Here is a 56,090-nt window from a genome sequence, read left to right on the forward strand (position 1 = left end):
CTGGCCTTACCCTCGGTGTCCATTGCTCTCGCGAAGATCGCGATGAATGGCATGTGCTGAAGCTTGATGGTGTGCAATTCGACTGGCGCAATGACGGACGGGTGCTTCTGACCTGGCGCATCAGGTTTCCTCTTCCCGATGCCGGTGAAACAAAACTTACCCTGACGCGCGTTCGTCTGAAGTCGCCCGAAACCGAAGCGGCTTTAACCGAGAGGGAGACAGCATGAGCATCCCCCGCGACAATTATATCGGAGAGCCCCAATATCCCGGCACATGGACGACGGGGACACCGCGTGAGGGACTGCGTGACATCGATGAGGCGCGTATCGTCTCTTTGGCACCTGATGTATGCCTGACACCGGTTGGCTCGTCGGTGGTGCCTATTCCCTATCCGGTCGTGGATTTTTGCGGCCATGATAAAAACTATACGCCGTCTGTTCGGTTCACCGGCAAAAAGGCAATGGTGATGCGTTCGTGTACGACACATGTGCACGGCGACGCGCCCGGTAACCGTAAGGGGGTAAAATCCGGCACGGTGGAAAGCATCTGCGAACCCATCGGGCACGCTGATCAGGTGCTTGCTGAAGGCTCGCATGTCATTCGCCACCTCGATCGTTTTTATATGAACAGCAGGAATACCCAGGGTGAGGCGATCTTCGTCCGCAGCACGCAGACCTATGATCCTCCCAAGGATGATGATCCGGTGCGGGGGTCGCTTAGATGGCAGGACGGGTCGGACGAAGGCCGGGTTATGAGCGATGCGTCGCCCGAGCCGTTTAAAGCGGGTGAGAAATACGCTTATGCGGGATCGGCTGCCGCAGCGACGACTGGGGCAGCTCAAAACTCTGCGCAAGCACTTCGCGGAGGAATGCCGGCGACAAGGCCGACTGTCCCCCAGACTGTTCCTCGTGGTCCGGGAAGGGTGATAACCCCGGGACCCGCCCGAGCGCCTCAGTGGTATCGTACCCCGCCTCACAGGGTTGTGAGCGATCTTGCAAAAGTTGGCCGTCTCGCGAGGGTGGGCATTTGGGCCCGCCGCCTAAATGTCATCGGGATATTATCAAGCGTCCTTATCCCCGATAATGGTGCAAATCTGTCTGACGTCGTCCCACGGGACGATCAGGAGCGGCGGATCAAAGAAATGTTCGACGAGGGTGTCGACGCCGGACATGACAGCTGGGAGATGCGGGATTGGGCGATGGAGGAGCTCCGTCGACATCGGCAGCGAGTGCGTGAGGAACCAGAAAGCCGGCCACAGGCATTACCCCAGAGCGAAACCATACGTGTCTCCGATCGGGACGAATACCGCAAGAAGTGTCAGGTCGACCGTTACGCCAAGATGAAGAGCGTCTGCGGTCAGTACGGCATGCAGGCTCACCATATAGTTCCGGACTGGACGCTTCGTTATGGCGCGAGAGAGGATGCCGATAAGCGCATTCCGAATATGCCCAGCCTTAATGATGGTATGGCTATATGTGTTATTGGGAATGCCCGGGTAGAGCAAACCGAGCACTGGGGTGGTCATCTGGCGGACAAGGCGATCGAAAATGCGGGTAGAAATTCAACGCCACCTTTTACGGCACCCTTACATAAAGTAGTTCAGGCGTCAGCCCAGGCTATGATAAGCGTGAGGCCCGATTGTGCAAAAGAGATTATGGCAGCCCTGACGACCCAATATGCTGGAAAAAATCCGTTCCAGCTTTTACGAGCTAAACAATATCCTCCCCTTCCTGAAGAAACCATATCGGCTTTGAAGTCTGGAGCTGTTGAAGGAGCGACCAGAAAACCATGAAAACCAAGCTGCCTATCGATTTCACGAGAGCATATGCGAGGTCGGGCAAAACGCTCGCCGTTGTCGCAACGAGAGACAATGCTGAACCTTTCGATCCTGATGGCCGATTTTATCGGTATGATCGTGACGACGTGCCGCCGCAGGACTGGACGTATTCCGACTTCGGTTTCCATATTCAAAGCATGACTGTGTATCATAGCGCTGAGCACGCTACGCCAGATGGTTATTTCGTTTTGCTGTCGTCGGAGGGTGACGTTTATCACACCTACTGGAAGGAGAATTTTCAAGAGAAAATTCAGGGAGCCGGTAGTTGGAGTGACGATTCGAAAGGCTACGGGCGTCTCACTCGCATCCGCGAGATCGGGCAACACCTATATGCCTGCGGAGAGGGGGGGCAAATCTATGTTCGCAAGGGGAACAATGATTGGCGTCTCCTGACCGATAAATTGTTGCTGAACCCAAATGCGCAGGAGGAAGCAAAGCCTGAAAAAGAGCCGGAATTTCTTTCTCCGGAATGGCAGGAATGGGTCACTCGGTCGGCCCTCAATCCAGCCTCCCGCGATATACTGTTCTTTGACATAAACGGTTTGTCGGAAGAAGCCATCTATCTTTGCGGGGAGGAGGGGCCTGGTACCAAACCGGTCCTTTGTTTCTGGGATGGTCATGAGTTGCACGAACTGAAAATTCCAATTCCGGTGGCCGCTTTGACCGGAATTTACATCGAGAATCCTGACAGTGTCTGGGTATGTGGGAGAGAAGGTGTTCTCATACACGGAAGTCACACACGGGGATTTTCGCCTGTCGCATTACGGCAGCAGCATAATCTCTTTCACATGATCACTCCGTATCGGGAAAAACTCGTCATGGCGGCGAGCGTTCGTCCCGGCGGTCTTTATGAGTATGATCCCAAGACAGGACGTTTTGGCAGATTTGATCCTCCTCTTCCGCGCTTGAGCAATCGTGATGATAACGAATCTATCGACAATGGTCCGTTTTTTGCGCAGGTGATCGAAAACGTGCTTTGGGTCGTCGCATCGAAAGATGTTTTCCGCTTCGATGGTGCGGCTTGGGAGCGGATAGAACACCCGGATCTCTGAGTTGCGAGCTTCCGAAGGCTTCGAATGTTATTGATGCGGCTGGGTCTGCCTGAGGCCTTCTAAAATCGCAGCAACGTGGACCGGGAGGGAAATGGCATGAGCCTCCCCCCGACAACTACAGCGGCGAACCACAATGCCGAGACACATGGGCCGCCACCGGGACGCTGCAATACGGCTGCATGTCCTTGATGAGGCACGTATCATCTCTTTGGCGCTTGATGTATCCCTGACCCAGGTTGGCTCATCGGTGATGTCTATTCCGGCGCTGGGGAAGTTTTACTTGGGAGCGCATCGGAGCTTACCACCAAGCCTTGTTTGGATTTTTGAGAGCTATGGATTTGGTGCGATGTTTGGGACTCGCCTGGCCCGAAAGAAACGCACCGACATCCTCTTCCCGAAGCGGCGGCGCATAGATGTAGCCCTGCACCAGCGTGGCGCCGAGGCCTTCGAGTGCGGTTAGCTCGGCTGGTGTTTCCACCCCTTCCACCACGCATTCCAGTCCCATGTCGCGACTGCGGGTGAGGAGGGATTTCACGATTTTGTAGCTGGCCGGTTTTTCGTGCAGGTCCGTGACGAAGCTGCGGTCGATCTTGATCTTGGTCAGCGGCAATGCGTGCAGTCGCGTCAGGCTGGAATAGCCGGTGCCGAAATCGTCCAGCGATATGCCGCAGCCGAGGCGGCGCAGCATTTCGACCGATTGCCTCACCTGTTCGAAATCATGGGCAAAAGCCGTCTCGGTAATTTCAAGGTCCAGCCGTCGTGCATCGAAGCTGCTGTTTTCGATGATGCCGAGCAGGGAAAGCACGCCCTCATGGGAATTGAGGTCCTGGGCCGAAAGGTTGAACGACAGGCGCAGGGAGGGTTCCCATGTGGCGGCGGAGGCGAGCGCCATTTTGAGAAGCGGCCGCGTCAGCGAACCGACGATGCCGGCCCGTTCCGCGATGGGGAAGAACTGGCAAGGCGGCACATGCCCGAGAACCGGGCTGTGCCAGCGCGCCAGCGCTTCAAACCCTGCCGTCCTTCCGTCGCGTATATCGACGATCGGCTGGAACACGACCGAAAGCTCGTTTTCCATATCCCGCTGTTTGAGCAGGTGCTCGACGCGGGCTTCAATATTGATCTGCTTTTCGTGCTCCGCATCGAACAGAACGGCATCGCCACGCCGGGTTTTCTTGGCATGGTAGAGGGCATAGTCAGCCCTGTCGAAAAGCTGCTCGAGCGTGGAGGCGAGGTGTGGAAAGACCGCTATTCCCATGGATGCGGAAACATGCACCGTTCCCTCAGGCATATGGTAAGGCGCCCTCAGCTGCTCGGAGATCGCATTGGCATTTGCCACGAGTTGCGCATCATCAGGTATGATAGGCGCGACAATGGCAAATTCGTCGCCGCCCAGTCGAAACGCCTTGCTGGCCTTCAGATTGGCGGTGAGGCGCTTGCTGACATTGATCAACAGCCTGTCTCCCACGGAGTGTCCATAAAGGTCGTTGACCGGCTTGAACCCGTCCAGATCGATGACGCCCAGCGCCAGCCGGGTTCCGTTGGTCCTCGCCTTTTCGAGCTCGGCTTCAAGGTGGGCGAAGAAGGCGCGGCGGTTGGGCAGTTCCGTCAGGCTGTCAATATTGGCAAGCAGCAGGTTTTCATTGCTGAGCGCTTCCGTGCGCTGCTGTGAAATGACCATGCGCTCAAAATTGCGGTAGTTGGTCAGCAGGATGGACATCATGCCGGTGCAGACCAGCAGCACGTTGATGGCGATGGCGACAAATGTCGGTTGCCGCGACGCCAGAAAGAAGGCGATGAAGGCGCCATTGACGATGACCGTCACCATGAAAGCGGCCGAGCGAACATACATCAGACAGAAAATGCAGGAAATGACGGTAATCGCCATATAGAAGGCGACGTGGGATCGCGTATAGGCATCCCCATAGGGCACCAGCAAAAAAGACCAGAGCGTGAATGCCATGGCGATGCCGGCAGCCAGACGATTGGTACGCTGAAGGGCTGCATGTGCCACCTTGGGTGCGGGATCTATACCACGCGTCCTCCACCAGAAGGTGACTCTCAGCGTGCAGCCGAGGGTGAAGAGACCGGGAATTCCAATGGTGAGCCAGAGCGGCGCCACCTGCATATGCGTTACGGCAAGCGCCCATGTACTTGAGAGCAGAATGAAATACATCATCGGCATCTGTCGGGTGAAAGCACGGTACTGCGCTTTCAGCAGATCAGGATTGTCGGACCGAACGGACACGAAGTCCTGCAATTTTTGTGTGGCGGTCAGTAATTTCATTTATGGCTCTTCAAGTACAGAGCGGCATTTGTAACTTAATTCCCGTTACATCGTTGGAAATGCACAGGGTTAACCGACATAAAACTGTATCAACCGCAAGATGCAGGCGCTGCATTTCGCAACATTTCATTATTTTCGTTATTAAGCGTTTCCTGGATTGGTATGTCCGATGGGTGAGAAAACCCTTCGCTTCTTGCCATGCGCCGTGGAAAATCTATTGATCTGGTAGAATGAGGCTTCTCTCCCTCGATATTCATGAGTTCCCTTTTAGATTCTCTTGAAAAGCTTGAGCGCGCGTGCATTATGAACGCGTGTTCAAAATTCGAGGAATGGTTCTTGCACATGGATTTAATCCACTATCCCGACACCTTGGCGGCGCGAGCCGAACTGTGCCGCAGCGTTATCCTGTCCGCCGGGGAGCTGGTGCTGAAAGGTTTTGAGGGCGAGGCCACGCGCAGTTTTTCGATGAAGGGGCCGCAGGATTTTCTGACGGTGACGGATGCGGCTTCCGAAGCGCATATTCGCGGCGCGATCTCGGCTGCTTTCCCGGATGACAGTTTTTTCGGCGAAGAAGGCGGCGGCGAGATCGGAGAGCGCGTCTGGGTGGTGGATCCTATTGACGGCACCGCCAATTTTGCCCGTGGCATTCCGCATTTCTGCATCTCTATCGCATATGTCGAAAACGGACGGACAGAAATCGGAGCGATCTATAACCCCGCCCTCGGCGAGCTTTATCTCGCCCGCCGCGGCGAAGGTGCGACACGTAACGGGGAGCCGATCCGGACGGCGGAAACGGAGCGTTTCGATGCGGCTTCGATCGAGATGGGCTGGTCCACCCGGGTCGCGAACGCCACCTATCTCGATGTGGTCACGAAGCTGTTCGATATGGGCGCGAATGTCCGCCGCGCCGGCTCCGGTGCTCTGGCGCTCGCCTATGTGGCCGATGGCCGTTCCGACGGCTATCTCGAATTGCATATGAATTCATGGGATTGTCTTGCGGGCCTGCTACTCGTCAGCGAAGCTGGCGGCGACGTGTGCCCATTTCTGGAAATCGGCAGCTTGCGGGATGGCGGGCCGGTGCTGGCCGCAGCCGCCGGTGTTGCCAAAGGCGTCAGCCAGGCGTCGAACATAGTCCTTGCCGCGCGGTAGCTGCGGCGGGATGATTTATGACGGAAACCCTTTAAAGGGGGCTCCGTGCATGTGGAGGAATGAAATGGATGGACCCGTTTATGCCCGGCCAGCAATCAGCCTGATTGCGGAAGGGCTGGGCCCGCACAATGCTGCGCTTTACATTGGCGGCAGCGATGGTGCGGGTGATCTCGGGCTCCTGCGCCGGCATGGCATCACCATCGTCGTCAATTGCGCCGTCAATCTGGATATCAATCTCGTGCAGGCCACGGCAGAAGAGGGCGACAGGCGCGCGGTAGGTTATGGCGACATTCGTTATTACAAGCTCGGCCCTATTGATGGCGAGGGTAGCCCCGACACCATGATGCTGGGCGCCTATTACATTCTCGACGGCGCGCTTCGCCAGACCATGCCGAAGCGGGAAACCTATCCCTTTGCCGATGGCGGCAATGTGCTCGTCAATTGCCGCGGCGGCCGCAGCCGCTCCGTTTCGCTGGTGGCGCTTTTCCTGCACAAGCAGCGGCCGGATCTCTATCCCACCCTCGACGATGCACTGGCCGTGATCCGCACGAGACGGGAATTGCGGCCGGATGAATGGTTCGAGACACCGAAACCGATGCTTTATGCCGCCGCTCGCCGTGCTTCCGAATGGATCGACATGGTCGAGGGCAGAAAGACTGCTCACTCATGCTGACACGCACGCTTCCCTCGGTTGCCGTCATCGCCGACGTGCATTTTCATGACACGGCAGCCGATTTCGGGTTTCCCGGCATCGAGATTGATGGCCAGCGCATCACCATGCGCAGTTGGTCCGATACACGCGAATCCACCCGGGTTTTCAACGAAAGCACCGATGCGCTGCATGCGGCGCTCGAAGACGTGCGCCAGCGCGGCATTCGCCATGTGGTGCTGCTTGGCGATTATACCGATGACGGCCAGCGGGAAACGACGGAGACGCTGAAGGGCATTCTGCAGCGCCACAGCCATGCCCACGGCACTGCCTTTTACGCACTGCCCGGAAATCACGATATTTTCGGCCCGCTTGGCCGGCACCACACCAAGGAATTTCTGACGGAGAATGGCAGGTGCCTTTCCGTTTCAAGCGATGTACGGCGGGCCGGCGAGCGCGTCATTATCAGCGATCGCATGTATTGCGAGGGTTATCCGGCGGGTCTTGGCCCGATGGCGGCCTTCGGTTATTTCCGTCAGCCGGATTATCTGCATTGGGAAACCCCCTTCGGTCTTTCCGATGCGGCGGAAGACCGGATGTACGAGGTGCGCTCACCCGATGGTCGCAATGTCTATCGCCTGATGGATGCTTCCTATCTGGTCGAGCCCGAGCCGGGCCTGTGGCTCCTGATGATCGACGCCAATATTTTCGAACCACTCGATGGTGAGTTTGAAAGGGGTGAGGACGCGGCTTTTACGGACAGCACCTCCGGCGGCTGGAACGCGCTTTTGCGCTGCAAGCCTTTCATCATTGACTGGATCGCCGATGTGCGCCGCAGGGCGCAGGCGCTCGGCAAGACATTGCTTGGCTTTTCCCACTATCCGGCGCTCGATCCTTTCGATGGCGCAAGCGGTGCGGAAAGCGCCCTGTTCGGAAAAACCAATGTCGTGCGCCGCACGCCGCGCAGGGCGGTGGAGGATGCGCTGCGGCAGGCCGGGCTTGCCGTCCATTTCAGCGGGCACCTGCACGTGGAAGGCGTGACCCGTCGCGGGGAAGGCGAAAACTCGCTCACCAATATCGCCGTGCCGTCGCTCGTCGCCTTTCCGCCCGCCTTCAAGGTCGTCCACCCGTCGCGGCAGGAAATCCTTGTCGAGACGGTGGAGATGGCTGCCCTGCCGGTCAATGGCCGCATTTGCAGCGGTTACGCGCAGGAAACAGCACTGGCGGGTGAGGAAGACGACCGGGCTTTCGCGGCGGGCAATTACGGTGATTTTCTGCTGGGTCACAACAGGGCGCTGATCAGGCATCGCTATTTCGCCAAGGAATGGCCGGCCGCTGTCGTCAGGGCAATCGCCGACAAAAGCGTTCGGGACGTTCTCGACCTACTTGAAGGCGAAGACCGATCCTCGCCTGATGATGCTATCCTGTCCTCAGACCTGCCGATGTTCGAGCTGATTGCCGATTGGTATTGCCTACGCCAGGGCGCAGGTCTTTCGCTGCCGCATATCGCGCCGCAACGGCTTTCCCTTTATCGAACGCTGGCGGAACGCTTTGGTCGTAAGCCGGATCATCACGATGGCTCGGTGGAGAGCTTTCTCGAAATCTTCTTCGGAGCACTCGGCCTGTTTCTTGAGCGTGCCGAAGGCAGCCCGCGCGATCTGGAGCTTCGGCTTGCGCCGCACCATGAACGCGTTGCGGTTTGAACTGAAGAGTTTTGCCCGGAAGGAGATTTGGTCTAGCGCGCGGTGATGCGCTCGACCATGGAAACGGGCACGACCTGAAGCCGGGTTTCCGGCTCATCGCTATCGAGCGCGGTCAAGACCTTCTCGGTCAGCGCGTCGAAGGACTGGGCAATGGTTGTCAGCTGGTAGCTTTTCCAGCCGGCCTGCGGAATGTCGTCGAAACCGACAATCGAGATATCTTCCGGCACCCGGCGGCCCATTTCCAGCCGGGCGGCATCCATGAAACCAAGTGCCAGCAGATCGGTCACGCAGAAGGCGCCGTCTATTGTCTTGTCCGTGAGCAACTCGCGGCCGGCCTGATAACCGCTGTCATAGCTCGTCGGCCCGCCGGACCATGGCACGACCTCGACGCCTTCGATGCTCATGCGCTGGGTGAAGGCGCCGGCACGGCGCAACTGTGCCGGCGTCTGGCTGCCGCTGGAAATGACCGCGACCTTTTTGCATTTCGCTTCGACAAGCCGCATGGCGGCAAGATCGGCGCCGCGGGAATCGTCGCTCAGCACCATGTTCGTGTCGGTGCGATCAAGACGCTGATTGATGAGGATGAGGCGCACGCCGTTGGCGATGCATTCATCGACAATCGACGCCGGCGGTTCACCGGAGAGAACGACGATGGCCTGGGCGCGAAACTCGAAGAGACGCTCGATCAGCGGCGCAATGTCCTTGCGGGCATCCGCCGCATTCAGCAACAGGCATTGCAGCCCACGGCGCAGAAGCCCGATGCTGAGCAGATCGAGCTGCTTTGAAATGAAGGGAGAACTGAGATTGGCGCCGACGACACCGATGAGATTGGAGCGGTCATTGTTGAGACCCTGCGCCAGACGGTTGACGCGGTAGCCGAGTTCCTGTGCGGCTTTGAGCACCTTGCGCCGCACGGCCTTCGATACGCTGCCGCCGGGTGTGAAGGTGCGCGAGACGGCGGAACGCGAGACCCCGGCCTTTTTCGCCACCTCTTCGGCTGTCACGAACCCTCTCGCCATTCAACTCCCCCGTTGCGAACCATGGTCTGATATCACAGGCTATATGGCGTCGCATATTCCATTCGAAACATTTGGACGGGAGGCGCTCCTGCCGGCCGCCTCCCGCGCCCGGATCATCCATCGGAGAGGGTGGTGTTCCACGCCCGGATCTTTTCGATGTTTCTGTCGGAGCACGAGACGATCTCGAACTCGAACCCGTCGCCCGCAATATGTTCGCCGACTTCGGGAAGGCGATTGAGACGCCAGAGGATGTAGCCCGCGATTGTGGAGTAGCGGTCGGCCTCGTCCACCAGATTGATATCCAGGAGATAGGATACCCTTCTGACGTCCACAGCGCCATCCAGCAGCCAGGAACCATCCTCCGCCCGTTCGGAAATCTGCGCTTCCTCGCCCTCATCCGGAAACTCGCCCGCAATCGCCTCGAGAATATCCGTCGGCGTTGCTATGCCCTGCAACGTGCCATATTCATCGATGATGACGGCCATCTGCAGGGGCGATTTTCGCAGCTGTTCCATGACCTGCAGCGCCGTGGCGCTTTCATGCACCACGAGGGGCTCACGCAGCGAGCGCTCAAGGTTCAGTTTTCCGTCGTGCAGAAGATCACGCAGCAGATCCCTTGTCGCGGCGACGCCGAGGAATGAATCCAGCTTGCCCTGCGCCAGCATCAATCGGGAATGGTCGAGTTCCAGCAGGCGGTGTCTCAGCGTGTCGTGGTCGGCGTCGACATCGAGCCAGTCGATCTCCGTTCGTGGCGTCATGATTGAGACGACGGGACGCTCGGCCAGCGTGAGCACCCCGCGGATCATGTCCTTTTCCTCGGATTTGAACAGATCGCTTTGCGCTGCCTGCGCGGCGATGACGTCGGCAGTCTCACCGAGGGATGGTTGTTCGCCAACCCGGCCGCCCAGAAGCCGCAGAATGGCGTCGGAGGTGCGCTCACGCATATCGCCGGCGGTGATGCGCTTTTCACGGTTGCGCCTGCCAAGCTGGTTCGCCGCCTCGATAAGCACGGAAAAGCCGATGGCGGCGTAAAGATAACCCTTGGGCAGATGGAAGCCGAAACCCTCGACAATCAGGCTGAAGCCGATCATCAGGAGAAAACCGAGGCAGAGAATGACCACGGTCGGATGTTTCGACACGAAAGCCATCAGCGGCCTGGATGCTGCCATCATCACGGCCATGGCCACGCAGACAGCGGTAATCATCACCCAGAGATTATTGACCATGCCGACAGCGGTGATGACGCTGTCAAGCGAGAACACGGCATCGAGCACGACGATCTGCACGATGACCTGCCAGAAGACCGCATGCACTACCTTGCCCTGTTTCGGCTTCTGATCACCTTCCAGCCGTTCGTGCAGCTCCATGGTTCCCTTGGCGAGCAGGAAGGCGCCGCCGAGAATGAGGATGAGATCGCGCCCCGAGAAGGAAAAATCGGCGACGGTGAAAAGCGGCCGTGTCAGCGTGACGATCCAGGAGATGGAAAACAGCAGCAGGAGGCGCATGATGAGCGCCAGCGACAGGCCGACGATCCGGGCCCTGTGGCGCTGGTGCGGCGGCAGCTTGTCGGCAAGGATCGCGATGAAAACGAGATTGTCGATGCCGAGGACGACTTCGAGAACGATAAGGGTGACGAGGCCGATCCAGATGTTCGGATCTGCGAGGAATTCCATGTTCAGGAGCCTTTATGGGAATGGGTGCAAACGCGCAAAGCCCCGGATTGCACATCCGAGGCTGGAAGTCGTCGCGTTGATGAAAACAAGAAGATCCGAGGCTGGCTTCGCGTTACGCGAGCCAGCCTCGTTCGGTGTCGACTACCGTCTGTACTGTCGCCTTCGTCAGGCATCGGGTTGATTTATCCCACTATCAGTAAATTCTTGTGCCGGTCGACCTAACAAATTTTCGGCCGCTGGAAAAGCGATTTTCGGTTTTTTGATGCCATGACGATGCGTTTGAGCAATCTTTGCGCGCAAATAAGCGGTTATTTCCCGAGAAATACGCGCGATGCGCAATCTGGGCGGTTGCCTGATTGTTTGACGATAAAAAGCCGTTATTGCTTTTTCCCGCCGATATCAGAGGTCGTCCGCTGGTCGATGGCCTTGCCGTCGAGAATGCTTTTCAGGACGTCGAGGCGCTCGTTGATCAGCCATCCATAATAGTTTTCGACCGGCAGCAGTTTTTTTGCCCCTGCATCCACGGCAGCCCGCAGACGTTCGGCGCGACGCCTTGGCTGGCCGACATTGTAAAGCGTGGCAGTGATGCCGGGATTGCCGGAAATGTCGAAGCCTTTTTCCCTGTAGGCATCGATGGAATCCCTGAGGATGGCGGCGATGTAGATGATGCTGCGGTCGGGATCCATAACGTCACGGTAGATATCTTTCGGCCTGTCCGCCGACAGTTTCGGCAGGCCGCTCGTCCTGTTGACGAGATCGGTCACCTGCAGGGCCGTCAACGGGCTGATCTGGCCAAGGCCGAAGGTCTGCCCGGCATAAAAGGGCTGGAAGAAAGCGCGCTGGAAGGAGATGGCCTCATAGCTCACACCATCCACCACCTTGCCGCGGAAACTCTCGTCCCAGACGGTATCACGGCAACTCCATTGTTCCGACGTGGTGGCAAGCGTTTCACAGGGCCGGAATTCCGGCCGCTGCAGAAATGTCTTCAGGGAAACACCGTCATAGCTGAACTTTATATCGAGTTCGGCGTAGGAAATGGCCTTGATGTAGTAGGTCTGCAGGCGATCCACGGCCGAGACGTTGAACGTATGTTCCCCGACGATGGCGCCGACGATATGGATGGGGTCAATCCCGTAGGCCGCTGCGGCCTTCTTGATCTTGCCGAGAAGGGCGGGCTCGCTGTTTAAAAGATCGACCGTCTTCCGAAACTTTTCGTCGTAGGTCGTGTACGAGGCCCTGGTGCGGATCGCCGAGGCTCTGGGGATTTCCGGCTGCTCGGCGGAGCTGTTCCCGGGGGGAACGACGGTCACCTGCTGCGCCAGCGCATAGGAAGGAAGGGAGGCCAGCGCCAGGATGACGGCGGCTGCGCGGGAAGTCTTCGCAAACAGGCTCATGCAGCGTTCTCTGTAACGTGGATTGTTATCGCGGCGAGGGCTCCTTCATAGGCAGGCTGGCCATAGCTGACAAGTTCGCATCGCTCACTTTACCGTTGGGGGCCGTTTGATGCGCGTTCTGATCGATGTCATTTGCGCGCTCGTCTCCAGCACGATCGAGACCGAAATTCCCGGTTCGTTAAAAATCGAGCTTTTTGTTTCATGTGAACGCAAATCGCCGCCGATAGGTCTGTCGTCAGGAGACGACCATGACCCTTCCCATCAAATTGCTGCAAGCCTGTTGCATTCTGATTGCGACCTGCCTGGCTGCGCCGGTTCAGGCGTCTCCTTTCATGCAGACTGGCAAGATCACGTCGCAGCCTGTCGGCCACTATGACTTCTGCCAGCGGCATTCGGTTGAATGTCAGCCGGTGACGGCCACGCCGCCCCTCACCCTCACCCCCGATGCCTGGGCAACGATTGTTTCGGTGAACAATGCCGTTAACGTCGAGATCGACCAGCGCACCGACATGGAGGTTTGGGGTTATGAGGATTATTGGGAATATCCCTACAAGGGTGCGGGCGACTGCGAAGACCTTGCGCTGGAGAAGCGCAGGCGCCTGATGCAGTCCGGTTTTGCTGTTTCAAATCTCCTGATAACAGTGGTGCGGGACGAACGGGGAGAGGGCCACGCCATCCTGACAGTCAGAACCGATCGGGGAGATTTCATTCTCGACAATATGAAGGCGAAGGTTTTGCGCTGGGACGAAACGGCCTATACCTATCTGAAACGCCAATCCACCGATCATGCCGGTCGCTGGGTGGATATAGAAGGGCCCGCTGCGCCGGCAATCGCCTCCCGCGAGGCTGGTCGGGCTACCGCCACCTCCGCGACAGCGCGCCGTAGCTTGTTCGATATCTTCAAATCGCGCTGAAACCACTCACAGCAAGAGCAGGACCGGGTAAGAACAGGTTTGGCGCCCCCGGCAAGGACAGCGGGCCGTCATGCGGCCCGCGAGCATAGCCCTTCTACGGATATGGATTATTGTCTCGCAAGGCCAATGCCCGTTGCCTCGTCGAAGAGGTGCATATCGGCCGGGTTGATATCGAGGCCAATGATCTCGCCAGCCTTGACTGCGCTGCGTCCCTGTACCGCGATGACCAGTTCGGTGGATGTTCCTGTTGTGAGGAAGGTGGCCGAACCGGTTGTTTCCACGGCTGAAACCGGCAATGCCAATGCCGCCCCCTCTGCCGCTGCCGGCCGGATATGTTCCGGCCGGATGCCGACGATCACATGTTTGCCGGGCGGCAGGGTGGCTGGCGCCCTTATGGATTGCTGCGGCTCACCTTCGCCGAACTGCAGTAGAAGCGAAGCGCCGTCCGGACTGACTGTCGCCGGAATGAAATTCATGGCCGGTGAGCCGATGAAACCCGCAACGAAACGATTGACCGGGCGGTCGTAAAGTTCCAGCGGCGTGCCCTGCTGTTCGATGACGCCGTCACGCATGACGACGACATGATCAGCCATGGTCATTGCCTCGATCTGGTCGTGGGTGACGTAGACTGAAGTTGCATGCAGGCGGTCGTGAAGGGCGCGGATTTCCTTGCGCATATGGACGCGCAGGGCCGCATCGAGGTTGGAGAGCGGCTCATCGAACAGGAAGGCCTGCGGATTGCGGATGATCGCCCGGCTCATGGCCACACGCTGGCGCTGGCCGCCGGAGAGTTCGCGGGGATAACGCTTCATCAGCTTGGAGAGTCCGGTCGTGGCCGCAACCTCTTCCGCCGCCCTGCGGGCCTCGGCCTTGGCCACGCCACGCATGCGTAGCGAATAGGTGAGGTTTTCTTCGACAGTCATATGCGGGTAGAGCGCATAGGACTGAAACACCATGGCCACATCGCGCTTGCGTGGCGGCACGCCGTTCATGAGGGTGCCGGCAATACGCATGTCGCCGGCCGATATGGTCTCCAGGCCCGCGAGTGAGCGCAGAAGGGTAGACTTGCCGCAGCCGGATGGGCCGACAAGTGCCACGAAGGTGCCCTTCTTGATGGAAAGGTTGATGTTCTTCAGCGCATGGAAGGCGCCGTAATATTTGTTGACGCCTGATAGTTCGATCTGAAGGGTCATTTGAGCGCTCCCGAGGTCAGGCCGGATACGATGCGGCGCTGCAAGAGAATGAAGAGGGCGAGAATGGGCGTCACATACATGGTCGCATAGGCCATGATGTTGTTCCATTCGCTGGTGTTGGGGCCCATGAAGGAGTTGAGGCCGACGCTGGCGGGCTGCAATTCGGCCGCCTGGATGATGGATTTCGAATAGACGAATTCGCCGAAGGCCTGCATGAAGATGAGGATGGCGCTGACGAGGATACCGTTCCTGGCAAGCGGCAGCACGATGTTGAAGAAGGCCCCGACCCGGGAATTGCCATCCACCAGCGCCGCCTCTTCCAGCTCCTGCGGCACGGCCATGAAGGTGGCGCGCACCAGGACGACAAAGAAGGGCATGCTTTTTGCCGCAATGGCGAGGATGACCGATAGCCGCGGATAATCCAGCAATCCGAATTGCGAGAAACCGACGAAGATTGGCGTGATCATCAGCGATGCCGGCAGAACCTGCAGCATGAGGATGAGGAACAGGCCGATATCCACCCAGACATTGCGATACCGCGCCAGAACATAGGCGCAGCCGACGCCGAGAACGGTGATCAGCAGCACTGCGCTGGAAGCGATCAGCACCGAATTCCACAGGTAGCGCCCCATGTTGCGGCTGTTCCAGACATAGGCATAGGTTTGCCATTGCGGATCGCTGGGCCAGAAGGAGGGCGGATTGGCGAACATTTCCGAGCCGCTTTTGAGCGAGGTCAGATACATCCAGTAAAGCGGGAAGAGGTAGATGATGGCGAGAATGATGGCGATTACCAGCATCAGCCGATCGCGGTTGGTGATGCTCATCCGCGCACCTCATGCCGTGTGGAGCGCACATAAACGATGGAGGCCAGCATGACGAAAACGATCATGATGACGGATATCGTCGCACCCTTGCCGAAATCATATTGCCGGAAGGACAGGTCCCAGGCCCAATATTGCGCCACGTTGGAACTGTTGTTCGGTCCGCCATCGGTAATGGCGGCGAAAAGATCGAATTGCTGCAGCGTGAAGATCAGGCCGAGCGAGACGATCGCGCCGATGGTGGAGCGCATCATTGGCAGGGTGATGGTGTAGAAGCGCTGCCAGGCATTGGCTCCATCCAGTTCCGCGGCTTCGTAGAGGTCGCCGGGAATGGAGGCGAGGCCGACTGACAGCAGGATCATGTTGAAGGAGGTGCCGAGCCAGATATTGGCGATGACGACGGCCCAGAGCGAAAAATTCGCATCCGAGCGCCAGAAGATATTGCCCGATACCAGGCCGCTTTCCCGCAGGAAGAAATTCAAGACGCCGAAATCGCCCGAGAGAATCCAGTTCCAGATGGCGCCGACGACGAGGCCGGGCATGACCCAGGAGACGAGGAACAGGCCGCGCAGCCAGGTGGCGCCGGGAAAATTGACCCAGAAGAACAGCGCCAGGCCAAAGCCGATCGCGAACTGCCCGGCAATCGAGGCCACGACGAAGGTGACCGTGTTGAAAAGGATCGGCAATGTTTCCGGCTGCCGGAACAGGTCGACATAGTTCTTGAAGCCGACGAAGGGGCGCACGAAGGTGCCCAGACTGAACATGTCGACTTCCTGAAAGCTCATGACAATATTGTAGATGAGCGGCAGCCCGGCCATGACGAACAGGAAGCCCAAAGGAAAGGCGACAAGGACGATGTCGAAACCGCGACCGTCACTGACGCTGGAAAACAGTTTTTTCATGAAACATCCTCAAAAGCTCCAGTCGGGGCCGCCGCCGCTTGTCGCGACAGGCAGCCCCACCGGGAGGAACCCTTGGGTGGAGGCCGGGGAAACCGGCCCGCCCGCCCAGATAGATCAGCCTTCGACCAGCTTTATCTTTTCAGCGGCCTGATCAAGCGCAGCCTTCGGCGTCATCTGACCCGACAGGGCGCCCTGAATGGCGTCCTGTATCGCCTTGGAAATCTTCGGCCATTCGGGTGAGGGGCCACGCGGCTGCGCATATTTCAGCTGTTCCACGAAGGTTTTTAGCGCTTCATCCTTCAACGCATTGCCGGTTGGCGGAACCGGAATATCCGAACGCGCCGGCAATTGGCCGAAGTTTTTGAACATATCCTTGTCCTTCGAGGCGAAGAATTCGATTGCCTTGAAGGCCTCTTCCGGATGTTTGGTCTTGGAGAAGATCGCCCAGTTATAGTCGCCCATGGCCGAAGATCGGGGCGCATCGGGTGTGGGCACCGGCAGCAGGGCCACGCCCCAGTCGAACTTGGCGTCCTTCAGCATGCGGTCGATTTCCCATGGGCCAGAAATGACCATGGCGGCATTGCCGGCGTTGAAGGTGGCGGTGGAATCCCACTGGCTGCGCGTCAGTGTATCGGGAGATGCCAGCTTTTCGTCCAGCATCAGCTTCCATGTTTCGAGCGCTTTGACGGCGCCCTCGGTATTGATGTTCTTGTACGTCGCGCCCGCCATCTGCGCCCAGGGCAGGAACTGGAAGGTGCCTTCCTCATTCGCCTTGGCGCTGAAACTGATGCCATAGACGTTCTTTGCGGGATTGGTCAGCTTGCGGGCCGCGCCCACCAGCTCATCCCAGGTCTGCGGCGGTTTTGCCGCGTCGAGCCCTGCGGCCTTGAACAGGTCCTTGTTATAATAAAGCGCAATCGTATTCGTCGCCTTCGGCACGCCGAAATATTTGCCGTCCCACATCACCGATTTCAGCGGCCCCGGAAAATAATTCTCCGTCTTGATGACTTCAGAGTTGGCGATCATGTCGGTCACATCGAGAAAGGCCCCGCGTGCGGCGAACATGGCGTGGTTGGGGTTGTCGATGGCGATGATGTCGGGCGCATTGCCGGTCGAATAAGCGCGCATGGATTCGCTCACCACATCATCGAACTGCAATTGCCGGTATTCGATCTTGATGCCGTTATTGAGCGCATTGAACTCTTTGATAAGGTTCGGCGCCGGCTGGATATCTCGATCCAGCGACCAGAGGGTCAACGTCACATCCTCGGCCTGCGCGGTGATTGCGCCGGCTGATACGCTCGCCAGCAAAATTGCGCCGGCCATCATGCATTTCGCGATACCCATAATCTCCTCCTCTTGGTTATCGTCTCTCTGCAATTTTCGGAAACCTTCTCCCAAAAGGTTGCCGTTATGTCGGGTCGACGACGAAATCGCCGCCGCGGCATTTTTTCAGATAGTTCAGGCCATGCACCTGGCCCGTCATTTCCAGCGCATCGCGATAGACCGGATCATGCCAGCCTTCGATGTCGATGGAGCCGGACCAGCCGGCGAGGCGCAGTTCGGAAACAATGTCCGTCCAGTTGCTGTCGCCGAAGCCCGGCGTGCGCATGAAGACGAATTTTTCCTTGCCGAAAATGCCGTGCTCGCGAATGACGTCCCAGCGGATTGTCGCGTCCTTGCCGTGTACGTGGAAAATCTTGTCCGCCCATTTTCGGATTTGCGGCAGCGGGTCGATCAGATAGACCATCTGATGGCAGGGTTCCCATTCGATGCCGATATGGTCATCCGGCGTTTCGTTGAACATCAGTTCCCAGGCATCAGGGTTGTGCGCGATGTTCCAGTCGCCGGTCTGCCAGTTGCCATCCATGGCGCAGTTTTCAAAGGCGATCTTCACGCCCTTGTCGGCGGCGCGTTTTGCAAGCTCGCTCCAGATTTCCTTATATCGGGGAAGGCTTTCCGGCAGCGGTTTGCCGCGAAGCCGGCCGGTGAAACCCGCAACGCAGGTCGCGCCGAAATGGTGGGCATTGTCGATGCAGTCTTTCCAGCCCTGCAATGTCTCAAGGTCGATCTCGGTTTCTTCCAGCGGATTGCCGAACATGCCGAGCGTGCTGATGGTGATGTCGCGCTCGCCGATCGCGTCAAGGCAGCGCTTGCCGAGCTCGGCAAGGTCCTGACCGTTGGTGGTCTGCCAGAAGAACGGCTCGAAGCTTTCAAAGCCGAGATCGGCGATCTGGCCGATACGTTCGGCCGCCTGGCCCTTGGTGGCGCTGACCATGGTGCCGATGCGGATGGATGTTGCCGGATTGCTCACGTCTTTCAGTCCTTATGCTGCAATTGAAACACGCTGGCCGAGGCGGGCGCTTTCAATCGCGCCGATCACCATGGCAAGGCTGTTGATGTTGTCGAAGGAGGCTGTCTCCGGCATCTGGCCGGTGCGGATGGATTCGAGGAACGAGAGAATGACGCTGGCATGGCCGCGCGTGTCCTTCTCGGAAACGGCTTCGGAAACGTTTACGGTCTTAAAGCCACGCAGAAGCCCCTGTTCGTCGCCGGCCACCGAGGCGGAGAAATTGTCTTCCCCGTCCCACAGGATCATGCCCTTGGAGCCGATCAGCCGCCAGCGCGCTTCCCAGCTGGTCCGCTCGCCTTCGGCGCACCACGAGCCGCGATAGGTGAAGACGACATCGTTGGAAAACTCGAAAATGGCGTTGGCGCTTGCCCCATGGGCATACCAGGAACCGGCCGGGTTCTTCTCCACGCAAAAGACGGAGAGGGGTTTTTCATTGGCGACGAAACGGGCTGCATCGAAGGTGTGGATCGCCATGTCGAGAAGCAGGACGTTCTTCATTTCCTCGCGGAAGCCGCCAAAATGCGGCCCAAGGAAGAAATCGCAATGGATGGCCGTCAGATCGCCGATAACGCCGTCTTCCAGCGCGCGGCGCAGCCGCCGGATACCGGCCACAAACCGCCGGTTTTGCACCACAGCATGAATTTTGCCTGATTTCTTCGCCAGTTCCACCAGCGTTGCGGCTTCCTCCATCGAGGCGGCAAGCGGCTTTTCGCTGAGCACATGGCACCCGGCCTCTAGACCGGCCTCAACCACGGCGAAACGCGCCTGCGGGATGACGATATCAAAAAGGATGTCGGCCTTGGTTTCAGCGAGAACCCTGCGGAGATCCGTGCCGATGACCGCGTCGGTGAGGGCGAATTCTTCGGCCAGCGCGCGGGCCGTGTTCTCGTTCAGATCCACCAGACCGGCGATCTTGATCGCACTGGCGATTTCCGGCGTTGATTGAATGGCGCGCAACCAGCCTTTGGCCATGGCTCCGCACCCGCATAAAACGGCACTAAAAGTCATCTCATCTCCCCGGGCTCTTGGCAAACTCCTCTTTGCGCAGAGCGTCGTAAACGTTTACGAGACTATGCCAATGATGTTAGATATGTCAAGACCGTTAAGGGGCGCGTCGATTGCGCGCCGGGCCTGGGAGGGGAGTGCATGAAAGGAATTCGTCAGCTTGCCGATTATCTCGAGATATCGATAGGCACTGTTTCCCGTGCCCTGAACGGCAAGCCGGATGTGAACGAAGAGACGCGGCGGCGTGTTCTCGAAGCGGCGGAAAAGCTGGGTTATGTCGCCAACCAGTCCGGCCGCAGCCTGCGGCAGGGAACCACCAATGTCATCGGCCTGATGACCGGCAGCGACGCGCAGACTGTTGAAAACTCCGACAACTTCTTTCTGGGTGTGACGGATGGTCTGCAAAGCGTGTTTTCCGAGCATAATCTCGATCTCATCGTTCTCCCTTGCCCGGGGGACGAGGATCCGGATGAATATTTGAAGCGCATGGTGGCGCGCCGCATGGTGGATGCGATGATCATTTCCGCGACCCGGCGGACCGACAAGCGTGTGGATTTCCTGAAGCAGACCCGCCTGCCTTTCGTATCGCTCGGACGGACCGCTTCCAGCGACAGTCACGCCTGGATCGACCTCGATTTCGAAGGGGTCGCGAAAAGCGCCGTGGACCGTCTCGCCGCTGCCGGGCATCGCTCGATCGCGGTTGCCGTGCCCGACAGCGACATCAATCTCGGTTACATTTTTCTGGAGGGATACAGGCGCGCGTTGGAAGGCAATGGCATCGCCTATGATTCCTCTCTGGTCATCCGGGCGAAATCAAGCGAGCAGGGCGGTTATCACGCCGCCAGCGAATGGCTGCAGATGCGGCCCCGGCCAACGGCGATCGTGCTGATTTACGAATTGATGGCGGTCGGTCTTTATCGCCGGCTTGCAGAAGCTGGCCTGAAACCGGGGCGCGATCTCGCCGTCATCGGCTTCCGCGATGGTCCGCGCGGTCAGTTTCTGGAACCCCGCCTAACCAGTTTCCGCATGTCCCTGCATGATCTCGGTGTGACGGTCGCCCAGACGCTACTATCGACCATGCCGGCCTACGCGCCCTTTTACCCCGATCAGGCTCGCCATTGCGTATGGCCCATGCTTCTGGTGGCCGGCGAGAGCGATCCTGCCCCCGCCGCATAGGCCCGCTGCGCGGGGGGCGTTAAAGCTTGTAGCCGTCAATGCTGACGACGCCGAAAGGATTGAACTTATATTCGTCTTCCTCATACCGGTCGTCGTCGGCGAGGGTGGCGTGACGGCCCTTCACGGCCGCTTCAACGCCTTCACGCGACATTTGCTCGGCAACATCATCCATCAACGCGGCGATCTTTAACTGTTCGGCGTTCGTTGATGGCTGATCTTCGTCTTTTTTGATGAAGCGGACCTGCACATCGGGCAAGCCGATCAGGTGAAACCCGACGCTCGTCATTCCTTCGGCATCGTCTCCTATGGGGCGGCGTGCGAAAGCCAGGCGGCAGGTTCTGGCAAGCGCCATCCCGTCATCGGCGGCCGCCTCGCCACGCGACCGCTCGAAGAGCTGCTTCCAGCGTCTTGCCCCATGGGCGACGCCCGCACTTTCACCCTTCACGGCGACAGCGCCGTGATCGAGCATGTGCTGTACGAATCTGAGGGCATTTGCGGATGTCTTCACGGCTGTTTCGGCATCCATGGGCGGGCTGAGCACGTAAAGCACCGAGCCATGCCCGGCGACGGCTTCCTCATCCTCCGGCTGGTAGGCGTCGGGGTCGACGCGATCCCAGCAGACATTGAACGAGCGCTCCATTCGGTCGTCCGGCTCATCCTGTGAATAATCATCATCCAGGCTGAAATCCGGCGCAAAATCATTGATGGCGGCGCTGGCGCTCTTCTGGAGCGCCTCCAGCCCATTTTCCGCGCCGAGAAAGCAGAGGATATGCCTTGGCTTGTAACTGGAGCGGGATGCGGCAAAGGCTGCCGGCTTGCTCGATGCTGCGCTGAGAGACGGCCTTGCCAGCACAAGGCCGCCCAGAAATGCGAGAACTCCACGACGCCCTGAATTCATCCGATGCCCCCGGTTTCCATCAACAGGATGACGGGGTTTTACACCGGTGCGTGTATTTCAGGCCAGATGGCGTTTGGTGTTTTTTTGGCGTCGTGGTTCCAGGACCCGTCTCATGCCGGGCGGTATCAAGCCACCGGCGTGATCCGGCGGCGACTATTTTGTGGTGTAACCGCCATTGACGAGAATGGTCTGGCCCGTCATCCACCAGCCGTCGGTGACAAGGAAGCGGATATAGGGAACGACGTCCTCGATGTCGGTGAGACCGGTTTTCGAGAAGCTGGAAAGAGCGGCGGCGCTCTTGTGATAGGCCTGTGCCTCCGGCGTTTCCTGGCCGTAGAAGAACGGCGTGTCCATCGGTCCGGGACCGATTGCCGTCACCGAGATGCCCCGTTCACCAAACTCCTTGGCCGCAGCGCGGGTAAAATGTTCCACCGGCGCCTTGGTGCCGGCATAGCTGGCGTAAAACGGTGTGAAAGCGCCCAGGAGCGAGGTCACGAGCGTGCAGATCTTGCCGTTGTCGCTGACATGACGACCCGCCTGCTGCAGGAAGAAGAAGGCCGACTTGGCGTTGACGGCAGTCATTTCGTCATATTCGGCTTCTGATGTGTCGAGGATCGGTTTTTTTAGCACCTTGCCAACGGTATTGATGGCGATATCCGGGCGGCCGATGGCGGCGACGGTATCGGCAAACAGCTTTTCAACCGCACCTGCGGTGGTGAGATCGGCCTGAAGGGCGACGGCCTCAGCGCCGGCCGCCTTCACGGCGGCCACGGTTGCGTCGGCATCGGCCCTGGTTGCGGCGCTGTTGTAATGGATGGCGATGGCGCGGACGCCCTGGCCGGCAAAATCGCGGGCAATCAAGCCACCGAGATTTTTTGCGCCGCCAGCGATGATGACGGTTTTGCCCTTGAGAGTATGGTCTGTCATGGGTCGGCCTCCTTTTGCCGTGCTCGGTCACGCTGGTGACCGCTTTCTTTGCAGCAGGATATCGTCTAGCATTTTGTGATAAAGGCGCTCATTCTGATATGACATGTCAGAAAATCCGCACAATAGGGTGTTTTCGGTTGGACCGTATCGACCTGTTCCGCATCTTCACGCGTGTTGTCGATTGCGCAAGCTTCACGCGGGCCGCCGATACGCTCGGCATTCCACGCTCATCGGTTTCGGCAGCCGTACAGGAACTGGAAGGGCGCGTTGGTGCACGTCTGCTCAACCGTACCACGCGCAAGGTCTCCCCGACCGAGGATGGTTCGGCTTTTTACGAGCGCTGCCAGCGGCTGATCGCCGATGTCGAAGATGCGGAAAATCTCTTCCGGCAAACTGCGGCGCAGCCTTCCGGCCGGTTGCGGATAGACGTGCCGGGCCGGATCGGTCGACTGGTGATCGCGCCGGCGCTACCGGAATTTCTCGATCTTTATCCGCAGATTGACATCAGTCTCGGCGTTACCGACCGCGCCGTCGATCTGGTGGAGGATAATATCGATTGTGTGCTGCGGGTTGGCCCGCTCAGCGATTCCGGCCTGATCGCACGGCCGATCGGCAAGCTGCCGTTGATCAATGTCGCAAGTCCCGCTTATCTCGCGCGTTATGGAACGCCGAAAACGCCCCATGATCTCTCCCGCCATTGGGCGGTCAACTATGCGTCGCCCTCCAGCGGGCGGGTGGAAAACTGGGAGTGGGTGGAAGGCGAGGCGCTGCATTCGCTTTCCATGCGCGGCCGCGTCACCGTCAACAATGCCGAGGCCTATATCGCCTGCTGCCTTGCCGGTCTCGGCTTGATCCAGATACCTGCCTATGATGTGAGGCCGCATCTGGAGAACGGTGAACTCATCGAGGTGATGCCGGCCCATCGGGCCGAACCGATGCCGATGACGCTGCTTTATCCGCATCGCCAGCATCTGTCGCGGCGGTTGCAGGTCTTTGCGGAATGGCTGGAGGCCTTGCTCCGGCGACAGCTTCTCTAACGTCGCGGGGCTCCAGACGCGTCGGATTTTGCTGACGCTCCCGCACGCTGCTACGGGCCATTCATCCGCCAGATCGGCGGAATAGCGTCAGGCGCCATACTGCTCATCCGTCACATGTTCCAGCCAGTCCACCACCTTGCCGTCCTTGACCTCCTGAAGCGCGATGTGGGTCATCGCCACATCAGGTGCGGCGCCGTGCCAGTGCCGTTCACCCGGTGCAAACCAGACGATATCACCGGGGCGAATCTCCTCCACCAGCCCACCCTCACGCTGTGCGCGGCCAAGGCCGGATACCACGATCAGGGTCTGGCCGAGAGGATGGGTGTGCCAGGCGGTGCGGGCGCCGGGTTCGAAAGTCACCTGAGCACCCTGCACCCGTTCGGCATCGAAGGGGTTGAAGAGCGGATCGATACGGACCGAACCGGTGAACCAGGCATCCGGGCCTTTGCCGGACGCTCGTGTTCCCGCGCGCAATATTTCCATGGTTGTTCTCCTGACTGGTCTCGAGCGGCGATTTGATGTGGGAATTCCCCGCTTGTCCACAGCCGAGTGAAAATCTGCCCGACCGGAAACGCTTATATGCCTCTCGAAAACCCGATGACACGACCGTTCTCGCGTGGTTATCCCGCTCTTCCATATGGGTTTTCGAACGCTGCCAGCCGTCATTTTCCTTCTTTCCGCACGCCGCAACAAAATTCATTATCGGGATTGACTCAATTATGAAACCGGTTACATTTGCCGATGTAAACGGTTTCATCAGTTGAAAACCGTGCTTGGAGGAGCAAATTTCATGTTTAGACATTTGATGGCTGCCGCCGCTTTCGTGCTGGCGGCCGGCACGTCCGCGCACGCCCAGGAGCAGAGCTTCAAGATCGGTCTTTCCAATTCCTTCGTCGGCAGCGAATGGCGCACGCAGATGATCGAAGAGGCTCAGGCTGCCGCAAAAGCGTGGGGCGAAAAGGGCGTCAAGGTCGAAGTCGTCGTTCAGAGCGGCAATGTCGATGTGCAGGGGCAGATCGGTCATATCCGTAACTTCATGAACCAGGGCGTTGATGCGATCCTCATCAATCCCGGCAGCCCGACGGCCTTCGACCCGATCTTCGCGCAGGCCAAGGCGCGCAACATTCTCGTCATCGCCACCGATGCGGAAGTGTCTTCCAAGGATGCGATCTATGTCGGCATCGACCAGAAGGCATGGGCGGCCCAGTCCGCACAATGGCTTGCGGATGCGCTGAAGGGCAAGGGAAGCGTCGTCGCCATCAACGGCATCGCCGGCAACCCCGCCAACGAAGCCCGCGTCGCCGGTTACCGGGAAGTGTTCAAGAAATACCCTGACATCAAGGTGCTGAACGAAGCCAATGCGAGCTGGGATCAGGCGCAGGGCCAGCAGGCCATGCAGAACCTGCTTGCAACCTATCCCGATATTAGCGGCGTCTGGGTTCAGGACGGCATGGCGGATGGTGCATGGCGCGCCATCGAAGCCGCCGGCAAGACCAAGGACATTGCCGCAACCGGTGAAATCCGCAAGGACTTCATGACCCGTTGGGAAAAGGAAAAGTTCAATTCCGGCGCTTCGGTCAATCCTCCCGGCGTCATGGCCAGCGCGCTCAACGTTGCTGTCCTGAAGCTGCAGGGCAAGGAATTCAAGGACGGCATTTTTGGCGGCACCTATGGCAACGCCATCTACATTCCGATCCCCTTCGTCAGCAACGACAACCTTGCCGACAACATCAAGACTGCAGAAGGCAAACCCGGCTACTGGTCCGTTACGGCAACCGTGACGCCGGAACAGGCGGGCGAGTTCTTCAAGTAATATCCGTCTCGGGCCGGCGGCGAACGCCGGCCCGAACCAGAAATTCGAGCGCGGACCGGGCCTTGGCCATCCGCCTGCGACAGACACAATTCGGGGACATGCGATGGCGAACGCTTTGGAAGCGGCCGGCATAACGAAGAATTTTGGCGCCGTGCGTGCGCTTTCGGACGGCAGGCTGACCGTGGGCCGCGGTGAAATTCACGCGCTCCTGGGCGCCAATGGCTGCGGCAAGAGCACGCTCTGCAAGATCGTTGCAGGCGCGGTCGCGCCGACCAGCGGCACCATCAGGTTCAACGGTGAGGACGTGCGCTTCAAAAGCCCGCGGGACGCCGAAAATGCCGGTGTCGCGCTATTTTATCAGGAACTCAGCCTCATTCCGCAGCTTTCCGTCGCTGACAATATTTTCCTCGGGCGTGAGCCGAAACGCGGCGTCTTTGTCGACAGCAAGGCGCTGAAGGCCGAAGCGGGCAGACTGATCGCGCTGTTTGACGGCGTGGCTGGCGAAGGGCTGGAGCCGGATGCGATCGTCGGCACGCTGCCTCCGGATCAGCGCCAGCTTGTCGAAATCCTCAAGGTATTCGCCCAGAATGCCAGCCTGATGATCATGGACGAGGCGACGGCGGCGCTCGATGGCCGCCAGTCGCAGCGCTTTTTCGAGATACTTCGGGCCAAGAAGGCCGACGGCGTCTCCACTATCATGATTTCCCACCGTCTCGATGAGGTCTTTGCCGTCTGCGACCGCATCACCGTGATGCGCAATGGCGCGACGATTTCCGAACTGGATACGGCCACCACCAGCCGCGAGGCCGTCGTGCACGATATGGTCGGCGATGTCCGTGCAGCACCGGCTCGCCAGCAGGGGCGTGCCGCCGCAGTCCCCAGCCTCAAGGTAACGGATGTTGCGGGCGAGGGCGTGCGTGGCGTCAGTCTTGAAGCCTATCCGGGCGAAATCGTCGGTCTGGCCGGTCTGCAGGGGCAGGGACAATCGGCCTTGCTGAAGGGCTTGTTTGGCGCCAGCCCGTTTGCAACAGGGCAAATCCGGTTCGAGGGCAGTGACATCACCATCGGTAAGCCTTCTCAGGCTGTTCATAGTGGTTTTGCCTATGTCTCGGGTGACCGCGGGCGTGACGCGTCGCTTCAGGGCCGGTCGATCTTCGAAAATCTCGTTGCGGCCCTCATGGTGCGCGAAAAGATGCGGCTGATCCGGCCCGCGACGCTGAAGCCGCGCGTGCAGAAGGTCGCGGATGACATGAAAACGAAATTTGCCGGCCTGGATATGCCGATCGGCACGCTTTCCGGCGGCAACCAGCAGAAGATCTTCATTTCCCGCTGGCTTGCCACCGCACCAAAACTGCTGCTGCTCGATGATCCGACCAAGGGCATCGATCTCGGTGCGAAGGCCGATCTCTTCGCGCTGATGCGGCAGCAGGCCGATGCCGGCGCGACCATTCTTCTCTATTCCTCGGAAGATGCGGAAATCCTCGAATATGCCGACCGCATTCTCGTCTTCAATGGCGGGCGCATCTCCGCGGAACTGACCGGAGCCGACATGACATCCGTAAACATGACCCGCGCCGCTTATGGAGACGCCGCATGAGCTCTTCCGGTTTTCTGCGCAGGCAACCCTGGATCATCACCCTCGTGGTTCTGGCCGTTCTCGTTGCCGTCAACACGTTTCTGCAGCCGTCTTTCGTGCAGCCATCCGTGCTGCAATCGAACCTGACGACGTTTCTGCCGCTGATTCTGGTGGCCATCGGCCAGACCTATGTCATCCTGGCGGGAGATATCGATCTGTCGGTCGGCAGCATCGTGGCGCTCGCCAATGTCGTTACCGTCAGTGTCATCGCGGCGCTGGGTGGTACGACGGGCGCCGTCTTTGCCGGCATGGCGGCGGGTGCGGCTGTCGGGCTGCTCTGTGGACTGGTCAATGGCCTCTTCATCTCCGGCCTGCGTTTCCAGCCGATTGTCACGACTTTTGCGACAGGCATCATCTTCGCCGGGACGGCGATCTGGGTGCTGCCGCAGGCGGGTCTTCCGGTGCCGGAAGCCTTTTGGCAGACCTATTCCGGCAGCTTCATCGGCGTGCCCTTCGTGCTGTGGGTGCTCGTGGCCGGCATCGCCTTCACGCTGATCGTATCGCGCATTCCGTTTCACACGCATCTCCTGGCGGTCGGCGGCAATCGCACCGGAGCCTTCCAGACGGGCCTGCGCCTCTCCGGCATCCGCATCGGTGCTTACATGATCTCCGGCCTGTTCTCGGCGCTGGCAGCGCTCTGCCTCACCGGCGAGACGGCCTCGGGCGATCCGCTTCTCGGCGCAAGTCTGGCGCTCTCCTCCATCTCGGCGGTGGTCTTGGGCGGCACCGCACTTTCCGGCGGCTTCGGCAGTTCGACCGGGTCGATTGCGGGCGCACTCGTGCTTGGCATGATCGGGAATGTGATTTTCTTTGCGGGCTTGCCCTTTGAGTACCAGACACTGGTGCAGGGTTTGATCGTGCTGACGGCTCTTGCCGGCGGTGTTCTGGTGACGAGGCGTTGATATGACCAATCCCGGCTTGCAACTCAAAACCCTTCTCACCGATCCTCTGACCATTGCCATTGGCGCGTCCGCCTTCCTTTTGCTGGTCGGGGAATTGCTCTCGCCCGGTTTTGCACAGGGCTCGCAGATCGTGCGGTTACTGACCATCGCCGCCATTCTCGGCATCGTCGCGGCGGGGCAGAACCTCGTCATCCTCGGCGGACGCGAAGGCATCGATCTTTCCGTTGGTGCGATGATCTCGCTCGGCGCGGTCCTTGCCGGCAACATGATGAACGGCCAGAATGCCGGCATTCCGCTTGCCATTCTCGTTGCGGGCGGCATTCCCTTCCTGATCGGCCTCATCAATGGCCTCGGCATCACCTTCGTGCGTATTCCGCCGCTGGTGATGACGCTCGGCATGACGGCGGTCATTCAGGGCGGTCTGGTGGTTTATTCGCAGGGCGTTCCATCAGGTGCGGCGGCACCGCTGCTGGCGGGCTTCATCAACCGCCCGCTCGTCTTCGGCATTCCCGGCGTGCTCTTCGTCTGGCTGGGCATCGCCGCGATCATGCTGTTCGTGCTGCGCCGCACGGCCTTCGGTTTCGCCATCTATGCCATCGGCTCGAATGAGAGAGCGGCGACGCTCACCGGATTGCCCGTCTCCCTGATCCGCACGCTACTTTATGGCCTTTCCGGCCTGTTTGCCGGGCTGACCGGGGTCTGCGTCATCGGTTACACCGGCACGTCCTTCATCTCCGTCGGTGACCAATATGTGCTTCCGTCGATCATCGCTGTCGTCATCGGAGGCACCTCGCTTGCGGGCGGTGCGGGCGGATATGTCGGAACCATGGCCGGGGCAGTTGCACTCACCATTCTGCAAAGCGTACTGATAACGCTCAACCTCGATGTATGGGCCCGGCAGATCATATTCGGTGTCACGTTGCTAGCGCTGATGCTGCTTTATGGCCGCCAAAAGCAGTTGCGTGTGTGACAGATGAGCAAAGACCAAGGTTCGAATATCAGGGAAGTTGCAGCTCTCGCGGGCGTTTCGATCGCGACCGTATCACGGGCGCTGCAACAACCCGACAAGGTTCGCCCGGAAACCCGGAAGAAGGTTTTCGACGCCGTCCGGCAGGCGAACTTCGTTCCCAATGCGCAGGCGGCGAGCTTCCGGCGTCAATCCAACAACACCGTCATCCTTCTCGTTCGCGATATCGGTAACCCGTTTTATCTCGAAATCTACAAGGGTGTGGAGGAAGCGGCCGGCGAAGCGGGTTTCAAGGTGCTGATGGGCGATGCTCGCAACGACGAGCACCGTGTGGCGACCCATATCGACATGGTGCGGCAGAAACATGCCGACGGCCTGATCCTGATGACTGGCCAGTTCCCGTCCGAGCTTCTCGATCAGGGCGATGCGCTGCCGCCCATCGTCATCGCGTCGGAAACGGTGCCCGGCCTCGCGCTGCCGACCGTCAAGGTCGATAACCGCGCCGCCTCCATCAACGCCATGCGCCACCTCATAGAGGCCGGACACAAAAGGATAGTGCATCTGGCCGGTCCCGTGCCGGAAAGTCTGGCGCAGGAGCGTTTCGACGGTTACCGCGATGCACTTGCCGAGGCCGGTATCGCTTATGCCGACGAACTTGTTGTGACGGGCGATTATAGCATCGAGGCCGGCCGTCAGGCGATTGCAGGTCTTCTTGAAAATGGCATTGCCTTCACCGCGATCTTCGCATCGAGCGACCAGATGGCGATCGGCGCGATCAGCGAGTTGCGGGGCAGGGGCCTGTCGGTTCCGTCCGATGTCTCGGTCATCGGCTTCGACGACATCATCTTCGCCAATGCCTTCGAACCGCCGCTGACGACGGTGCGCCAGCCCCGGCAGGAGATGGGCCGCAAGGCCATGGCGCTGATGGTGGACCGGCTGAACGGCAAACGCACGGCCGAAACCATCGTGCTGGATACGGAACTGGTGGTGCGCGGCTCGGTCGCGCCCTGCCGCCCGCCGCACCGGTAGCGGCCAGTCAGAATTGTGAATGCAAGGAGTGTAAGGACATGAAGACGATCAAAGGCCCGGCGATTTTTCTCGCGCAATTTGTCGGGGATAAAGCTTCCTTCGACACGCTCGACAATCTCGGCCAATGGGCGGCTTCCCTCGGTTACAAGGGCATTCAGGTGCCGACCGATCCCAAGCTCTTCGATCTCGAGAAAGCCGCCGCCTCCAAGGGCTATTGCGACGATATCAAGGGCCGTCTCGCTGAGATTGGCGTCGAAATCACGGAGCTTTCGACCCATATTCAGGGTCAGCTTGTGGCCGTTCACCCGGCCTATGATGAAATGTTCGACGGTTTTGCACCGGCCGAACTGCGCGGCAAACCCCAGGCGCGGCAGGAATGGGCGGTCAACCAGCTGAAGTGTGCGGCGAAGGCGTCGCAGCATCTTGGCCTCAAAAGCCATGCGACTTTCTCCGGCGCGCTCGCATGGCCGTTCGTGTATCCGTGGCCGCAGCGGCCGGCTGGTCTTGTCGAAATGGCCTTTTCCGAACTCGGTAAGCGCTGGACACCCATTCTCGATGCTTTCGAGGAGAATGGTGTCGATCTCTGCTATGAACTGCATCCGGGTGAGGATCTACATGACGGCGTCACCTTCGAGCGTTTTCTTGACGCCACCGGCAATCATGCGCGCGCCAACATCCTCTACGATCCCTCGCATTTCGTGCTGCAGGCGATGGATTATCTCGATTTCATCGACATCTATCACGAGCGTATCCGCGCCTTTCACGTCAAGGATGCCGAGTTCAATCCGACGGGCCGCTCGGGCGTTTATGGCGGTTATCAGAGCTGGGTCGACCGGCCGGGGCGTTTCCGTTCGCTGGGCGACGGGCACGTGGATTTCGGCGCAGTCTTTTCCAAGCTCACCCAATATGACTTCGACGGCTGGGCGGTGCTGGAATGGGAATGCGCGCTGAAGCACCCGGAAGACGGCGCGCGTGAGGGCGTAGCCTTCATTGAAAACCACATCATCCGCGTGACCGAGCGGGCTTTCGACGATTTCGCCAAAAGCGGCGTCGATGATGCCGCCAATCGCCGCCTTCTCGGACTTTGAAAGGGATAGCCATGTCCTCCGTTACAAAAAAATTCGATAGCCGCCGCATCCGTCTCGGAATGGTCGGCGGCGGTCAGGGCGCTTTCATCGGCGCAGTGCATCGCATCGCCGCCCGGCTGGATGACCGTTACGAACTCGTGGCCGGCGCGCTTTCCTCCGATGCGACGCGTGCTGCCGCTTCGGCAACGCTGCTCGGCATCGCGCCGGAGCGCTCCTATGCCTCGTTTGAGGAGATGGCGGCGGTTGAGGCCGGTCGTGAAGACGGGATCGAGGCGGTCGCCATCGTGACCCCCAACCACCTTCATTTCGCCCCGTCCAAGGCCTTTCTCGAGGCCGGGATCCACGTCATCTGCGACAAGCCGGTGACCGCGACACTGGAGGAGGCGAAGGAACTGGCCAAAATCGTCGGGGCATCCGACAGGCTGTTCATTCTGACGCATAATTACACCGGCTATGCCATGCTGCGGCAGATGCGGGAGATGATTGCCAGTGGCGATATCGGCAAGCTGCGTCACGTCCAGGCCGAATATGCGCAGGACTGGCTGACCGAAGCGGTTGAAAAGACCGGTGCGAAGGGCGCGGAATGGCGCACGGACCCCAGCCGCTCCGGCGCGGGCGGGGCAATCGGCGATATCGGCACGCACGCTTTCAACGCTGCCGCCTTCGTCACGGGCGAAATCCCCAGCAGCCTTTATGCGGATCTGACCTCCTTCGTGCCGGGCCGGCAGCTGGATGACAGCGCCAATATTCTCTTGCGTTACGAAAGCGGCGCCAAGGGCATGCTCTGGGCAAGCCAGATCGCGATCGGCAATGAAAACGCCCTGTCGCTCCGGGTCTATGGCAATAAAGGCGGGCTTGAATGGCACCACCGGGTGCCGGATGAGCTGTGGTTCACGCCTTATGGGGAGCCGAAGCGGCTGATCACCCGCAACGGTGCGGGCGCGGGAGTTGCCGCCAACCGTGTTAGCCGCGTGCCGTCAGGGCACCCGGAAGGATATCTCGAGGGTTTTGCGACGATCTACCGCGAAGCCGCAGATGCAATCATCGCCAAAAGGGAGGGAAAAACAGCCGCCGGGGAGGTGATTTACCCCGGCATGGAGGACGGCCTTGCGGGTCTCGCATTCATCGATGCCGCCGTCCGCTCCAGCCAGACCTCGACCTGGGTCAAAATCGACATCTAGGTCGCAGCCTATCGGAGGAGACGACGCAGGGCACCGGAGGCTGTGCCCGGCACCTGCCCGGTCAAGGAGACCGGGAAGGGTGGGCGTGTCGTCACATTGATCAAACGGAAAGGGAGTTACGCGTTTGAAAACGTTCAAGTCAAAATTCGCAGGCATGGCAGTCGTTGTCGCATTGGCGGCCGGCATCGCAAATCCGGTTTTTGCCGATGACAGCAAGACGCTGCCGATTGCGGCGCAGATGTACACCCTGCGCAATTCCGGAACGCTGGAAGAACAGCTTGCCATCCTCAACCGCGCTGGCGTTTCCGCCGTGGAAACGGTGGATATGCAGAAGGTCAGCCCCGGCGAGCTGAACACGCTTCTCGAAAAGCACAAGATCAAGGTCATTTCCTCGCATGTGCCGATTGACAAGCTTCGCGGTAATCTCGATGAGGTCATCACCGAGCAGAAGGCCGTCGGCAATCCTGTCGTGACCGTGCCTTTCCTGAAGCCGGAAGACCGCCCGAAGGATGCTGCAGGCTGGACCGCCTTCGGCAAGGAGCTCGGCGGATATGCGGACAAACTGTCTGCGGCAGGCCTCTCCATGGCCTATCACAACCACGATTTTGAAATGGTCAAGTTCGATGGCAAGACGGCGCTTGAACTGCTGCTCGATGCGGCAGGCCCGAAACTGCAGGCCGAAGTCGACGTCGCCTGGGTGGCGCGCAGCGGCAATGATCCGGCTGAGTTCCTCGGCACCTTGAAGGGCAAGGTTTTTGCCATCCACGCCAAGGACAATGCGCCTGCGGGAACGGCGGAAAACGAGCGCGGCTTTGCAACGCTTGGCACCGGCACTCTCGACTGGAAGACGATCCTGCCGGCGGCAAAACAGGCCGGCGCAAAATGGTTCATCCTTGAACACGACCTTCCGCTCGATGCCGAAGCCGTCGTGACCAAGGGCAATGCGTTCCTGAGCGAACGTCTTCCGACCATTCAGTAAACACTGCCAGTAAAACCAGAACCGCTCCCCGGCGGCCGGTTCGCCGGGGCGCATGAGGTTCGACAGACGCATGACCAGTTTCCGCCGCGTTGCGACGGGAAGCGCTTTGCCTGTCGTTTTTTCCAAGCTCACATCGGAGGAGTTATCATGGCAAACAATCATTATGATGCGATTGTTGTCGGCTCGGGCATCAGTGGAGGCTGGGCCGCAAAGGAACTCACGCAAAAGGGCCTGAAGGTCCTGATGCTGGAGCGCGGCCGCAACATCGAGCACATCACCGACTATCAGAATGCAGACAAGGAAGCCTGGGATTACCCCCATCGCAACCGCGCCACGCAGGAAATGAAGGCGAAATATCCCGTTCTCAGCCGCGATTACCTGCTGGAAGAGGCAACGCTCGGCATGTGGGCCGATGAGCAGGAAACGCCCTATGTCGAGGAAAAGCGCTTCGACTGGTTCCGCGGTTATCATGTCGGCGGCCGCTCGCTGCTCTGGGGACGCCAGACCTATCGCTGGTCGCAGACCGATTTCGAGGCCAATGCGAAAGAAGGCATCGCCGTCGACTGGCCGATCCGTTATGAGGATGTTTCCCCCTGGTATGACTATGTCGAGCGCTTCGCCGGCATTTCCGGCAGTCGCGAAGGGCTGGATATTCTCCCTGATGGCGAATTCCTGCCACCTATTCCGCTCAATTTCGTCGAGCAGGATGTGGCGAGCCGGCTGAAGAAAGAGTTCAAGGGCACGCGTCACCTCATCAATTCGCGCTGCGCCAACATTACCCAGGAACTTCCCGATCAGGAGCGCACACGCTGTCAGTTCCGCAACAAGTGCCGGCTGGGCTGTCCCTTCGGCGGCTATTTCAGCACGCAGGCATCGACCCTGCCTGCGGCAGTCGCCACCGGCAATCTCACTTTGCGGCCTTTTTCCATCGTCAAGGAAATCCTCTACGACAAGGACAGGAAGAAGGCTCGCGGCGTCGAGATCATAGATGCAGAAACCAACCTGACCTATGAATACACCGCCGACATCATCTTCCTGAACGCCTCGACGCTGAACTCGACATGGGTGCTGATGAATTCGGCCACCGATGTCTGGGAGGGCGGGCTTGGCAGCAGCTCGGGCGAACTCGGCCACAACGTGATGGATCACCATTTCCGCATGGGCGCGACAGGCCAGGTGGAAGGTTTCGAAGACTTCTACTTCAAGGGCCGTCGTCCGGCGGGTTTCTACATTCCGCGGTTCCGCAATACCGGCGACGACAAGCGTAAATATCTGCGCGGTTTCGGGTATCAGGGCTCGGCCAGCCGTTCGCGCTGGGAACGGGAAATCGCCGAGCTCAATATCGGAGCCGATTACAAGGAAGCGCTGACCGAGCCGGGTGGCTGGACCATCGGCATGACCGCTTTCGGCGAAATGCTGCCCTACCATGAGAACCGCGTGAAGCTCGATCATGAGAAGAAGGACAAATGGGGCCTTCCGGTCCTCTCCATGAATGTCGAGATGAAGCAGAACGAACTCGACATGCGCGAAGACATGGTCAATGACGCCGTCGAGATGTTCGAGGCGGTCGGCATCAAGAACGTCAAACCCTCGCGGGGCAGCTATGCACCCGGCATGGGCATTCATGAAATGGGAACGGCCCGCATGGGGCGCGACCCGAAAACCTCCGTCCTCAACGGCAACAACCAGGTCTGGGATGCACAGAACGTCTTCGTGACTGACGGCGCCTGCATGACCTCGGCCTCCTGCGTCAACCCGTCTTTGACCTACATGGCGCTGACGGCGCGTGCAGCCGAATTTGCCGTTTCCGAACGCAAGAAGGGGAACCTGTGATGAACAGACGCGAACTGCTGAAACTGATAGCCATTGCCACCGGCCTTCCGCTGATCGGTGCGGATGTCCTGACAGCCGCGGAAAATGCTGCCAAATCCGCCGGTGGTGCCCACGTCTTTACTCCGGAGGAAATCCACTTTCTGGACGAAGTGGCGGAGACCATCATTCCCCGCACTTCCACGCCCGGTGCGAAGGATGCCGAAGTGGGTGCATTCATGGCCGTCTATGCAGCCGATTGCTACACCGACGAGCAGCGGGCGCTCTTCCTTTCGGCAATTTCCGACATCGAGAAGCGCAGCCAGACCGAACACAAGAAGGCCTTTCTGGAGCTGACGGCGGAACAGCGGCAGGCGCTGCTTTCGGCGCTGGACAAGCAGGCCAAGGCGGAACAGACACTGGCGAAACCGCATGCCTTCACGCTGGTCAAACAACTGACGCTGCTCGGCTTCTTCACGTCGAAGATCGGGGCCACGGAAGTTCTCGTTTACGACGAGATTCCCGGTGGTTTCGAAGACCGCATTTCCTACAAGAGGGGTACGCCTGCCTGGGGCACGACCTGAAGAGAGAACTGTTGGCCCGTCCGCATTTGTGGACGGGCCACACTCAAGCGGCAAGACAAGGATGACATGATGCGCAATATAATAATCATCGCGGCGGCAATGGTCGCCGCAAGCGCCATTCCCGCTCTCTCCGAGGGTGATGTTGCCAAGGGGGAGGCGGTGTTCAAGCGCTGTTCCGTCTGTCACGCCATCGGCGAGGGTGCGAAAAACAGGATTGGCCCACAGCTCAACGGCATCATTGGCCGTGCGGCGGGCGGTGTGCCTGACTATACTTATTCGAGTGCGATGAAAAAAGCGGGCGAGGACGGTCTCGTCTGGACGCCGGAGGAATTGCGGGATTTCCTGAGCGCGCCAAAAAAGAAAATACCCGGAAACAAGATGGCGCTGGCCGGCATCAGCAAGCCGGAAGATCTGGACAATCTCATCGCCTATATTGAAAGCGCGGCCTCAAAGCCGGTTGAGTGAGAGCCGGGGGCTACCCGGTCGAGGCCCGCCCTTGGCGAAGGCCAAGCACATGGAGGCAGGCGCCTCCACTCTACACCTGGCTGGCTTCGCCTTCCGCCAGCTGGGCAAGGCCCGGCAGATTGCAGACCAGAAGCTTCTGCCGCCCGCCCTGCACCAGCCCCTTGGTCTCCCAGCTGCTGAGAATGCGCGAAACGGTGTGCAGCGTCGTGCCGGTCATTTCGGCGATATCCTGACGCGAAATCGGGAAGTCGATGCGGATGCCGTCCAGCTCCTTGCGTCCCGCCTGCTGCGAAAGGCGCAGCACGGCATGGGCCACCCGGCGCTCCACTTCCTGCGTCGACATTTCGCGGATGCGCGTATGGGCTTCCTCGAGACGCTGGCCGATTGTCTGCATGGCTGAGACGGCAAGATGCGGGTTCTGCTCGACGAATTGCGGCCAGAGATCGGTTTGCCAGGACAGGATCACGCTTTCGGCAGCCGTCGTTGCGGTACCGGGATAATCGGCCCGCTGCAGCGCCCTTGCGAAACCGAAGAGATCGCCGGGATGCACCACGCGCACGATGATCTGCTGACCGTCATGGGTCACCTGCGTTACCTTCAGGCGGCCGTGGATGAGCAGGAAGAAATGCGTGGCCGGCCGGCCCTGCTCGAAAATGGCTTCGCCCGCCGGCACGAGCCGGGATGTGGCGTGGGTCAGCAGTCCGTCCAGCTCATCGTCGGCCATCTTGGCAAACAAGGCCAGCGACCGGATGACGCTTCGGTCAATCTTCACTTGCACCCTCTCCGGTGGTCGGCCGCCGCCACGGTTCCCGCAATGGGCAATCGGGTATCGGCCTTTTCTGTATCTTCACAATACAGCACTATCACCGGTGGAAGAAGATCAAATGATATAAATCAACTAATTGTTTTAATTGACGATTATCAAGAAATCAGAGCGGCTGCGCGAAGCTTTTCGAGAAGCGGCGCATACCAGCGCGTATCCTTCACGAGCCGGAAACCGAGATTGTCAGGCGGCACGCCGACCGCGCAGCCGCCGCTTTTCGGGTTTTTGACGAAGGCGCTCATCGCCGCACGGTGTTTTCCCGAAGCGACGGGAATACCGCAGGAGGCGACGGTATCCAGCATTTCGCCATCCGTGCCAAGCGTTACACGCCGGCTGCAGCTCGAGGTCCATTCCCAGACATTGCCGCCGAAATCGGCAAGGCCATATTCGTTTTCGCCGAAGCTGCCATAGGATTGCGGAACGGGATTGCCCGAGGCCTTGCGGCTGGTCTGCCGCTCATAATCCGCCAGCCAGCGCAAGGCCGGGTTTTCACTATCGGCAGCTACGCCAAGCGTCTCGTCCGGAAAAAGCGAGCCGGCGGCAAAGGCCAGTTCAGTATCACTCGGCAGGCGCCAGGTGGTGCCCGTCCGCTCGCTCAGCCATGCGGCATAGGCATGGGCATCATCCTGGCTGATGCCGGTTGCCGGTATCTCGCCGCCGACCGCAGCGGCAAAGCCGGGTTCCGGCTGCTGGCAGCCGCCTTCGGCGACGCAGCGCGCATAATCCGCGCTCGACACCTGATATTTCATGATCGTCAGATTTTGCCGCATCGTTACGTCGACCATCGGCCCATCGACGGCATAACCATTGCGGAAATATTCGCCTTCCGCCCGGTAGGTGAAACTGCCAGCAGGCACGGTAACGACCTGCGGCGGGGTCATGGCCGCGCGCGGATCGGAGCTACGGTGGATGATCCCGGACTGGAAACCGATCGCCGTTGCCAGCAGCGTGGCAAGCGAGAGCGGCAAAAGGAGCGAGACCGCATTTGGAAAATGGCTGTTGCCGGGAATGCCCATGGGAACCTGCCTGCGTTTTGGGAACGCCAAAGTTCGGGCCTGCCTTCAGGCCGCAGAGAGCAGAAGGGGAGCGCGCCGCACTCTGGTGGCGGCGGCGCGCTTCCGGGCGCGTTAGATGCTCGACGGAGCGAGCACCGCTTGCATCAGGCTGTTGTTCCACTCACCCGTCACCTTGAAGTGGGCCGCCGCGCCCAGCTCGAAGGCTTCAATGAGGTTGTGGTTGACATAGGCATAGATGCCGGGCTGCTCGAAGGTATAGAAGGCCGCGCCCGCCGTGCCGCCGGGGATGAACCAGGTTTCCTGGTCGAGATCCGGCGGGTTGCGGAATTTGCCCGTCGCCCAGACATAATCGCCATGGCCGCCGATGAGGTGCGGGCGGGTATCGCGGTTCGCCTGCGAATGCACGATCAGCACCTTTTCGCCCACGGCGGCCTGAAGGGCGTGTTCCCCCGTCAGGGCGCCGACTGCGCCGTTAAAGACGATGTGGCTTGGCGTCAGCTTGCGCATGACTTCCAGCGTATCGGCCATGGCGTCGCCGGCGCTTTCATATTTCTTGAAATTGCCGTTCTCGTCGCGGGGGATGTAGAAGTCCTGTTCGCCGACATAATAGACCTTGTCATAAACAAGCTCCTTGCCGTGGCCGTCCGTCAGGCCCTCGCGCGGCAGCACCATGATCGCGCCATTCATGCCCGAGGTAACGTGCCACGGCACCATGCCGGGAGGTGCGCAGTGATAGACGAAGACGCCGGCCTTGGTGGCCTTGAACCGCAGGATCGCCTTTTCACCGGGGTTGACGATGGTGAGCCCGCCGCCGCCGAGCGCGCCGGTGGCCGAGTGGAAATCGATATTGTGCTGCAGCTCATTGGTATCGGGGTTGATGAGGGTCAGTTCGACATAGTCGTCCTGATGCACCACCATCAGGGGCCCGGGAACCGAGCCGTTGAACGTCATGGCATGGACCTCGGTGCCCTTGTCGTCGAGGACCATTTTCTGTTCCTTGATCGTCAAGGTGAACTCGACGATCTTCGGTCCGCCTTCGGCTTTCTGCGTGTGGGCGTGCACGAAGGGCGGCTTGACGAGATCAACCTTTACGCGAGGAAGCGCTGCAATTTCCGCGCTCGTCAATGGCTTGGCTGCGGCCTTCTTTTCCTCTGCCGCGCTCGCCGCCGATGGTATGACCATGGGGGCTACAGCCCCTGCAAATGCTGCGCCTGCGAGAATATTACGCCGTGTGATGTGGAAGGTTTCCGTCATCATATTTCTCCTGTCCCTCTTAGGGCAGAGCATGTTTCGCTCTGTCACAGCATTTGTAGCGGAGGGGCGGAAATACAATTTGAGATGGAGCAAACTGCGCGTCGGGCCACCTGCGACATTTTGGCAGGCGGTTACGGCTTCATGCGGAGGCGTCGCACCTCCTCTTTGCCTGTTCGCAAAGAAGCGAGACGGGCTTGCGTCTAGACATATGTCAAGACCAAACGAGGAGCATTATAATGAGTGGTAGCCAAACCGTTCTCACCGAAGGGCGCAGCCGGCCAAAGGGCGGCATTCCAAGGGGGCTGGCACGCACCGGCCCGGTTATCTTTTCTTACGGCTTCCGGCCATTTTTCCTCGGCGGCGCCATCTGGGCCATCGTGGCGATGGTGTTGTGGATTGCAGCCCTTTCCGGCCTTGTCGACATCGGCGGAGATTACGGTGCGCCGAACTGGCATGCCCATGAGATGCTGTTTGGTTTCGCTTCGGCGGTGCTGGCCGGCTTTCTACTGACGGCTGTGCCGAACTGGACGGGGCGGCTGCCGGTGTCGGGCAAACCGCTGGTCTGGCTGTTTGCGCTCTGGTGCGCGGGCCGGATTTTTCTGCTCGTGCCGGACACGGTGGGCGTGGTCACCGCTGCAGCCTTTGACGGGCTGTTCCTGCCGGCACTTCTCACGATCTGCGCGCGCGAGGTCATTGCTGGGCGCAAGTGGAAGGACCTCAAAGTGCTGGGTGGGCTATTGGCGCTTTCCGTCGCCAATATCATTTTCCATGTGGCGGCGATTGAAGGCGACTTGAGCCAGATGGCGACCCGCCTTGCCGTTTCGGCCTACACCGTGCTCGTCATTATCGTCGGCGGCCGGATCGTGCCGAGTTTCACTCGCAACTGGCTGAACCGTTTCGGCCGCACGGATTTTCCTGTGCCCTATAATGGCTTCGACACCGCCGCCATCCTCACCGGCATCGCGGCGCTGGCCGTCTGGACGGTAGAGCCCGAGAGCATGGTGGCCGTGCCCACGGCACTTCTGGCAGCTTTCATGCACGCCGTGCGTCTCATCCGCTGGCGCGGCTGGACAACCTGGCCTGAGCAGGTGCTAGTGGTGCTGCATGTGGCCTATGCCTTCATCCCCGCCGGTTTCATCGCCATTGCGCTGGCGGCTCTGGATGTCATGGACACGCGGTCCGTCCTGCACATCTTCACTGTCGGCGTCATCGGCTGCATGATGCTTGCGGTCATGACGAGAGCAAGCCTTGGCCACACCGGACGCAAGCTTGCGGCCAGCAGGGTCACTATTGCCGCTTATGTGGCGCTGATCGCCTGCGCGCTGCTGAGACCTACAGCCGAGTTCTTCCTCGGCGCCATGATGCATCTTTACGCCTGCTCGGCGCTTCTCTGGATCGTGGGTTTCGGTCTCTTCTGCGTTGAATACGGGCCGATCCTGATGCGTGAGCGCAAACCGCTGAAAGCGTAGTCGGGTTCGTTGCTAAACCGCCAAAACGAAACGCCCCGGAAGCAATTTCCGGGGCGTTTCGTTATCGAGGATACCCGATGGTTTAATGTGCACCGGCCCCGGCGCGGATGAAGATGCGAAACGCCGTGCGCGCCTCGTCGAAATTGCCGGCCCATTGATGGCCCCGGGCCAGAAGCTCCGGGTAGAGGAAGGTCGGTTCCTGCGGCATCAGCACGAAGATCACGGCACCCGGGGGAAGACGGTCAAGTGCGGCAAGCGTACGGCTCGCCTGACCCCCGGTCGCCTCGTCGCTGAGATCGAGATAGATGACCGGGTCTGGCCATATCTGCGGCTCTTCGGCATTGCCCGCAAGCGCCGGCGAAACGGAAATCTGCTCGGCTTCACTGGATTGCGGCGTAAACAGCACTTCCCAGTCGCCGCCGCCGATTTCCCGGACCTGATGGTTGAAACCGCGCTCGGCCATGACCTTGAACAGCGGAACGGGCCGGAAGGTGGCCAATAATCGCAGCGCCTCACCCGGCGCAAGCCCGGCCACGGCTTCCATGATTGCCGGAAAGGGCTCGCCGCCGCTCTGCAAAAGCGGCCGGACATCGAGTTCCCTGATCATTTCCGTCATTGCTTCACCTCGTTAGTCGGCTGGCGGCGGCATGAGCCGTCCGCCAGAGGTCTTTTCACCATGCCGCAGGCGCTGGGGTCAATGCTCGGATCCGCAGCAGCATTCGCAGCCGGACATATCGTCCTCGGAGCCTTCGGCCTGTTCTTCCAGCCGGCCGATATCGAGACGCCAGACTTCAGGACCCTGTTCGAGATATTCCCAGCCGAATTCACCGGGGAAATTGGTGGCAAGCTGGTAAAGCAGCGGACGGGGATCATGATCGCTGGTGATCTGCAGCGATTGCCCTTGAGCCAATGCGCCGAGCGCGCCGAAAATGCGCGGATGGCGTTCGCGGTGCGGAATGATGCGCACATCGATATTGGTTGCAGTTTGGGCTTCGGACATAGGCTGGCTCCACGGCCGCGGATGAAACTATGTCCGGCGGTGCGGCCGGCCGGCGGACTGGAAAAACCTATCCGCCGTGCGGTTGGGAGACATTGTCGCCGCGCAAATAAACCTGAGATTCGTCAGGTCCGTCTGCGCGACAGGCTTCAGCCGGCAAGGCTGCGATAGATTGCCGGCAGCGCCGATGGCAGCTTCGCTATCCTGCTGACGATGGCATAACCGTTCTGGCCGAACATGGCCGGAATATAGGATTGCGCCTTGCTGTCGACAGTCACCCCGAAGACGCTGACGCCCGAGCGCCTTGCCTCGGAAACGGCGCGGCGGCTGTCCTCGATGGCGAAGCGACCTTCATAATGATCGACATCATTCGGCTTGCCATCCGTCAGCAACAGAAGCAGCTTGCGGCGCTCCGGTCTTTCATGCAGCTTGGCGCTGGCATGGCGGATGGCGGGACCGATGCGGGTGTAGAAGCCGGGCTTCAGCGCCGCGATGCGACGCTCGATAGTGTGGCCCATCGGCTCATCGAAATCCTTCACCGTCTCCACCCGCACCCAGGAGCGGCGGCGTGAGGTGAAGGTCAGGATCGAGTGACTGTCACCGCAGGCGGAAAGCCCGTGGGCAAGCACCAGCAGCGCTTCCTTTTCCACGTCCAGCACTCGGCGATTGTCGAACCAGGCGTCGGTCGACAGCGATACGTCGACGAGGATTGTCACGGCAAGATCATGCGCCTGCGGGCGGCTTGCCATATGAATGCGGTCGCTGCCCTGTCCGCCGGCGGCGATGTCGCTTCTGACGCGAACCACCGCGTCAAGATCGAGATCGTTGCCGTCAAGCTGGGCTCGCAGCATTTCGTGACGTGGCCTGAGTACCTCGAACTGCCGCCTGACCCGGCGGATAAGGCTCTTGGTGTCCGGGTCGGGTTCCGGCGCCGTCTCAGCACCCTTCGCAGGGGAGGCGATGACCCGGCAATGGTCGGCGAGGTAGGTGCCACTGCGATAATCCCATTCGGGATAGGTCAGTTCCGCCGTCAGCGGCGTATGATCCAGCGCTTCGGGCGGCAGGTCGAGATCGAAGCGGAAGCGGGCGGAAGGACGTCCCTTTCTTTCTCCAAGCGTCATGTCGTCCAGCTCGTCGGCCGCACTGCCGTCGGCATCGTCGCTGTCGTCACCGGGACGGTCGACATTGACCATCTCGGCCATGGCAAGGATCTTTTCGAAACGGTTGAGGATGAAGGGGCTTCGCTCGGTCTGCCGGTTCTCCGCCTTTTCACGCACGGCGATATGGCGGGCCGCTTCCGCCCCCTGCGGCGCGGCGCTCGCCGCCGGCTGGTCTTCGCCCTGCCGCGCCTCGGAGGTTTCGCGCAGCAGCGTGTCCGGCCAGAGCGGAACCGGCAGCATGGGCAGGTAGCGCGGCGGCGCTTTGACCGGGAAGCCGGCGGGCGGTGTGTGGCCCTCGATCCCCGCCGCTTCCGCCAGCATGGAGAGCACTCGTTGTTCCACCTGCTGCTCGGCCTGCGGCAGCGGCCGCTTCTGGCGCACCGCGAGCAGGGCAGCGCAAAGCCGCCGATAACGGGTCTTCATTCCGGCGAAGGCACGGATGACAGCTTCCGCCAGTTCTGCGGCGCGGTCGAGCCGGGCAAGATCGTTGCGCAGCGGGTCGGCGACCATGACCGGTTGAAGCGGCATCATCGCCATGGCGGCCGCGAGCCAGAGATAGAGATCGCGGTTGAGGCGGCGGTCGGGAAACAGATCGAGCACCGGCGGCAGCATCAGCGTGGCGTGATCGCGGCCGGGCTGGGCCAGTTTCTCCTCGCCAAGGCCCATGCGCTGGCGAAGCCTCAGCCGGTGCGTGGAGGTGCGCGCGCGCGCCGGGGCGATCTGCACCGCATGTTCACCGCCAAAACCGCGGAAACAGATGGCCAGCACGGCCTGCATGTCCTCCAGCTTCACGGCATGATCTGGAAAGCGCAGCCATGTGCCGGTTTCGCCGATCAGCCTGTGCCAGGCGCGGCCGACGGTTTCTTCCAGTTCCAGAAAGTCCAGCATGGTTTATCCTCATGGCATCGGGCCGGAATGCGCGGGCCACGCCGCGCAATCCGAGATGGATATAAATGCGCCCTATCGGATGATCGCATCCGCGACTTCATGCAGCGCGGCCTTCACGTCAGGCTCGTCGGTCAGCGGCTCGATCATCGCCGCGCGCACGGCCTGGCGGGCGGGAAGGCCGGTATCGATGAGGCTGGCGCAATAAACGAGCAGGCGGGTGGAGACGCCCTCTTCCAGATCGTGACCCTTCAGGCCGCGCAGCCGGTGGGCGAGATCGACCAGCGGCTCGACATCGCGCGCATCGAGCCCGCTTTCATGCGAAACGACGGCGATTTCCTGTTCCTTGGGCAGAAAGTCGAATTCAATGGCGACGAAACGCTGTCGGGTGCTGGGCTTCAGGCTTTTCAGCAGGTTCTGGTAGCCGGGATTGTAGGACACGACGAGCATGAAGCCGGAGGGCGCTTGCAGAACCTCGCCGGTGCGCTCCAGCGGCAGGATGCGGCGGTCGTCGGTAAGCGGATGCAGCACGACAGCCACATCCTTGCGCGCCTCGACGATCTCGTCGAGGTAACATATGCCGCCCTGGCGCACCGAGCGTGTCAGCGGGCCATCCATCCACACGGTTTCACCGCCTTTCAGCAGGTAACGGCCGGTCAGGTCGGCGGCGGCAAGGTCGTCGTGGCATGAAACTGTCGAAAGCGGCAGGCCGAGTTTCGCCGCCATATGGCTGACGAAACGGGTCTTGCCGCAGCCTGTCGGGCCTTTCAGCAGAAGCGGCAATTGCCGCACCCAGGCGCTTTCGAACAGCACGCATTCATTGCCGAGCGGCGTGTAGAAGGGGGCATCCGGCAGGGGCGGCGGTGTCGGGCGGAAGAGGGTGTTCATGGTCATCTCCATGTTTGATGGTAAGGAACCGGCTCTCCGGGGGAAAAGGAGAGCCGGTCCGTTTTCTCATTCGGCGGGCTGCACGAGGCGGGCAACGTCACCCTGTTTTTCTTTGCCCGGGACCAGGATTGCCCAGATGAACATGGCCGCCGAAATGAGAACCGCGAAACCCGAGCCGAGGCGGATCCAGTAGAAGATCGCCAGATGGTCCTGCACATCCATGAAGCTTTCGCCCATGACGCGCTGCAGCTGGATCTGCACCACGCCGGCAAAGGTCAGCGCGAAGGTCATCACCGACATGGCCGTGCACATCACCCAGAAGCTCGTCATCGAAAGCCACTGATTGTAAGGCGCGCGCTTTCGCATTTCCGGCACGGCATAGGCCATCATGGCGAGGTTCAGCATCACATAGGCGCCGAAGAAGGCGAGGTGCCCGTGGGCGGCGGTGAGCTGCGTGCCGTGGCTATAGTAATTCACCGACGACAGCGTATGCAGGAAGCCCCAGACGCCGGCACCGAAGAAGGCCATGACCGAGCAGCCGATCGACCAGAGCAGTGCCGCGCGGTTCTCATGCTTGCGGCCGGCCTTCCAGGTCATGACGAAGGTGAAGATGACCATGGTGAAGAAGGGGGCCACTTCCAGCGTCGAGAAGAGCGAGCCGATCCATTGCCAGTAACCGGGCGCGCCGATCCAGTAATAGTGGTGTCCGGTGCCGAGGATGCCCGAGAAGAGGGCAAGGCCGACGATGACATAGAGCCATTTTTCCACCACTTCGCGGTCGATGCCGTTGAGCTTGATCATCAGGAAGGCGAGGATCGAGGCCATGATCAGTTCCCACACGCCTTCCACCCAAAGATGGATGACGTACCACCAGTACATCTTGTCGAGCGCCAGGTTCATGGGATTGTAGAAGGCGAAGAGGAAGAAGATCGCCAGACCCCAGAGACCGAAGAGCAGGATGTTGATAACAGTGGTCTTGCGGCCCTTCAGCGCCGTCATGGTGATGTTGAACAGGAACATCAGGACGACGAGGACGATGCCGACCTTGATGGCGAAGGGCTGCTCGAGGAATTCGCGGCCTTCATGGATGCGGAACATATATCCGACCACCGCAACGGCTGCGGCCACCAGAAAGATCCAGAACTGCGCGATGGCGAGTTTCGGGCTGTAAAGCTCGGTTTCCGTCTCTTCCGGCAGCAGGTAGAAGGTCGAGCCCATGAAGCCCATCAGCAGCCACACCACAAGGGCGTTGGTGTGGATCATGCGCACGATGTTGAAGGGCAGAAGCTCGGAAAGCGTATTGGGCAGCACGTAGATCGTGGCGGCGACGACGCCGAACAGGATCTGCGCCACGAACAGCCCGATTGCGCCGTAAAAATACAGCATGGCGACTTTTTGTGTCTGGTATTTCATCTCGTCATCTCCTTGCCGTCCACCTCAACCCGCCTCGTTCGGCGGCCAGTTCTGCGTCTTGATCCGGCTCGTCCATTCGAGGAAGTCGACGAGATCATCGAGCTCCTGTTCGGTGAGATTGAACTGCGGCATCTGGCGTCGGCCCTCGATGCCGGTGGGCTGGGCGGCCATCCAGCCCTTGATGGAATCGCGCGCCGCTTGCTTGTCTTCCACGCCGCCATAGCGCTTCCAGACATTGCCGAGTTCAGGCGCGAAATAGGCGCCTTCACCGAGCAGCGTGTGACAGTTGATGCAGGAATTTTTCTCCCACACGTGCTTGCCGCGTGCGACGCTTTCCGTCAGCGTGCTTTCATCCGTCGAGGTGGTGCGCATGTAATAATGGCTATGGGCGGTCAGCCCGACGAATATGACAAAGAAGAAGATGGAGCCGCCGTAAAAGACGTTTCGCGCTCCTGTTTTGGTCAGGCGTTCTGCCATGCCAATGGTCCTTTCCATCCGGAAGACCGCTTATGCGGACTGGCTTGATCGAACCCTCATGCCGGGATTTGCCAGCGGGCTGGCGGAATGCGGTGGGGCCTGAACCCTTTCTAGCCGTTGGCCGCGGGCGTTCTTTGCCTTTTGGCAAACAACGGGAGAGGTGGTGCCGCCGGCCTTTTCAGAGTGACAAAATGCCCTGGACGAATGCCCGCAAAAGGGCTGCGGCGGCGAAGATGGCGGGCCATGCCAGAAGGGCGGCGCGCAGCAGGCCGCGCTCTTCGCGAAAGCCCAGAAAGTCGTCGATGACGCGTCTGGATTTCATGAGCGCGAAAAGCAGCATCAGGCAGGCGGCTGCGACCGGCGGCAGAAACGCCGCCTTCCACGATATGACGACGGCCGTGCCGGCGAGAACGAGAATGGCGAGTGCTGTGAAGCTTCTTGCAAGCTGGCGGGAGGTGCGATGGATCATGATGTCAAACCAGATAAACGACGGGAAAGATGACGATCCAGACCAGATCGATGACATGCCACAGCGTCGTCACCAGCGTGATGTTCTCGTTTTTCGGCCAGCAGGCCACGATAAACAGCAGGATCGCCACGAAGACGACATGCAGCAGGTGGAAGCCGGTGAGCAGGAAATAAAGCTCAAAGAATGCGCCATAGGCGGGATCGGACGCGAAGGCGATTTCGGTGGAATATTCATAGAGCTTCACACCAACAAAAGCGAAGCCCAGAAGGCCGGCAAGGACAAGCGCCCGCCTTTTGCCCGGCAGCGCGGTGTGACGGCTGGCCGCCACGGCCGCCTGCCAGCCGCTCGCCAGCAATATAAGCGTATTGAGACCGGCAAGCTGCGGCTGCAGATGCTGGCGCGCGGCAGCAAATCCCTCGGGATTGAGGGCGAAGGCGATGATGAATGCGCCCGTCAAAGCGCCGAAGGCGGCAAGCTCACTCCAGACCAGAATCCACAGGAGCAGGTTTCCGCTTTCCTCTTCCGTATTTATCGCCATGGCCTTGTCCGTAATTGTAAAACAGCAAGCCACGCTTAGGCGTCCTCAAACCCCGCTTCTTTGCGGGCGGTCAAAGAAGGGAGCGCGCAAAGCCCTATTGTCCTGACAAAGCGCAACTCTGGAAAATGGAGCTTCCCATGAACGACGCACAGGTCGGGCTGATTGTCGCAACCCCTGTTATCATTGGCTTTGCGGTACTGTTGTACCGTATGGGAGTATTACAGCGCATGGGCGCGGTTTCCGCCGTTCTTGCCTCCGTGGCGATTGCGTCGGTGCTGTTCCTGAACCAGTGAGAAGGCAGTCGCATGCTTGAACTTGTCGCCGCTCTTTCGCTTTTCGTGGCGCTGCATTCCATTCCCGCCGTGCCGGCCGTGCGCGGCCGGCTGATTGCGGCCATCGGCAGGCCCGCTTATTTCGGCGCCTATTCCGTGGTCTCGCTTCTGACGCTGGCCTGGGTTTTTTATGCCGCGCTGTCCGTCGATTACATTCCGCTCTGGGATGTCGCGCCCTGGCAGGCGCATGTCACGTTTCTGGCAGCACCGCTCGGCCTGTTTTTCGTGCTGGCAGGCCTCCTCAGCGTCAATCCGCTCTCCATTTCCATACGGCAGGGGCAGAGACCGGGCGCCATTGTCCGCATCACCCGCCATCCGGTGCTTGTCGGTTTTCTGTTCTGGTCGCTGGGGCATGTCGTGCCGAATGGCGACCTGCGCTCCGTTATTCTCTTCGGCGGCTTTGCGCTGTTTTCTCTCGGCGGAATGGCCATGACTGAAAAACGCGCCCGGAAAAGACTGGGCGATGCGTGGGGCGCGACGGCTGCCGGCAGCGCAACGGTTCCCTTCGCAGCAATCCTCTCCGGTAAAACGCGCCTCGCCGTGGACGGGCCGATGCTGCTTGCTGCGGCGCTGACGGCGTTGACGATCTGGTGGCTGCTGGCCGGTGGCCATGCTGCGCTCTTCGGCGCGGACCCTATGGCCTATCTCTGATCGCTCAGGGTGCTTTCACAACATGTGGCTGCCATATCGTCGCCTGCGGCGCGGAAGCGATACCGAGCTGATCAATGGCGCGAGCGGCCATCTGGTCGACAATATCGGCGATGCTTTGCGGTCTGTTGTAAAAGGCCGGAACCGGCGGCATGACGGTGGCGCCCGCTTCCGTCACCGCGCACATGTTGCGCAGATGGATGAGATGCAGCGGCGTCTCGCGTGTCATCAGGATCAGCTTCCGGCGTTCCTTCAGATGCACATCGGCGGCGCGGGTGAGAAGATTGTCCGAAAACCCGGTTGCAATGGCCGCAAGTGTGCGCATGGAGCAGGGCGCAACGATCATGCCGGCTGTCGGGAAAGAGCCGCTGGCAATTGCCGCGCCGATGTCATCGACGGCGTGATTGACACTGGCGAGCGACAACATCCGCCCCATGGCTTGCGCACCTTCCTCATGCAGCACGGTGCGTCTGGCCGATTGCGACAGGACGAGATGGATTTCGACGCTTTTCATCCCGGCGAGGCGTTCGATGATGCGCAGCGCAATGGCGGCACCCGAGGCGCCGGTAACGCCGACCACGACGCGGCACGGAGTCATGGCCGTTCTCCAAGGCCGAGATCACGCCATATCAGATCGACTTTCGCGATCACGTCAGGTGTCATTGATAGCACGCGGCCCCATTCACGCTCCGTCTCCGGCGGCAGCTTGCGGGTGGCATCCAGCCCCATCTTGCCGCCGAGCCCGGCTTTCGGCGAGGCGAAGTCGAGATAATCAATCGGCGTGTCGTTGATGATCGTTGTATCGCGCGAGGCGTCGAAACGGGTGGAGAGCGCCCAGACGACGTCCGCCCAGTTGCGCACATCAATGTCGGGATCGACCAGAATGATGAGTTTTACATAGCTGAACTGCGGCAGCATCGACCAAAGGCCCATCATCACCCGTTTTGCCTGCCCCGGATATCGTTTGTCGATCGAAGCGACCATCACGCGGTAGGAACAGGCCTCCGGCGGCATCCACAGATCGACGATTTCCGCAAACTGTCTTTTGACGAGCGGCAGGAAAATCTCGAGCATGGCCTCGCCGAGAACCGAGGGTTCATCCGGCGGCCGGCCGGTATAGGTGGAAAGATAGATCGGATTGCGGCGCATGGTGATTGCCGACAGTGTCATGACCGGAAAGGCTTCGACCGAATTATAATAGCCGGTATGGTCGCCATAAGGTCCTTCCAGCGCCGTTTCCGTTACTGAGACGGTCCCTTCCAGCACGATCTCGGCATGGGCGGGCACCGGCATCGGCACGGTCAATGCTCTGGCGATGCGGCTTTTCGAGCCGCGCAGCAGGCCGGAAAAGCCAAGCTCGCTGATATGTTCGGGAAGCGGCATGACGGCGGCGAGAATGGTGGCGGGATCAGTGCCGATGGCGACGGTAACGGGCATATCCAGCCCGCGCGCCTGCCACAGCCGGTGGTGATGTGCCCCGCCACGATGAGCCAGCCAACGCATGATCACCCTGTCCGGCCCCAACATCTGCATGCGGTAGATGCCGACATTGATATCGTCGGGATCATCAGGCGAACGGGTGATGACCAGCGGCCAGGTGATGAGCGGGGCCGGTTCGCCCGGCCAGCACCATTGCACCGGCAGGTGGGCAAGGTCGACTGCATCTCCCGTCAGCACCCTTTCCTGCACCGGCGCGCGGGAGACGTTGCGTGGCCGCATGGAAAGTGCTGCCCGGAGCAAAGGCAGCTTGCTCCAGGCCTCTGCCATGGTTTTCGGCGGCCGCGGCTCGCGCAATTCTGCCAGCTTCGCGCCAAGCGTGGGCAGACCGCCCGTTTCCAGCCCGAGCCCCCATTCGATGCGTTGACGCGTGCCGAACAGATTGGCAAGCAGCGGCATCTCCCGCACCTTGCCCTCGTGGTCGACGGGTTGCTCGAACAGCAGCGCCGGCCCGGCCTCGGCGAGTACGCGGCGGTGGATTTCGGTGATCTCGTGCACCAGCGAGATCGGCTGGCGGATTCGCCGCAGCTGCCCACGCTCTTCCAGCAGCCGGACGAAACCGCGCAGATCGGCAGCGCGGAAGGGTTTCGTTTCTGTCTCTTTGTCTGTGCGCTCGTCTTTCATGCCGCCTGTTTGCCGGTGGCAGTGGGGCATGTCCTTGCGCTGCCGCAAATGCGGGTTCAGTGCGAACGAAGATAGTCGGCGAGAACGAGGGCGTGGTTGTGTTCGGTATCGTGGGCGGCATAAAGCAGTGTGACCCGGCCTTTCGCCATCAGCTCCTTCATCTGGGCCACGGCATCGGGGTTGGCCGCCAGTTCCTCATGATAATGCCGGGTAAATTCGGCAAAGCGCGATGGCATATGGGAGAAGTTCTTTCGCAATTCGTTGCTGGGCGCGATCGCCTTCAGCCATAGCGACAGTTTTGCATCTTCCTTGCGCATGCCGCGCGGCCAGAGCCGGTCCACCAGAACGCGCGTGCCGTCATCGTCGCTGGCGGGTTCGTAAATCCGTTTGACCCTTATATCGGACATGGGCGACCTCCTTCGCTTGGCAAGTCCGTGATCTATAGCGCTTTTCATCGTTTCACGCCGGAAAATCACCCTGTCTTTGCGTTCGCTCAAACCGCCATCCGTGCGCCACGGTTAGGTTGCCGCCCGCAACAGAGCCGACAGGACCCTTCATGAGACCTTTTCCCGCCGCCATCGCCACCCCCTTGAATTTTCTGCCGATTGCCGTGGTGCAGCGAGCGACGGCGGCGATGCTGGCGCAGATCATGAAGCGGCATCCGAATATGTTCGTCCGGCTCGGCGAACATCGCAACAAGCGCTACGCTTTTCTGCCTGTCGATCTCCCCTTCGCCTTCATGGTCGAACCCGCAAGTCCTGCCATCACCGTCAGCCGAAAGGGCCGCCTGCCCAAGACGGACGCGGCGGTCGAGGGACCGCTTTTCATGCTGCTTGCGCTGATGGAGGGGCGGCAGGATGCCGATGCGCTGTTCTTTTCGCGTGATCTGAGCGTCACCGGCGACATGGAGGCGATGCTGGCGCTGCGCAATGCGCTTGATGACAGCGGTATCGATCTGCCGCGTGACCTCGGTGCATTTGCCGGGCCTTTCGCGCCCGTGGTAACGCGTGTCGCGAACCGCCTGCGCGGCCACGTTCTGTCCGAAACGCGGGGAGAGCAGGCATGGAACTGATCTGTCCCGCGGGAACGCCCGCCGCCTTTCGTGAGGCCGTGGATGCCGGGGCGGACGCTGTCTATTGCGGCTTTCGTGATGAAACCAATGCCCGCAATTTTCCCGGCCTCAATTTTTCCCGCGAAGAGCTGGCCGACGCCATCACTTACGCGAAGAAACGCGGTGTCCAGACCTTTGTGGCGCTCAACACCTTCATGCGCGCCGGTAATGAGGATATCTGGTATCGCGGCGCGGCCGATGCCGTGAAGGCGGGGGCTGACGCGCTTATCCTCGCCGATTTCGGCCTGATGGCGCATGTGGCGGAAAACCATCCGCAGCAGCGCATCCACGTCTCGGTACAGGCCTCCGCCTCCAATGCCGACGCGGTCAATTTTCTCGTCGATGCCTTCGGCGCCAAACGGGTGGTGCTGCCGCGCACCCTGACGATTTCCGACATCGCCCGGCTGGCGCGGCAAATCCGCTGCGAAATCGAAATCTTCGTGTTCGGCGGTCTCTGCGTCATGGCGGAAGGGCGGTGCTCGCTGTCCTCCTATGCCACAGGCAAATCACCCAACATGAACGGCGTCTGCTCGCCGGCAAGCCATGTGCATTACCGGCAGGATGGGCAGGAGCTGGTGTCGGAACTCGGTGATTACACCATCAACCGCTTTCCGGCGGGGGAGGCGGCGGGTTACCCGACGCTGTGCAAGGGCCGTTTCGAGATTGCCGATGACAAGTCCTATGCCTTCGAGGATCCGGTATCGCTTGACGTGATGGACCAGATCGATGCGCTGCGCGAGGCGGGGGTCAGCGCGCTGAAGATCGAGGGTCGCCAGCGCGGCAAGGCCTATGTGGCGGAAGTGGTTTCCACCCTGCACCGGGCGCTTTCCGCCGGTGCCGAAGAGCGCGGCAGGCTGCTCTCACGCCTGCGGCTCTTAAGCGAAGGCCAGCGCACCACCGTTGGCGCTTACGAGAAACGCTGGAGATGAAGGCGATGGTAAAACCCGCAAAGGCCACTCTGGCGCTCGGCCCGGTCCTTTATCTCTGGCAGGGCGAGAAATGGCGAGATTTCTATTTCCGCGTCGCCGATGAGGCGCCCGTCAGCCATGTCTATCTCGGTGAGACCGTCTGTTCCAAACGGTTTCATTTCACCGAGCCGCATCTGGCAGAGGTGATCGAGCGGCTGGAGAACGCCGGAAAACAGGTGATCCTTTCGACGCTTTCACTGGTGACGCTGGAACGGGAAAGCCGCCAGCTGCGCGGCCTGATCGCCGATAGTCCCTATCCCGTCGAGGCGAATGACCTTTCCGCCCTTGGCATGCTGCATGGCGCGCCGCACGTCGTCGGGCCGATGGTGAATGTCTATAATGCCGCGACCGCGCGGCTGCTCTCCTCGCGCGGGGCAAGCGCCATCTGCCTGCCGCCGGAACTGCCGATGATCTCGGTGGAGCGCATCGTGGCGGAGACGCCTGATGTGGACTTCGAAATCTTCGCCTTCGGCCGCCTGCCGCTCGCCATTTCGGCGCGCTGCGCCCATGCCCGCGCCAAGGGCAATATCAAGGATAATTGCCAGTTCGTCTGCGGCGACGATCCGGATGGATTGCCGGTCCGTACGCTCGACCGGCAGTCGTTTCTGGCGCTGAACGGGGTGCAGACGGTGTCGCACACCTGCCAGTCGCTGCTTGGCGAGCTTCAGGATCTGGCCGCTGCCGGCATCGCCCGCTTCCGCCTCTCGCCGCAGGATTGCGACATGGTGGCGGTGGCGCAGATCCATGACGATGTTCTGACCGGCAGGCGGGGTGCGGACGATGGTCTTGCCCGTCTCAGCCAAATCTATCCGGACGTGCCTTTTTCCAATGGTTTTCACCACGGGCAGGAAGGGGCGGCCTGGATCGCCCGCGCCCGCAACACGGTGCATGGGGTGAATGCATGACGACGAACGGGCAAAGTGAACAAACGCTGTCCGCAGCAGCGCCGGGCGGGGCGGATATCGCGGCGGCGATCCATCTCGTGCGTAACGTGGTTTTGCAAAGTGCGCTCGATTGCGACTGCCGTGACAAGGTGCACGAGGCGCTGCGCGAGCTTGAGGATTTCGAGCGCCAGCGCAATGTCGTCAAGCTCCTTGCCGCCGCCCGCGAGGAGCGGCGCAAGATCGGGCTTCTAGCCGATATGCTATCGGATTTTGCCGAGGACGATACGGTCGATGAAGGCGTGGTCGAAACGGCGAGCCTGATGTTTCTCGATATCGCCGCCGCCGCGCAGGAGGGTTCGCGCATTCTGCGAGAGGCCCGGTCTCTTAAAACATGCAAATAGCCCCTTGCTTCCGGCGTTGTTTGATCCTGCGCAAAGAGCACCCGCTTGCAAAATGTCATTTCCGGGTTGGTGACGCTCCGGGCCGCAAGGCCGGTTGTGCGGGCATCGGGGGCGCTTCCGGCGCGAACAAGGATCAGGACCATGGCCCATCATCTCACCCGTCGTCAGGCTCTTTCGGCCCTTTCCGGTTTCACGGTGGCGACGCTTGCCGCACCCCATATTCTGAAAGCGGAGACACCGCTCACCTTTTACGGGCCTCCCGCTGCGCCGTCCGCCGTGCTGGCCCATGCCGTAAAAGGCGGGTTCCTGAAGGACGTTGCGCCTGAAGCCGTGTTCAAGGCCTGGAAAACGCCGGATGAAATGCGCGCGGCCGTTGCCTCCGGCTCCATGGGGGCGGTGGTGATGCCGAGTTATGGCGCCGCCAATCTCCATAATCGCGGCCTCGGCCTCGGGCTGCTCAACGTGCTGACCACGGGTCTGCTCTATATCGTTTCGAAAGACGAGACGCTGAACTCCCTGAAAAGCCTTTCCGGCAAGACGCTCGCTTTGCCGTTCAAGAATGATATGCCCGATTTCGTGCTGCATCGCCTTGTTGCCGAAAACGGCTTGAAGTCCGGCGACATCAAGCTGGAATATGCCGCCTCGCCGCCGGAAGCTGTGCAATTGCTGCTGACGGGCAGGGTGGATGCGGCGCTGCTCAGCGAACCGGCCGCAACCGCTGTGCTGATCAAGGCGAAGTCGTTTTTCATGACCGTCCACCGCACCATCGATATCCAGCAGGAATGGGCGAAGGTGGCCGGCAAGGCCGAAATCCCGCAGGCCGGCCTCGCCTTGACGTCGCAGGTTCAGCAAAAGCTCGGCAAGGCCGGCATAGAGGCGCTGCAGGCGGGCATGGAGGCTGCACTTGCCAGCGCCATCGCCGATCCGAAGACGGCGGCCGATGCCGTCGCCGAAGCCCTGGGCTTTCCGCCTGACATCATCGCTGCCTCCTTCCCGACTAGCCATCTATGTGCGCTGAAGGCGAGTGCTGCGCGTACCGATCTTGAGGCGTTTTACGATGAACTCGCCAAGGCCGACCCCGCGATCATCGGCGGCCGGCGGCCGGATGACGGTTTTTATCTGGTGTAGCAGGCATGAACCGCATTCTCGAAAGTCTTGGCTGGATGGGCCGCTATCTCTGGGCGGGCTGGGCGGGGCTTTCGGGTATTTTCTGCTTTCTCGCCGCCTGGCAGGCCGGGCATGAAATTTATGGCTCCTTCATCCTGCCTTCGCCGGGTGAGACCTTCACGGCTATCGGAGTGCTTGCGGCGAGGCCGGATTTCTTCGCGATCCTGTCGCAGAGCGCCGTCAGGGCCCTGAGCGGTTTCACCATTGCGGCGGGCATCGGCACCGTCGCCGGCGTGATGGCGGGTTACTCCTTCGCGGCCATGCGGCTGATGAAGCCTGTTGTCACCGTCCTGCTCGGCGTTCCGCCCATAGGCTGGATCGTGCTGGCGCTGATCTGGTTCGGTTCCTCCGGCGGCACTGCCGTCATGACCGTTGTCATCGCATCGGCTCCCGTTTCCTTTGCCGGTGCATTGGAAGGTGTCGCCAAGCGGGATCGTCAGCTGGAGGTGATGGCGCAGGCCTTCGGTGCTCCATGGTTTTACCGGCTGCGCACCGTCACCATGCCGCATGTGCTTTCCTATCTCTTTCCCGCCTGGACCACGACGGCCGGCAGTGCGTGGAAAGTCACTGTCATGGCCGAGCTTCTGTCGAATTCCGGCGGCATTGGCGGCGAACTGGCCACCGCACGCG

Annotated in this window: 56 protein-coding genes (2 of these 56 cut by a window edge); 29 read left to right on the forward strand and 27 right to left on the reverse strand. The window is 60.3% G+C overall.

Annotated elements, in window-relative coordinates:
• The 3 genes in view from V6R85_RS17465 to V6R85_RS17475 are tightly spaced (each overlapping or abutting the next) and all read left to right on the forward strand, a layout consistent with a single transcriptional unit that may run on beyond the window.
• Positions 1-227: the end of a DUF2169 family type VI secretion system accessory protein gene (locus V6R85_RS17465; RefSeq protein ID WP_233283016.1), read on the forward strand. The gene continues 856 nt to the left of window position 1, outside the view; only the last 227 of its 1,083 coding nucleotides appear in the window; the start codon falls outside the window, past its left edge; its stop codon occupies positions 225-227.
• A complete protein-coding gene (locus V6R85_RS17470) occupies positions 224-1,792 on the forward strand; it encodes a DUF4150 domain-containing protein (RefSeq protein ID WP_162694550.1) in 1,569 nt (522 codons plus the stop codon). The genes V6R85_RS17465 and V6R85_RS17470 overlap by 4 nt, the downstream gene beginning before the upstream one ends.
• Positions 1,789-2,889 (forward strand): hypothetical protein, encoded by a 1,101-nt coding sequence (locus V6R85_RS17475; RefSeq protein WP_060726676.1) that lies wholly within the window; start codon positions 1,789-1,791, stop codon positions 2,887-2,889. The genes V6R85_RS17470 and V6R85_RS17475 overlap by 4 nt, the downstream gene beginning before the upstream one ends.
• Before the next feature lie 298 nt (positions 2,890-3,187).
• On the opposite strand, the gene V6R85_RS17480 is transcribed toward V6R85_RS17475, so the two are convergent.
• A complete protein-coding gene (locus V6R85_RS17480; RefSeq protein WP_336377092.1) occupies positions 3,188-5,173 on the reverse strand; it encodes a putative bifunctional diguanylate cyclase/phosphodiesterase in 1,986 nt (661 codons plus the stop codon).
• A gap of 342 nt (positions 5,174-5,515) precedes the next feature.
• Between V6R85_RS17480 and V6R85_RS17485 the strand changes: the two genes are divergently transcribed.
• From V6R85_RS17485 to V6R85_RS17495, 3 genes are all read left to right on the forward strand, one after another.
• Entirely contained in the window at positions 5,516-6,322 is an 807-nt protein-coding gene (locus V6R85_RS17485) for an inositol monophosphatase family protein (protein ID WP_336377106.1), read from the forward strand.
• Between the two features lie 64 nt (positions 6,323-6,386).
• Positions 6,387-6,995, forward strand: a complete 609-nt coding sequence (locus V6R85_RS17490) for a dual specificity protein phosphatase family protein (protein ID WP_336377093.1) — start codon at positions 6,387-6,389, stop codon at positions 6,993-6,995.
• Entirely contained in the window at positions 6,989-8,674 is a 1,686-nt protein-coding gene (locus V6R85_RS17495) for a metallophosphoesterase family protein (RefSeq protein WP_111791769.1), read from the forward strand. Before V6R85_RS17490 ends, V6R85_RS17495 begins: the two co-directional genes overlap by 7 nt.
• A 32-nt stretch (positions 8,675-8,706) precedes the next feature.
• On the opposite strand, the gene V6R85_RS17500 is transcribed toward V6R85_RS17495, so the two are convergent.
• The 3 genes from V6R85_RS17500 to V6R85_RS17510 form a co-directional block, all read right to left on the reverse strand.
• A complete protein-coding gene (locus tag V6R85_RS17500; protein WP_060726680.1) occupies positions 8,707-9,693 on the reverse strand; it encodes a LacI family DNA-binding transcriptional regulator in 987 nt (328 codons plus the stop codon).
• Between the two features lie 113 nt (positions 9,694-9,806).
• Positions 9,807-11,366, reverse strand: a complete 1,560-nt coding sequence (locus tag V6R85_RS17505) for a TerC family protein (RefSeq protein ID WP_060726681.1) — start codon at positions 11,364-11,366, stop codon at positions 9,807-9,809.
• 377 nt (positions 11,367-11,743) lie between these two features.
• Positions 11,744-12,760, reverse strand: a complete 1,017-nt coding sequence (locus V6R85_RS17510) for a DUF1402 family protein (RefSeq protein WP_111791314.1) — start codon at positions 12,758-12,760, stop codon at positions 11,744-11,746.
• Between the two features lie 248 nt (positions 12,761-13,008).
• Between V6R85_RS17510 and V6R85_RS17515 the strand changes: the two genes are divergently transcribed.
• Positions 13,009-13,674 (forward strand): transglutaminase-like cysteine peptidase, encoded by a 666-nt coding sequence (locus tag V6R85_RS17515; protein WP_111791768.1) that lies wholly within the window; start codon positions 13,009-13,011, stop codon positions 13,672-13,674.
• 107 nt (positions 13,675-13,781) lie between these two features.
• Here the strand turns inward: V6R85_RS17515 and V6R85_RS17520 are convergent, their stop codons facing one another.
• The 6 genes from V6R85_RS17520 to V6R85_RS17545 all read right to left on the reverse strand — a co-directional run bounded on the left by V6R85_RS17520 (position 13,782) and on the right by V6R85_RS17545 (position 19,951).
• On the reverse strand, positions 13,782-14,867 hold the full coding sequence (locus V6R85_RS17520) for an ABC transporter ATP-binding protein (protein WP_060726684.1): 1,086 nt from the start codon (positions 14,865-14,867) through the stop codon (positions 13,782-13,784).
• The gene (locus V6R85_RS17525; protein ID WP_060726685.1) at positions 14,864-15,691 is read right to left on the reverse strand and encodes a carbohydrate ABC transporter permease; all 828 of its coding nucleotides are present in this window, start codon (positions 15,689-15,691) and stop codon (positions 14,864-14,866) included. The genes V6R85_RS17520 and V6R85_RS17525 overlap by 4 nt, the downstream gene beginning before the upstream one ends.
• Positions 15,688-16,590: a carbohydrate ABC transporter permease gene (locus V6R85_RS17530; protein ID WP_060726686.1), complete on the reverse strand. Its 903-nt coding sequence runs from the start codon at positions 16,588-16,590 to the stop codon at positions 15,688-15,690. The genes V6R85_RS17525 and V6R85_RS17530 overlap by 4 nt, the downstream gene beginning before the upstream one ends.
• Before the next feature lie 114 nt (positions 16,591-16,704).
• On the reverse strand, positions 16,705-17,937 hold the full coding sequence (locus V6R85_RS17535) for an ABC transporter substrate-binding protein (protein ID WP_060726687.1): 1,233 nt from the start codon (positions 17,935-17,937) through the stop codon (positions 16,705-16,707).
• A 64-nt stretch (positions 17,938-18,001) separates the two neighbouring features.
• Positions 18,002-18,904: a sugar phosphate isomerase/epimerase family protein gene (locus tag V6R85_RS17540; RefSeq protein WP_060726688.1), complete on the reverse strand. Its 903-nt coding sequence runs from the start codon at positions 18,902-18,904 to the stop codon at positions 18,002-18,004.
• A 12-nt stretch (positions 18,905-18,916) separates the two neighbouring features.
• Positions 18,917-19,951 (reverse strand): Gfo/Idh/MocA family protein, encoded by a 1,035-nt coding sequence (locus V6R85_RS17545; protein WP_060726689.1) that lies wholly within the window; start codon positions 19,949-19,951, stop codon positions 18,917-18,919.
• 138 nt (positions 19,952-20,089) lie between these two features.
• On the opposite strand from V6R85_RS17545, the gene V6R85_RS17550 reads away from it, so the two are divergent.
• On the forward strand, positions 20,090-21,124 hold the full coding sequence (locus tag V6R85_RS17550; RefSeq protein WP_336377094.1) for a LacI family DNA-binding transcriptional regulator: 1,035 nt from the start codon (positions 20,090-20,092) through the stop codon (positions 21,122-21,124).
• Positions 21,125-21,143: 19 nt separating this feature from the next.
• Here V6R85_RS17550 and V6R85_RS17555 read toward each other — a convergent pair whose 3' ends face one another.
• Both V6R85_RS17555 and V6R85_RS17560 read right to left on the reverse strand, forming a co-directional pair.
• On the reverse strand, positions 21,144-22,022 hold the full coding sequence (locus V6R85_RS17555; protein ID WP_336377095.1) for a hypothetical protein: 879 nt from the start codon (positions 22,020-22,022) through the stop codon (positions 21,144-21,146).
• Positions 22,023-22,175: 153 nt separating this feature from the next.
• Positions 22,176-22,949: an SDR family oxidoreductase gene (locus tag V6R85_RS17560; protein ID WP_003504605.1), complete on the reverse strand. Its 774-nt coding sequence runs from the start codon at positions 22,947-22,949 to the stop codon at positions 22,176-22,178.
• A gap of 137 nt (positions 22,950-23,086) precedes the next feature.
• Here V6R85_RS17560 and V6R85_RS17565 point away from each other — a divergent pair, with 137 nt between their 5' ends.
• Complete coding sequence (locus tag V6R85_RS17565; RefSeq protein WP_336377096.1) at positions 23,087-23,986, forward strand: LysR family transcriptional regulator; 900 nt, start codon at positions 23,087-23,089, stop codon at positions 23,984-23,986.
• 87 nt (positions 23,987-24,073) lie between these two features.
• On the opposite strand, the gene V6R85_RS17570 is transcribed toward V6R85_RS17565, so the two are convergent.
• Positions 24,074-24,469, reverse strand: coding sequence for a (R)-mandelonitrile lyase (locus tag V6R85_RS17570; RefSeq protein ID WP_336377097.1), 396 nt, complete (start codon positions 24,467-24,469; stop codon positions 24,074-24,076).
• 307 nt (positions 24,470-24,776) lie between these two features.
• On the opposite strand from V6R85_RS17570, the gene V6R85_RS17575 reads away from it, so the two are divergent.
• The 11 genes from V6R85_RS17575 to V6R85_RS17625 all read left to right on the forward strand — a co-directional run bounded on the left by V6R85_RS17575 (position 24,777) and on the right by V6R85_RS17625 (position 36,439).
• Positions 24,777-25,799: a substrate-binding domain-containing protein gene (locus tag V6R85_RS17575; RefSeq protein WP_336377098.1), complete on the forward strand. Its 1,023-nt coding sequence runs from the start codon at positions 24,777-24,779 to the stop codon at positions 25,797-25,799.
• A 103-nt stretch (positions 25,800-25,902) separates the two neighbouring features.
• A complete protein-coding gene (locus V6R85_RS17580; protein ID WP_113083519.1) occupies positions 25,903-27,396 on the forward strand; it encodes a sugar ABC transporter ATP-binding protein in 1,494 nt (497 codons plus the stop codon).
• A complete protein-coding gene (locus V6R85_RS17585; RefSeq protein ID WP_060724261.1) occupies positions 27,393-28,337 on the forward strand; it encodes an ABC transporter permease in 945 nt (314 codons plus the stop codon). Before V6R85_RS17580 ends, V6R85_RS17585 begins: the two co-directional genes overlap by 4 nt.
• 1 nt (position 28,338) lies before the next feature.
• Positions 28,339-29,307: an ABC transporter permease gene (locus tag V6R85_RS17590; RefSeq protein WP_003504616.1), complete on the forward strand. Its 969-nt coding sequence runs from the start codon at positions 28,339-28,341 to the stop codon at positions 29,305-29,307.
• A gap of 3 nt (positions 29,308-29,310) precedes the next feature.
• Positions 29,311-30,333, forward strand: coding sequence for a LacI family DNA-binding transcriptional regulator (locus V6R85_RS17595; RefSeq protein ID WP_087746635.1), 1,023 nt, complete (start codon positions 29,311-29,313; stop codon positions 30,331-30,333).
• A 38-nt stretch (positions 30,334-30,371) separates the two neighbouring features.
• On the forward strand, positions 30,372-31,421 hold the full coding sequence (locus V6R85_RS17600) for a sugar phosphate isomerase/epimerase family protein (protein WP_336377099.1): 1,050 nt from the start codon (positions 30,372-30,374) through the stop codon (positions 31,419-31,421).
• Between the two features lie 11 nt (positions 31,422-31,432).
• Positions 31,433-32,602 (forward strand): Gfo/Idh/MocA family protein, encoded by a 1,170-nt coding sequence (locus V6R85_RS17605; protein ID WP_336377100.1) that lies wholly within the window; start codon positions 31,433-31,435, stop codon positions 32,600-32,602.
• Positions 32,603-32,726: 124 nt separating this feature from the next.
• Positions 32,727-33,581 carry a sugar phosphate isomerase/epimerase family protein gene (locus V6R85_RS17610; RefSeq protein ID WP_003504623.1) on the forward strand — a complete coding sequence of 285 codons (855 nt, stop codon included), beginning with the start codon at positions 32,727-32,729 and terminating at the stop codon, positions 33,579-33,581.
• Positions 33,582-33,728: 147 nt separating this feature from the next.
• A complete protein-coding gene (locus tag V6R85_RS17615; RefSeq protein WP_003504626.1) occupies positions 33,729-35,414 on the forward strand; it encodes a GMC oxidoreductase in 1,686 nt (561 codons plus the stop codon).
• Positions 35,414-35,974 (forward strand): gluconate 2-dehydrogenase subunit 3 family protein, encoded by a 561-nt coding sequence (locus tag V6R85_RS17620; RefSeq protein WP_111817563.1) that lies wholly within the window; start codon positions 35,414-35,416, stop codon positions 35,972-35,974. The genes V6R85_RS17615 and V6R85_RS17620 overlap by 1 nt, the downstream gene beginning before the upstream one ends.
• 69 nt (positions 35,975-36,043) lie before the next feature.
• Entirely contained in the window at positions 36,044-36,439 is a 396-nt protein-coding gene (locus V6R85_RS17625) for a c-type cytochrome (protein WP_111817617.1), read from the forward strand.
• 70 nt (positions 36,440-36,509) lie between these two features.
• On the opposite strand, the gene V6R85_RS17630 is transcribed toward V6R85_RS17625, so the two are convergent.
• The 3 genes from V6R85_RS17630 to nirK form a co-directional block, all read right to left on the reverse strand.
• Complete coding sequence (locus V6R85_RS17630) at positions 36,510-37,211, reverse strand: Crp/Fnr family transcriptional regulator (protein WP_020809046.1); 702 nt, start codon at positions 37,209-37,211, stop codon at positions 36,510-36,512.
• A gap of 149 nt (positions 37,212-37,360) precedes the next feature.
• Entirely contained in the window at positions 37,361-38,278 is a 918-nt protein-coding gene (locus V6R85_RS17635; protein ID WP_129565325.1) for an SUMF1/EgtB/PvdO family nonheme iron enzyme, read from the reverse strand.
• Between the two features lie 111 nt (positions 38,279-38,389).
• The gene (gene nirK, locus V6R85_RS17640) at positions 38,390-39,532 is read right to left on the reverse strand and encodes a copper-containing nitrite reductase (protein WP_003504637.1); all 1,143 of its coding nucleotides are present in this window, start codon (positions 39,530-39,532) and stop codon (positions 38,390-38,392) included.
• Between the two features lie 236 nt (positions 39,533-39,768).
• On the opposite strand from nirK, the gene V6R85_RS17645 reads away from it, so the two are divergent.
• Entirely contained in the window at positions 39,769-41,001 is a 1,233-nt protein-coding gene (locus V6R85_RS17645; protein WP_129565326.1) for an NnrS family protein, read from the forward strand.
• 82 nt (positions 41,002-41,083) lie between these two features.
• Here V6R85_RS17645 and V6R85_RS17650 read toward each other — a convergent pair whose 3' ends face one another.
• The 8 genes from V6R85_RS17650 to V6R85_RS17685 all read right to left on the reverse strand — a co-directional run bounded on the left by V6R85_RS17650 (position 41,084) and on the right by V6R85_RS17685 (position 47,828).
• Positions 41,084-41,617 (reverse strand): DUF2249 domain-containing protein, encoded by a 534-nt coding sequence (locus tag V6R85_RS17650; RefSeq protein WP_060724273.1) that lies wholly within the window; start codon positions 41,615-41,617, stop codon positions 41,084-41,086.
• 78 nt (positions 41,618-41,695) lie between these two features.
• On the reverse strand, positions 41,696-42,001 hold the full coding sequence (locus V6R85_RS17655) for a DUF2249 domain-containing protein (protein ID WP_003504642.1): 306 nt from the start codon (positions 41,999-42,001) through the stop codon (positions 41,696-41,698).
• A 146-nt stretch (positions 42,002-42,147) separates the two neighbouring features.
• Complete coding sequence (locus tag V6R85_RS17660) at positions 42,148-44,046, reverse strand: nitric oxide reductase activation protein NorD (protein ID WP_129565327.1); 1,899 nt, start codon at positions 44,044-44,046, stop codon at positions 42,148-42,150.
• 72 nt (positions 44,047-44,118) lie between these two features.
• Positions 44,119-44,931 carry a CbbQ/NirQ/NorQ/GpvN family protein gene (locus tag V6R85_RS17665; RefSeq protein ID WP_080867472.1) on the reverse strand — a complete coding sequence of 271 codons (813 nt, stop codon included), beginning with the start codon at positions 44,929-44,931 and terminating at the stop codon, positions 44,119-44,121.
• 66 nt (positions 44,932-44,997) lie between these two features.
• Positions 44,998-46,344 carry a nitric-oxide reductase large subunit gene (locus V6R85_RS17670; RefSeq protein ID WP_003504648.1) on the reverse strand — a complete coding sequence of 449 codons (1,347 nt, stop codon included), beginning with the start codon at positions 46,342-46,344 and terminating at the stop codon, positions 44,998-45,000.
• 24 nt (positions 46,345-46,368) lie between these two features.
• Complete coding sequence (locus tag V6R85_RS17675) at positions 46,369-46,821, reverse strand: c-type cytochrome (RefSeq protein ID WP_003504650.1); 453 nt, start codon at positions 46,819-46,821, stop codon at positions 46,369-46,371.
• 178 nt (positions 46,822-46,999) lie between these two features.
• Positions 47,000-47,290: a hypothetical protein gene (locus V6R85_RS17680; protein ID WP_107676977.1), complete on the reverse strand. Its 291-nt coding sequence runs from the start codon at positions 47,288-47,290 to the stop codon at positions 47,000-47,002.
• Between the two features lie 4 nt (positions 47,291-47,294).
• Entirely contained in the window at positions 47,295-47,828 is a 534-nt protein-coding gene (locus V6R85_RS17685; protein ID WP_111793987.1) for a cytochrome c oxidase subunit 3, read from the reverse strand.
• Positions 47,829-47,965: 137 nt separating this feature from the next.
• Between V6R85_RS17685 and V6R85_RS17690 the strand changes: the two genes are divergently transcribed.
• Both V6R85_RS17690 and V6R85_RS17695 read left to right on the forward strand, forming a co-directional pair.
• On the forward strand, positions 47,966-48,121 hold the full coding sequence (locus V6R85_RS17690; protein WP_003504656.1) for a hypothetical protein: 156 nt from the start codon (positions 47,966-47,968) through the stop codon (positions 48,119-48,121).
• A 12-nt stretch (positions 48,122-48,133) separates the two neighbouring features.
• On the forward strand, positions 48,134-48,811 hold the full coding sequence (locus tag V6R85_RS17695) for an NnrU family protein (RefSeq protein ID WP_129565328.1): 678 nt from the start codon (positions 48,134-48,136) through the stop codon (positions 48,809-48,811).
• A 4-nt stretch (positions 48,812-48,815) separates the two neighbouring features.
• On the opposite strand, the gene V6R85_RS17700 is transcribed toward V6R85_RS17695, so the two are convergent.
• From V6R85_RS17700 to V6R85_RS17710, 3 genes are read right to left on the reverse strand one after another with little or no spacing between them, the layout of a single operon-like run.
• The gene (locus tag V6R85_RS17700; RefSeq protein ID WP_129565329.1) at positions 48,816-49,406 is read right to left on the reverse strand and encodes a UbiX family flavin prenyltransferase; all 591 of its coding nucleotides are present in this window, start codon (positions 49,404-49,406) and stop codon (positions 48,816-48,818) included.
• Positions 49,403-50,929 carry a UbiD family decarboxylase gene (locus tag V6R85_RS17705; protein ID WP_336377101.1) on the reverse strand — a complete coding sequence of 509 codons (1,527 nt, stop codon included), beginning with the start codon at positions 50,927-50,929 and terminating at the stop codon, positions 49,403-49,405. The genes V6R85_RS17700 and V6R85_RS17705 overlap by 4 nt, the downstream gene beginning before the upstream one ends.
• A 56-nt stretch (positions 50,930-50,985) precedes the next feature.
• The gene (locus V6R85_RS17710; protein ID WP_003504671.1) at positions 50,986-51,336 is read right to left on the reverse strand and encodes a DUF488 domain-containing protein; all 351 of its coding nucleotides are present in this window, start codon (positions 51,334-51,336) and stop codon (positions 50,986-50,988) included.
• Positions 51,337-51,485: 149 nt separating this feature from the next.
• Between V6R85_RS17710 and ubiT the strand changes: the two genes are divergently transcribed.
• From ubiT to V6R85_RS17740, 6 genes are all read left to right on the forward strand, one after another.
• On the forward strand, positions 51,486-52,001 hold the full coding sequence (gene ubiT, locus V6R85_RS17715; RefSeq protein WP_020809032.1) for a ubiquinone anaerobic biosynthesis accessory factor UbiT: 516 nt from the start codon (positions 51,486-51,488) through the stop codon (positions 51,999-52,001).
• Complete coding sequence (gene ubiU, locus V6R85_RS17720) at positions 51,992-52,969, forward strand: ubiquinone anaerobic biosynthesis protein UbiU (protein WP_003504676.1); 978 nt, start codon at positions 51,992-51,994, stop codon at positions 52,967-52,969. Before ubiT ends, ubiU begins: the two co-directional genes overlap by 10 nt.
• A 5-nt stretch (positions 52,970-52,974) precedes the next feature.
• Positions 52,975-53,913: a ubiquinone anaerobic biosynthesis protein UbiV gene (gene ubiV, locus V6R85_RS17725; protein ID WP_129565331.1), complete on the forward strand. Its 939-nt coding sequence runs from the start codon at positions 52,975-52,977 to the stop codon at positions 53,911-53,913.
• Complete coding sequence (locus V6R85_RS17730) at positions 53,910-54,293, forward strand: hypothetical protein (RefSeq protein ID WP_336377102.1); 384 nt, start codon at positions 53,910-53,912, stop codon at positions 54,291-54,293. The genes ubiV and V6R85_RS17730 overlap by 4 nt, the downstream gene beginning before the upstream one ends.
• A gap of 141 nt (positions 54,294-54,434) precedes the next feature.
• A complete protein-coding gene (locus V6R85_RS17735; RefSeq protein ID WP_111782385.1) occupies positions 54,435-55,421 on the forward strand; it encodes an ABC transporter substrate-binding protein in 987 nt (328 codons plus the stop codon).
• A 5-nt stretch (positions 55,422-55,426) separates the two neighbouring features.
• Positions 55,427-56,090 carry the 5' portion of an ABC transporter permease gene (locus tag V6R85_RS17740; protein WP_111818746.1) on the forward strand. It continues 146 nt past the right edge of the window, so 664 of the gene's 810 nt are visible here — the first part of the coding sequence; its start codon is at positions 55,427-55,429; the stop codon falls past the right edge of the window.

Origin of the sequence: Agrobacterium sp. CCNWLW32, from assembly GCF_037083425.1 — a bacterium.
Lineage (GTDB): Bacteria > Pseudomonadota > Alphaproteobacteria > Rhizobiales > Rhizobiaceae > Agrobacterium > Agrobacterium radiobacter.

Coding starts and splice junctions, on each gene's coding strand:
- V6R85_RS17470 (WP_162694550.1), top strand. CDS start 224: ATGAGCATCCCCCGCGACAATTATATCGGAGAGCCCCAATATCCCGGC.
- V6R85_RS17475 (WP_060726676.1), top strand. CDS start 1,789: ATGAAAACCAAGCTGCCTATCGATTTCACGAGAGCATATGCGAGGTCG.
- V6R85_RS17480 (WP_336377092.1), bottom strand. CDS start 5,173: ATGAAATTACTGACCGCCACACAAAAATTGCAGGACTTCGTGTCCGTT.
- V6R85_RS17485 (WP_336377106.1), top strand. CDS start 5,516: ATGGATTTAATCCACTATCCCGACACCTTGGCGGCGCGAGCCGAACTG.
- V6R85_RS17490 (WP_336377093.1), top strand. CDS start 6,387: ATGGATGGACCCGTTTATGCCCGGCCAGCAATCAGCCTGATTGCGGAA.
- V6R85_RS17495 (WP_111791769.1), top strand. CDS start 6,989: ATGCTGACACGCACGCTTCCCTCGGTTGCCGTCATCGCCGACGTGCAT.
- V6R85_RS17500 (WP_060726680.1), bottom strand. CDS start 9,693: ATGGCGAGAGGGTTCGTGACAGCCGAAGAGGTGGCGAAAAAGGCCGGG.
- V6R85_RS17505 (WP_060726681.1), bottom strand. CDS start 11,366: ATGGAATTCCTCGCAGATCCGAACATCTGGATCGGCCTCGTCACCCTT.
- V6R85_RS17510 (WP_111791314.1), bottom strand. CDS start 12,760: ATGAGCCTGTTTGCGAAGACTTCCCGCGCAGCCGCCGTCATCCTGGCG.
- V6R85_RS17515 (WP_111791768.1), top strand. CDS start 13,009: ATGACCCTTCCCATCAAATTGCTGCAAGCCTGTTGCATTCTGATTGCG.
- V6R85_RS17520 (WP_060726684.1), bottom strand. CDS start 14,867: ATGACCCTTCAGATCGAACTATCAGGCGTCAACAAATATTACGGCGCC.
- V6R85_RS17525 (WP_060726685.1), bottom strand. CDS start 15,691: ATGAGCATCACCAACCGCGATCGGCTGATGCTGGTAATCGCCATCATT.
- V6R85_RS17530 (WP_060726686.1), bottom strand. CDS start 16,590: ATGAAAAAACTGTTTTCCAGCGTCAGTGACGGTCGCGGTTTCGACATC.
- V6R85_RS17535 (WP_060726687.1), bottom strand. CDS start 17,937: ATGGGTATCGCGAAATGCATGATGGCCGGCGCAATTTTGCTGGCGAGC.
- V6R85_RS17545 (WP_060726689.1), bottom strand. CDS start 19,951: ATGACTTTTAGTGCCGTTTTATGCGGGTGCGGAGCCATGGCCAAAGGC.
- V6R85_RS17550 (WP_336377094.1), top strand. CDS start 20,090: ATGAAAGGAATTCGTCAGCTTGCCGATTATCTCGAGATATCGATAGGC.
- V6R85_RS17555 (WP_336377095.1), bottom strand. CDS start 22,022: ATGAATTCAGGGCGTCGTGGAGTTCTCGCATTTCTGGGCGGCCTTGTG.
- V6R85_RS17560 (WP_003504605.1), bottom strand. CDS start 22,949: ATGACAGACCATACTCTCAAGGGCAAAACCGTCATCATCGCTGGCGGC.
- V6R85_RS17570 (WP_336377097.1), bottom strand. CDS start 24,469: ATGGAAATATTGCGCGCGGGAACACGAGCGTCCGGCAAAGGCCCGGAT.
- V6R85_RS17575 (WP_336377098.1), top strand. CDS start 24,777: ATGTTTAGACATTTGATGGCTGCCGCCGCTTTCGTGCTGGCGGCCGGC.
- V6R85_RS17580 (WP_113083519.1), top strand. CDS start 25,903: ATGGCGAACGCTTTGGAAGCGGCCGGCATAACGAAGAATTTTGGCGCC.
- V6R85_RS17585 (WP_060724261.1), top strand. CDS start 27,393: ATGAGCTCTTCCGGTTTTCTGCGCAGGCAACCCTGGATCATCACCCTC.
- V6R85_RS17590 (WP_003504616.1), top strand. CDS start 28,339: ATGACCAATCCCGGCTTGCAACTCAAAACCCTTCTCACCGATCCTCTG.
- V6R85_RS17595 (WP_087746635.1), top strand. CDS start 29,311: ATGAGCAAAGACCAAGGTTCGAATATCAGGGAAGTTGCAGCTCTCGCG.
- V6R85_RS17600 (WP_336377099.1), top strand. CDS start 30,372: ATGAAGACGATCAAAGGCCCGGCGATTTTTCTCGCGCAATTTGTCGGG.
- V6R85_RS17605 (WP_336377100.1), top strand. CDS start 31,433: ATGTCCTCCGTTACAAAAAAATTCGATAGCCGCCGCATCCGTCTCGGA.
- V6R85_RS17615 (WP_003504626.1), top strand. CDS start 33,729: ATGGCAAACAATCATTATGATGCGATTGTTGTCGGCTCGGGCATCAGT.
- V6R85_RS17620 (WP_111817563.1), top strand. CDS start 35,414: ATGAACAGACGCGAACTGCTGAAACTGATAGCCATTGCCACCGGCCTT.
- V6R85_RS17625 (WP_111817617.1), top strand. CDS start 36,044: ATGCGCAATATAATAATCATCGCGGCGGCAATGGTCGCCGCAAGCGCC.
- V6R85_RS17635 (WP_129565325.1), bottom strand. CDS start 38,278: ATGGGCATTCCCGGCAACAGCCATTTTCCAAATGCGGTCTCGCTCCTT.
- nirK (WP_003504637.1), bottom strand. CDS start 39,532: ATGACGGAAACCTTCCACATCACACGGCGTAATATTCTCGCAGGCGCA.
- V6R85_RS17645 (WP_129565326.1), top strand. CDS start 39,769: ATGAGTGGTAGCCAAACCGTTCTCACCGAAGGGCGCAGCCGGCCAAAG.
- V6R85_RS17650 (WP_060724273.1), bottom strand. CDS start 41,617: ATGACGGAAATGATCAGGGAACTCGATGTCCGGCCGCTTTTGCAGAGC.
- V6R85_RS17655 (WP_003504642.1), bottom strand. CDS start 42,001: ATGTCCGAAGCCCAAACTGCAACCAATATCGATGTGCGCATCATTCCG.
- V6R85_RS17660 (WP_129565327.1), bottom strand. CDS start 44,046: ATGCTGGACTTTCTGGAACTGGAAGAAACCGTCGGCCGCGCCTGGCAC.
- V6R85_RS17665 (WP_080867472.1), bottom strand. CDS start 44,931: ATGAACACCCTCTTCCGCCCGACACCGCCGCCCCTGCCGGATGCCCCC.
- V6R85_RS17670 (WP_003504648.1), bottom strand. CDS start 46,344: ATGAAATACCAGACACAAAAAGTCGCCATGCTGTATTTTTACGGCGCA.
- V6R85_RS17675 (WP_003504650.1), bottom strand. CDS start 46,821: ATGGCAGAACGCCTGACCAAAACAGGAGCGCGAAACGTCTTTTACGGC.
- V6R85_RS17680 (WP_107676977.1), bottom strand. CDS start 47,290: ATGATCCATCGCACCTCCCGCCAGCTTGCAAGAAGCTTCACAGCACTC.
- V6R85_RS17685 (WP_111793987.1), bottom strand. CDS start 47,828: ATGGCGATAAATACGGAAGAGGAAAGCGGAAACCTGCTCCTGTGGATT.
- V6R85_RS17690 (WP_003504656.1), top strand. CDS start 47,966: ATGAACGACGCACAGGTCGGGCTGATTGTCGCAACCCCTGTTATCATT.
- V6R85_RS17695 (WP_129565328.1), top strand. CDS start 48,134: ATGCTTGAACTTGTCGCCGCTCTTTCGCTTTTCGTGGCGCTGCATTCC.
- V6R85_RS17700 (WP_129565329.1), bottom strand. CDS start 49,406: ATGACTCCGTGCCGCGTCGTGGTCGGCGTTACCGGCGCCTCGGGTGCC.
- V6R85_RS17705 (WP_336377101.1), bottom strand. CDS start 50,929: ATGAAAGACGAGCGCACAGACAAAGAGACAGAAACGAAACCCTTCCGC.
- V6R85_RS17710 (WP_003504671.1), bottom strand. CDS start 51,336: ATGTCCGATATAAGGGTCAAACGGATTTACGAACCCGCCAGCGACGAT.
- ubiT (WP_020809032.1), top strand. CDS start 51,486: ATGAGACCTTTTCCCGCCGCCATCGCCACCCCCTTGAATTTTCTGCCG.
- ubiU (WP_003504676.1), top strand. CDS start 51,992: ATGGAACTGATCTGTCCCGCGGGAACGCCCGCCGCCTTTCGTGAGGCC.
- ubiV (WP_129565331.1), top strand. CDS start 52,975: ATGGTAAAACCCGCAAAGGCCACTCTGGCGCTCGGCCCGGTCCTTTAT.
- V6R85_RS17730 (WP_336377102.1), top strand. CDS start 53,910: ATGACGACGAACGGGCAAAGTGAACAAACGCTGTCCGCAGCAGCGCCG.
- V6R85_RS17735 (WP_111782385.1), top strand. CDS start 54,435: ATGGCCCATCATCTCACCCGTCGTCAGGCTCTTTCGGCCCTTTCCGGT.